Source organism: Mycobacterium parascrofulaceum ATCC BAA-614 (assembly GCF_000164135.1).
GTDB classification, from domain to species: Bacteria; Actinomycetota; Actinomycetes; order Mycobacteriales; family Mycobacteriaceae; genus Mycobacterium; species Mycobacterium parascrofulaceum.
This window is the reverse complement of the sequence record NZ_GG770553.1, coordinates 1944467-1998018: the sequence shown is the minus strand read 5'-3', so window position 1 is coordinate 1998018 and position 53552 is coordinate 1944467. Positions and strand designations below refer to the sequence as shown.

The window sequence follows — 53552 nt, the reverse complement described above, 5'->3', positions numbered from 1 at the left end:
CCGGCCGCCGTCGACGCGGTCGCCCTGGCCGCGCGGCTGCGCCGCGACGGACGCGTCGTGGTCGCCACCGGGGGCTGCTTCGACCTGCTGCACACCGGGCACATCCGGCTGCTCCGCCAGGCCCGCGAACTCGGCGACGCCCTGATCGTGCTGGTCAATTCGGACGCGTCGGTGCGCGCGCTGAAGGGCGCCGGCCGACCGGTGATGCGCGACGCGGACCGCGCCCGCGTCTTGGCGGCGCTGGCCTGCGTCGACGGGGTGACGATCTTCGACGGCCTCACCCCGGAACGGATGCTGGAAACGCTGCGGCCCGACATCTGGGTCAAGGGCGGCGATTACGTCGCCGCCGAACTGCCCGAGGCCGACATGGTGTACCGCCACGGCGGCGAAGTGGTCATCCTGCCCACGGTGGCGGGTTACTCGTCGTCCCGTTTGATCGCCGCGGCGTCCTCCGGCCGCACCCCTACCGAAAGGTGTTGATATGACTGCACACTCACTCGAAGGCGTACTGATCTCCGGCGGCTCGTCGGGCCTGGGCGCGGCAACGGTGGCCGCCGTGGCGCGACGCGGCGGCGTACCGCTGGTGATCGACAAGAAGCCACCGGCCACCGACGTGCCCTATGCCGCTTGCGATCTGGCCGACACCAGCGCGGTCGCGGCCGCCGTCGAGTCGCTGGCCGAGCGGGTGGGCGGCAGGATCACCGGCGTCTTCACCGCGGCGGGCATCGACTCGTGCGGAACGCTCGAACAGGTGCCGGCCAAGGAGTGGGAGCAGGTCGTCGCCGTCAACCTGGTCGGCACCGCGGCCGTCGTCCGCGCCGCCCTTCCCCACCTGAGGGCGACCGGGGGGCGCGTCGTCACCTGCGCGTCGACGCTGGGCATCAAGGCCGTCGGCGACGCCACCGCTTACTGCGCGTCGAAGTTCGGGGTCGTCGGCTTCACGCGCGCGCTGGCGGCCGAGCTCGCCGGCGAGGTGGGCGTGACGCTGCTCATCCCCGGCGGCATGCACACCCCCTTCTTCGACGGGCGCACCGAGCAATACAAGCCGCCGGCCGACGCCAAGCTCAACCAGCCCGAGGACGTCGCCGAGACGGTGCTTTTCGCCCTTTCCCAGCCGGCCGGATGCGAGGTGCGCGAGTTGGTGGTGTGCGCCTCCACGGAGTCGTCGTGGCCTTGACGCTCGAGGCGGGCGCCGACGTCGGCGGGGCCGACAGCATCGTAGTGTTGCGCGCGCTGGGTTTGGGTGACCTCCTCACCGCGGTGCCCGCGCTGCGCGGCCTGCGCCGGCGCTACCCGCGGGCCCGCGTCATGCTGGCCGCCCCGGACCGCTACCGCGAGCTGGCGCTGCTCACCGGCACGATCGACGAGCTGCTGCCCACCTCGTGCCTGGGCGACGTGCAGCCGCTGCCCGGACCGCCGGCGCTGGGCATCAACCTGCACGGCTGCGGACCGGAAAGCATCGACCACCTGCTGGCGTGGGCGCCGCAGAGCGTGCTCACCCACCGCCACCGGCGGCATCCCGACCTCGACGGGCCGCCATGGTGCTCGGATGTGCACGAGGTCAACCGCTGGTGCACGCTGCTGGAGTGGGGTGGGATCCCTTGCGACGCAGACGATGTGCTCATACCGCGGCCGCCGGGGATTCCGTTCGACCAGACCGGGGCGGTCGTGATCCATCCCGGCGCCTCGGCGCCCGCCCGGCAGTGGCCCGTGGACCGCTTCGCCGCGGTCGCCGCGGCGCTCAGCGACGACGGCCACGAGGTCGTCATCACCGGGTCCGCCGGGGAGTTCGACCTGGCGCACCGGGTCGCCCGCACGGCCGGCCTGCCCCGCACCGCGGTGATGTCCGGGCTCCTCGACCTGCCCGCCCTGACCGCGCTGGTCTCCGACAGCCGGCTGGTGATCTGCGGCGACACCGGCCTGGGGCATCTGGCCGCGGCGACCGGCACCGCGTCGGTGGTGCTGTTCGGCCCCACCGCCCCCGAGCGTTGGGGCCCGCGCGGGCCGGCACCGCACGTCGCGCTGTGGGCCGGCGGTGTCGGTGATCCGCACGCCGCGATGCCGCACGAGGGGCTGCTGATGATCACGGTTGCGCGGGTGCTGGCCGCCAGCCGCCAAATCCTGCGGGAGACGGCATGAGTGAGCCGCTCGTCGGCGTGGTGGGCGTCGGCTACGTCGGTCTGACCACCGCCGTCTGCGTGGCCGACCGCGGGCTGAACACCGTCGCGGTGGACATCGACCGCGATCGGGTGCGCAAGCTGGCGGCCGGCATTCCGGTCATCGACGAGCCGCAGTTGCCGAAACTGCTCCGCGACGGGCTGGCCCGCGGCCGGCTGAGGTTCAGCGAGGACTTCGGCGCGCTGGCCGACCGCGACGTCGTCTTCGTCTGCGTCCCCACCCCCAGCGCCGACGGCGGGCGGGCGGACCTCGGTGCGGTGGAGTCGGTGATCGACCTGCTCGGCGGCGTCCTGCGCCGCGGCGCCGTCGTGGCGCTGAAGTCGACGGTGCCGGTCGGCACCACCTCGGCGATGGCGAAACGGCTGCACCGCAAGGATATTCGCGTGGTGACCACCCCCGAGTTCCTGCGGGAGGGACGAGCCGTCCACGACTTCCGCCACCCGGACCGGCTGGTCATCGGCAGCCACGACGAGACGGCGGCGCAGCTGGTGCGGCGGTCCTACGGGCTGGAACCCGAACGCGTGCTGTGGATGAGCCCGGAGAGCGCCGAGCTGGCCAAGTACGCCAGCAACGCTTTCCTGGCCGTCAAGCTGTCCTACACGAATTCGCTGGCGGCCCTGTGCGCCCAGGTCGGCGCCGACATCGACGACGTCACCGGTTGCATGGGGGCCGACCGCCGGATCGGCCCGGAATTCCTGCGCCCCGGCCCGGGCTGGGGCGGGTCCTGCCTGCCGAAGGACACCGCGGCGCTGGTGCACACCGCGCGGCGGCACGGCGTCCCGTTCGCCGAAGTCGAGGCCGCCCGGCGAACCAATACCGCTCAGCCGCAACGCATCGTCACGGCCCTCAGGCAAATGATCGGGCGGCCCGTCCGGGGTTGCCGGATCACCGCGTTCGGCCTGACGTTCAAGGCGGCGACCAGCGACACCCGCGACTCCCCCGCGCTCGCGGCATGCCGGGAACTGTCGGCGGCCGGAGCGCACGTCATGGGTTACGACCCGCAATTGCCCAACATCGACCCGGCCGCCCTGCGGGCAAGCGGGGTGACCGCCGTCGACGACCCGTACCGCGCCGCCAAGGCGGCCGAGGCCATCGTGGTGCTCACCGAGTGGCCGCAGTTCCGCGACCTGGACTGGCGCGTGATCGCCCGCGACGCGCCGCTGGCCGTGGTGCTCGACGCCCGGAACTCACTCGATCCGGCCACGGTGGAAAAAGCGGGCCTGCTGCACCTCGGAAACGGTGTGCCGCAGGGCTTTTAGCGGACGGCCGCCGGCCGCCGGCGGCCGCCACGGGAAAACGGACGAATAACCGCGGGGATCGCGGGTATGCACCGTCTTGTGGGAAGTGCTCTCGCCGCCCATTCGCGCCAGGCTGCGGTCGAAACAGACGGCCGCGGGCCATCGCAGCAAACCACGATTGATCGTGGCGCCTGCGCCGGCCGGCGTACGTAGCGAACATCAACGAGAACCGTCTGTCGAGGAGGACATCAATGGCCAAGCAAGAGGTCTCGGACTACCTGCTGGAGCGACTGCGGGCGTGGGGCGTCGAGCAAGTGTTCGGTTACCCCGGCGACGGGATCAACGGCCTGCTGGCCGCGTGGGCCCGCGCGGGCAACAAGCCGAAATTCATCCAGGCGCGCCACGAGGAGATGAGCGCCTTCGAGGCGGTCGGCTACGCGAAATTCACCGGACGGGTCGGGGTCTGCGCGGCGACGTCGGGGCCCGGCGCCGTCCACCTGCTCAACGGCCTCTACGACGCCAAACTCGACCACGTCCCGGTGGTGGCCATCGTCGGCCAGACCAACCGCACCGCCATGGGCGGCAACTACCAGCAGGAAATCGACCTGCTGACCCTGTTCAAGGACGTCGCCAGCGACTACGTCCAGATGATCACCGTCCCCGAACAACTTCCGAACGTCTTGGACCGCGCGATCCGGATCGCGATGACCCAGCGGGCGCCGACGGCGTTGATCATCCCCAGCGACGTGCAGGAGTTGCCCTACTCACCGCCCGAGCACGCATTCAAGATGGTGCCCTCCAGCCTGGGCATCGAGTACCCGTCCATCGCGCCCGACGACGCGGCCATCGCGCGCGCGGCCGAGGTCCTCAACGCGGGCAAGAAGGTCGCCATGCTGGTGGGCACCGGCGCCCGGGGCGCGCACGCGGAGCTGGGCGAGGTCGCCGACCTGCTCGGCGCGGGCGCGGCCAAGGCGCTGCTGGGCAAGGATGTGCTCTCCGACGAACTCCCCTGGGTCACCGGCTCGATCGGTTTGCTGGGGACGCGACCGAGCTACGAATTGATGCGGGACTGCGACACGCTGCTCACCGTGGGATCCAGCTTCCCCTACACCCAGTTCATGCCCGAGTTCGGACAGGCCCGCGCGGTGCAGATCGACGTCGACGGCCGCATGATCGGGATGCGCTACCCCTACGAGGTCAACCTGGTCGCCGACGCGAAAACCGGGCTGCGCGCCCTCATCCCGCACCTGCGCCGCAAGGAAGACCGGTCCTGGCGCGAGACCATCGAGAAGAACGTGGCCCGCTGGTGGGAGACCATGGACAAGGAGGCCCACGTCAGCGCGGACCCCATCAACCCGATGCGGCTGTACTCCGAGCTGTCCCCGAAGCTGCCCGACGACGCCATCGTGACGGCCGACTCCGGGTCGGCGGCCAACTGGTACGCCCGCAACCTGCGTTTCCGTGGCAACATGCGCGGCTCGCTGTCCGGCACCCTGGCCACGATGGGGCCCGGCGTGCCCTACGCGATCGGGGCCAAGTTCGGCCACCCGCGCCGGCCCGTCATCGCGTTCGTCGGTGACGGCGCCATGCAGATGAACGGCATGGCCGAGCTGATCACGATCAAGCATTACTGGCAGGAATGGGAGGACCCCCGGCTGATCGTCGCGATCCTGCACAACAACGACCTGAACCAGGTCACCTGGGAGATGCGCGCCATGGCGGGTTCGCCGAAATTCGCCGAGTCACAATCGCTTCCCGACATCGACTTCGCCGCGTTCGCCGCAAGCCTGGGCCTCGGCGCAATGACCATCAAGGACCCGGAGGAACTCGGGGACGCGTGGCGCACGGCGCTGTCGGCGGACCGGCCTACCGTGCTCGACGTTCACACCGACCCCGACATGCCGCCGATCCCGCCGCACGCCACCTGGGACCAGTTCAAGTCGGCCACGGCGGCGGTGCTGGGCGGCGACGAGGACCGCGTCGGGTTCGTCAAGGTCGGCCTGAAAACCAAGGCGCAGGAGTTCATGCCGCACAAGAAGGGTTGAGCGCATGGCAACGAAACCGCCGACGCTTTTCGAGGCGGCGGCCGCAGACCTGCGTGACGCCGTCGACGGCGAGATCCGATTCGATCCCGGATCCCGCGCGGCCTACTCGACAGACGCGTCCAACTACCGGCAGGTGCCCATCGGCGTGGTGGTGCCGCGGACCCCGGAGGCCGCGGCCGAGGCCGTCCGGGTCTGCCGCCACCACGACCTGCCGGTGCTGTCCCGCGGCGGCGGCACCAGCCTGGCCGGGCAGACCTGCAACGCGGGGGTGGTCATCGACTGGAGTAAGTACTGCACCCGTATCGAGTCGGTGGACACCGAAGCCGGCGTGGCCGTCGTGCAACCGGGCATCAAGCTCGACGCGCTCAACGACCAACTGCGCGAGTCGGGCTGGATGGTCGGACCCAAGCCGTCGACCCATGTCAGCTGCACGATCGGCGGGATGATCGGCAACAACTCCTGCGGTTCCAGCGCGCAGGCGTACGGCAAGATGGTCGACTCGGTGCGCCGGCTCGAGGTGCTGACCTACGACGGGCTGCGGATGTGGGTGGGCCGGACCGGCGAGGACGAGCTCGAACGGATCACCGCCGAGGGCGGCCGGCGGGCCGAGATCTATCGCGCGCTCAAGGACCTTGCGGACACCTACGCCGACGACATCCGGTCCACCTACCCGCGCATCCCGAGACGGGTCTCGGGCTACAACCTGGATTCGCTGTTGCCGGAGAACGACTTTCATCTGGCAAAGGCCTTGGTCGGTTCGGAGAGCACGCTGGTGACGGTGCTGCGCGCCGAGGTGACGCTGGTCCCGGTTCCGGCGGCGAGCGCGCTGGCGGTCCTGGGTTTCGACGATATCGCCGCGGCCGCCGACGCGGTGCCCGCGATACTCGAGCACCAGCCGGCCGCGCTGGAAGGGCTGGATCACCGCCTGGTCGAGCTCGAGCACTCGCGGCGGCTGGCCGAGAAGGCCTTGCGGCAGTTGCCCGATGGCAACGCCTGGCTGATGGTTCAGCTCGACGGCGACGACCAGGAGGAAGCCGACGACAAGGCCAAGTCGATGGTCGAGGCGCTGCAGAAGCAGACGGACGCCGACGCCCTGGTGCTGGACGACCCGAACCGCAAGAAGGAGGTCTGGGCGGCGCGCGAGGCCGGGCTGGGCGCCACCGCGTACCCGCCCGGCGGACCGCCGACCCACGAGGGCTGGGAGGACGCCGCGGTCCCGCCGGACCGGCTCGGCGACTACCTGCGTGACTTCCGCAAGCTGCTCGACCGCTACGACTACGGATCCGCCTCGCTGTACGGGCATTTCGGGCAGGGCTGCGTCCACACCCGGATCCCGTTCGTGTTGTGGACGGCCGAGGGAATCGCCAAATTCCGCGCCTTCGTTGAGGATTCGGCGAGGTTGGTGGTTGGTTACGGCGGTTCGCTCTCGGGTGAGCACGGCGACGGTCAGTCGCGCGGAGAGCTGCTGCCGATCATGTTCGGCGAGCGCGTCGTCGGTGCTTTCGAGCAGATGAAGGCGATCTTCGACCCGACCAACCGGATGAACCCCGGCAAGGTCGTGCACCCCTACCGGCTCGACGAGAACCTCCGCAAGGGGGTCGATTTCCGCCCGGCCGAACCCGCCACCGTGTTCGCCTACCCCCACGACGACCATCGTTTCTCCCGCGCCGCGGACCGCTGCGTGGGCATCGGCAAGTGCCGCGGGGAGGAATCGGGCGTGATGTGCCCCAGCTACCGGGCCACGCAGGAGGAGGAGCATTCCACCCGCGGGCGAGCGCGGTTGCTCTTCGAGATGGTGGAGGGCGACGTGATCACCGACGGGTGGCGCTCCACCGAGGTGCACGACGCCCTGGATCTCTGCCTGGCGTGCAAGGGCTGCCGCAGCGACTGCCCCGTCAACGTCGACATGGCGACCTACAAGGCCGAGTTCCTCTTTCACCACTATCGGCGCCGCATCCGGCCGATGGCGCACTACTCGATGGGCTGGATACCGCTGTGGGCCAGACTCGCCGCGGTGGCACCGAACCTGCTCAACACCGTGACCCACACACGCGGGCTGGCGACGGCGGTCAAGAAGGCCGGTGGCATCGACACGCAGCGCCGGATGCCGGACTTCGCCGACGAGCGGTTCACCCGGTGGTTCGGCCGCCGGCCGGCCACCGCCGGCCCGCCCGCGCACGCCCGGTCGCGCGGACGGGTTCTGCTCTGGCCGGACACGTTCATCAACAACTTCGACCCCGCGGTCGGCAAGGCCGCGGTCGCGGTGCTCGAGGCCGCGGGCTTCACCGTCGAGGTCCCACGCCGAACCGTGTGCTGCGGGCTTACCTGGATCTCCACCGGCCAACTGACGACCGCGAAACGCGTTCTGCGCCGCACACTTACGGCGTTGCGGCCGGCCCTGCAGGCCGGGACCCCGGTGGTGGTGCTGGAACCCAGTTGCGCCGCGGTGTTCCGGTCCGACCTGCCCGAACTGCTCTACGGTGACGAGGACGCCCACCGACTGGCCGACCAGACCTTCACCCTGGGCGACCTGCTGGCGGAAAGGGCACCCGACTGGGAGCCCCCGCCGGTCAGCGCCCGCGCCGTGGTCCAGCAGCACTGCCATCAGCATGCGATCCTGGGCTACACCCACGAGCGGCAATTGCTGGACCGCGCCCGGGTGGACACCGACATCCTCGACGCCGGGTGTTGCGGCCTGGCAGGCAATTTCGGTTTCGAAAAGGGCCACTACGACGTGTCGGTGGCGTGCGCGGAAGACAAGCTACTGCCGGCGCTGCGCGACGCCGACGCCGACGCGCTGGTGCTGGCCGACGGGTTCAGCTGCCGCACCCAGATTCGCGAGCTGGCCGGCGACCGCCGGCCGATGCACCTAGCGCAGGCCCTCGCGGCGCGCCTGCCCTTCCGGGACTAGCGACACGACTAGCGGCTCAGGGGCCGGTGACGACTCCGGAACTCGCACTGCGCAAGTCGTCGACGAAGAGCCGGTAGGCCTCGTCATGCCGGTCGCTGCGGTCGCGCAGCACCGCCGACGGGTGGACCGTCGCCACCACGACGGGCTCCGGCTCGACGTCGGCCAGGGCTGCCGGCAGCCGCAGCTGTCGTCCCCGCTCGGCGGATACCCGAAATGCCGCACCCAGTAGGGATTGCGCGGCCGTCGCGCCCAGGCACACGATGACCCGGGGGCGCACCGCCTCGATCTCGGCGATCAGCCAGGGCCGGCACGCGACGACCTCGGTGCGCCCGGGCTTTTGGTGGATTCGGCGTTTGCCGCCCTTGCGGGTGAACTTGAAGTGCTTGACCGCGTTGGTCTCGTAGGTGCATGCCGGGTCGATGCCCGCCTCCTCGAGGGCCCGGTCGAGCAGTCGCCCGGCCGGCCCGACGAACGGCTCACCCGCGCGGTCCTCCCGGTCCCCCGGCTGCTCGCCCACCAGCATGATGGGTGCGCCCGCTCGCCCGCGGCCGAACACGGTCTGGGTGGCGTCGGCGAAAAGCTGGCAGCCGCGGCAACATTCGGCCGCCGCTCGCAGCGCGTCCAGTCCGCGCTCCGCGGGCAGGTAGCGGTCGGCGCCCGGCGCCTTGGTCGCGGTCATGGTGGTCCTTGCCGAGGGCAAGGGTGCCCCCACTCGCGGGCGGGGGCACCCCATCGGGTCGTGCTAGCCCTTGCCGACGATGGCGTCGCGGGCGCGGTCGAGCATCGCCGCGAACGGTCCGGCGGCCATGTTGGCCGCCGGCGACTCGACGCCGGCGTGCGGCCGGGTAGGCGCGATCGCCTCGGCGAGCTTGGCCGCGCGGCCCATCCGTTCCAGCTCGCTGCCGCTCAGTTCCTGGCCCAGCTTGGAGAACTCGTCGTGCTCCTCGTGCTCGGCGTGTTCGACGACCGCGTCACGCAGCTCGGTCAGCAGGCGGGTGAACTCCGCGCTGTCCACGTCGAGCTTCTCCAGCTTCTGCAGGACGGTCTTGGCCTCGTGCTCTTCGTGCAGTCGCTCGTCGACCACCGCCGCGCCGTCGGACAGCTTCCGCTTGGCCCGTGGGTGCACGACTTCCTCTTCGGCCGTCTCGTGCACGGCCAGCAGCCGGCGGAGTTCGACGAACGCCTTCTCGCGTTCCTTGCCCGACGCCGCCAGCGTTTCGGCGAACAGGGATTTGATCTGCTGGTGTTGACTGACAAGAAAGTCGACCACATCGGTGGGCGACGTGATGGCGCTCTGAGCCATGGTGTCCTTCCCATCTCTGGTTTCGCGCGCGGGCTGTTGCGCGCTCCTGTCGGCTACCCGACGAAATGCGGGACCAAACGGGTAGGCGGCCCGGCAGTGGGTAGTCACAACCCGGGTCGCGAAACACGTCGCGAGAAGGAGAACGCTTGTGGCCACCGGTGTCCGCAGTCGAGCAATCGTCTTCGCCGCGCTCATGGTGACGGCCGGCTGCGCAGCGCCGGGCGCATCGTTGGAAAGCGCGCCCGACGTGATGGTGTGGTCGGTCGCCGCGCCCCTGCGCGAGCCCGTGTGGTCGTACCGCACGCACGCCCTCGTCGCGCTCACCGGGGATCACCGACTGGCCGAGGTGACCGCCGGTGACCACCCGGGGGACGCCAAGACCCGGTTCTCGGCGCCCATGCCGGTCGGCCGCAACCTGCAGATCAGCCGGAAGGACGATCGCATCGTGTTCGTGCCGCAGCCCGAACGCGGCCGGGTCGCCGAGGTCGACCTCCAAACCCTGCGCCAGGTCGGCGATTTCGGTGCCGGCCCGGCCCCGGCGTACCTGTCGGAAGACGGCGGAATGCGCGTCCTGCTCGCGCTGTCGTCGGACGGAACGTCGGTGACCCCGGTGGACCAGTACGGCTTCCGGAAGCTCCCGACGGCCCCGGTCGCCGGTGAGCCCGCCGACACGATCGACGGCGCCAACCGCGGCCGCGAGATCGAATACCACACGTATGCGCCGTCGGGCATCCGCCATTACAAAGGGCCGTCGTCCCCCGCCGAAGAGCGCGGCGCCCTGCGGATGAACGTCGCCGTGTCGGCGGGCGACGGCACGGCGGTCACCCGCAGCTACGTCGCCGGCCACGACGACAGCACGCTGTACGCGGTGGACTCGCGCCGCGGCGGCACGGGCCTCACCGTGCTGGCCAGCACGCGGCTGCCGTCCGCGATCCGCGAGCTCGGCACCGACGACACCCGGATCTACGCCGCCACCGACCACGAGGTGGCGGTGCTCGAGACCGAGAGCGTCATCGGCTTCCCGGGGAAGACGATCCCGGTGATCCGCGTCATCGGCTACCGGGCGGGACTGCCACCGGCGGCCCGGTCGGCGCCCCTGTCGGGCATGGCGATCGGGCCCCATCGGGTCTACCTGACCCTGGCGGGCGTGCCCGACGTGGTCAGCGTCGCCAAACCGCGGCTGTGACGCCGCGCCGGATCGTCGGCTACATTGCGGGCAGGTGCGGCCGGTAAGGAGGCGCTGGCGTGACCGACCCGCAGGACCGGTATTGGCAGAACCCCTACACCTATGACCCGCTTGGCCGGGTGCCACCAGAACCGCCCCCGATACCACCGCCCGCCCCCGCGCCGCCGCCCGCGCCGTACCGGCCGCCCGTCAATGTGCTGGCGACGTTGTCGCTGGTGTTCGCGTTCGTGTTCGCGCCCGTCGGGGCGATCCTGGGGCACGCCGGGCTGGCGCAGATCCGCCGCACCGGCGAGCTCGGCCGGGACCGCGCCCGCGCGGGAGTGGCGCTGTCGTACAGCTTCATCGCCGTCGCCGTCGTCGCGCTGGTCGCGTGGGCTGGCCTGGGCGCGGCCCCGTCCCCCCGGACCGCTGCGCCGGCCACCACGTCCGCGAGCGCGGCACCCCCGACGTCCCCGGGCCCGGTCGCGCCCGACGCCCTGGCCGCGCTGCTGCCGGGCGCCGACGCCCTGAAGACCATCACCACCGACCAGAACCTGGAGGCCGGCCAGACATGGAACAACCCGGGCCGATCCAGCGCGGAAGGCGCCATCGACCGCCCGGAGTGCTGGGGCAGCGTCGCCCCCGGAACGCCGGACGCCTACACCGGCGACGTCGCCGGCTACCGCGCGGCGGAGTTCCGCGACTCGCACACCTTCCTCAAGTCCACCCAGGTCATCCAGGCGGTCGTGGCGTTTCGCGACCCGGCGGCGGCGCAGTCCCAGCTGGCGGAGTTGCTGTCGGGATGGCGCCAATGCGGCGGTTCGACCGTGACGCTGACGCCGCCCAACGGCGAGGCGCTCCCGTTCGCGGTGGGCGAGCCCGCCGACGCCGGCAACGGCATCACCACGCTGGACCTGGCGCCCAAGGGTCGGCAGATCCGCTCGGCCCGGGCGCTCGCGGCCAAGGCCAACGTGATCGTCGACCTGATGGTCTCCTGTAGCGGCACGACGGACAGCAGCCAGCCGCGGCTGGCCGGGGTGGGCATCGCCACCTACGTGCTCGGCAAGATCCCTGGCTAGGGTGGGGCTCATGAAGTATGTCGACGTCGACGGGGTGGGCCGGGTCAGCCGGATCGGCTTGGGCACCTGGCAATTCGGGTCACGCGAGTGGGGTTACGGGGAGGACTACGCCTCCGGCGCCGCGCGCGACATCGTGCGCCGCGCCCGCGCCCTGGGGGTGACGCTGTTCGACACCGCCGAGGTGTACGGCCTGGGCAAGAGCGAACGGATCCTCGGCGAGGCGCTCGGCGACGAGCGCGCCGACGTCGTCGTGGCCAGCAAGATCATGCCGGTCGCGCCGTTGCCCGCCGTGGTCAAGCAGCGCGCGCGGGCCAGCGCGCGGCGGCTGGGCCTCGACCGCATCCCGCTCTACCAGATTCATCAGTCCAACCCGGTGGTCCCCGACACGGTGATCATGCCCGGCATGCGCGACCTGCTCGACAGCGGCAGGATCGGCGCGGTCGGCGTCTCCAACTACTCGCTGGCGCGGTGGCGGAAGGCCGACGCCGCGCTCGGGCGTCCGGTGGTCAGCAACCAGGTGCACTTCTCGCTGGCCCACGCCGGGCCGCTGGAGGACCTGGTGCCCTTCGCCGAGCGGGAGAACCGCATCGTGATCGCCTACAGCCCGCTCGAGCAGGGGCTGTTGGGCGGCAAGTACGGCCTGGGCAACCGCCCCGGCGGCATCCGGGCGCTCAATTCGCTGTTCGGCACCGAGAACCTGCGCCGCGTCGAGCCGCTGCTGCAGACGCTGCGCGACGTGGCGACCACGGTCGGCGCCCAGCCGGCTCAGGTGGCGCTGGCCTGGCTGATCAGTTATCCGGGCGTCGTCGCCATCCCGGGCGCGTCCAGCGTCGAGCAGCTCGAGTTCAACGTCGCCGCGGCCGACATCGAGCTGCCCCCGGACGCCCGCGAGGCGCTGACCGGCGCGGCCCGCGCCTTCCGCCCCGCCTCGGCCGGGCGTTTCCTGACCGACCTGGTCCGCGAGAAGCTGGGCCGCTAGTTTTGCGCCGAGATTGCCGTTAGGGCTGTGGCCGGCCGTCGACAACAGCCACCACGGCAATCTCGGCGCAGACCCGCTGCGCCGCAGCGGGGCTAGGACTGCGCCGGCACGGAATCCGCGAACGCCGCCGGGCTGGCCGGCGCGCCCCTTGCCACCACCACCGGCATCGAGGTCGCGGCGTTGGTCCGCAGGATGGTGTGCACCACGTCGATCAGGTCCTCGACGGGCATCAGCTTGCCGGGCATGCAGCCGCGGGAGGCCCACAGCGGGACGGCCTTCATCGCGAGGTCCATGTCCCAGCCGGCGTTCATCCCCGTCGCCGCGTCGCCCTCGCCACCCGGGCACTCCCCGACGATGAAGGTGGTGAAACCGATATCGGGGTGTTCGGCCCGCCACGCGTCGACCATCCGCTCGAGCGCCGCCTTGCTGACGCCGTACGCGCCCAGGCCCGGCCACGGCGGCCCGAACGTGCCCGCGTCGGACGACAGATAGACCGCCTTGCCCGCCGACACCGTCAGGTGGGGCACCGCCGCCGCCGTCACCAGCGCCGCGCCGATGACGTTGGTGTCGAAGATGCGCCGCCACGTGGCCGCGTCGGTGTCGACCATGCGGACCAGGGGCCCGACGGCGGGGGTGTAGACGACGTTGTCGATGCCGCCCAGGGCGTCGGCGGCGGCGGCGATCGCCGACCGGCACGACGCCTCGTCGGTGACGTCACATTCGATGGCCATCGCGCCCGGGCCGGCCTCCTTGGCCGCCGCCTCGATGCGTTCGCGGCGCCGGGCCAGCAGCGCGACCTGGTCGCCGCGCTGGGCCAGGCCGACACCGATGCAGCGACCGAGCCCGCTCGAGGCGCCCACCACGACTGTCCTTGACATATTTGCCCTCTCTTGTAACGAGCTGCCGTGGGCAAAAACCTACCCGATGTCCCCCGGCGCAGGGCGATGACCGGCCGCCTAATTCCGGACGACGGTGTTCTTATCGCCCAACTTGGCCCGGTACATGGCCGCGTCCGCCCGGGCGGTGATGGTGTCGACGGAGTCGCCGGGAACGGCCACCGTGGCGCCGATGCTCAGGGTGGCGTGCAGCGCCTCGCCGGCCACGTCGATGGGCTCGGCGGCACGACAGCGGATCTTCTCCGCGATCTGGGTGACCTCATCGATGCTGCCGACGCCGGGCAGCAGGACGAGAATCTCGTCGCCTCCGGTCCGGCCGACGGTGTCCCCCCGGCGGACGCTTTCCCGGATCCGCGCGGCCAGGGTGGCCAGGACGAGGTCGCCGGTCCCGTGTCCCCAGGTGTCGTTGATCTCCTTGAACTGGTCGACGTCGCAGAACAACACGCCGAGACACGTTCCGGCGGGTTGCGGTTGCTCCAGCGCGGCGGCGAGCCGGCCCATGGCCTCGGCCCGGTTGACCAGGCCCGTCAGGGTGTCGAACGTGGCCAACCGTTCCAGTCGCTGCTCCGCCTTCACCTGATCGTCGACCATGCGCACCGCGGCGATCATCCCGTCGGTGTTGCCGTCGGCGTCGACGTAGGGTTTCCCGTGGCCCTCGACCCAGTGGTACGTGCCGTCGGCCGCCCGGACCCGGAACCGTTGCAGGACCGCTTCGCCGGCGGCGACCCTGCGCAGCGCGGCGACGACCGCCCGCGCGTCCTCCGGATGGATGTGGTGGTCGAAATCCGAGGCGTCCCAGCCCCCCGGCGGCCGGCCCAGCGCGGCCTCCACCGACGGCGAGACCCACGCGATCTCGCCGTCGCGCAGGTGCACGATGATGTCGACGGCGTTGTCGGCGATGAGGCGATAACGCGCCTCGGCTTCGGCGCGCTCCTTGCTGACCAGCTCCTTCTCTATCAACAGTTTCTGCTCGCGCTGGATGAAGAAGAACGTGATCGCCCCGACGATGGCGGTGCCCAGCATTATCGAGAAGGTCCACTCTGCTTGCTGGCCCAGACCGAGCCGCAGGAAGACCGGCCGCGCCAGCGCGACCACCACCGGGAAGCCGGCGAGGGTGGCCGCCAACCGAAGCAGCGACTTGCGGTCGGGACGGGCGAGCAGCCAGGCGACCGGGAACCGGTCGGGGCGCGTCAGCGACGTCGCGGCGGCGAGCAGCAGCAGCGCCACCGCCGTCATGATCGCCTGGCCGGTCGACGGCGAGTAGCCCACCAACGCCAACGCGTTGAACAGGTAGGCCCCCACCGTGACGAACGGGACGGCCCCGCCGGCCGCCATGCAGGCGGGCCAGATCACCCGGGTCCCGCGGTCCACCCGGATCAGCGCCGCGGCGGCCGCGAGGAACACGGCGGACACCGCCGTCTGCGGGCTCGGACGGCCCGGCCAGGTCTGCTGCGCGGTGCGCACCGCGTCGCCGAACCACATCACGTCCAGGCCGGTCGAGCGCCCACCGGCGGCGTACTCCAGCAGGGTGATGGCGGCGAGGGCACCCACCACCACGGCCAGGCCGCGCCCGGCCCACACCCGGCCCCGCGACGGGTGGCCGGACTGCACGAGGATCGCCGTGCTCAGCGCCCCCAGCCACAGCGCGGTCCACGGCATCACCTGCGGCCAGCTCGCATTGATCCGGGTCAGCCGGTCGATGCCGGACGCCCAGCCCACCCACGTCGCGGCGGCGAGGGCGAAAACCACCAGCATGGCGGCCCGTCGGACCCAGGCCACGTCGTTCAGGCAGGCCTCGGGGCTCGGCCTCGGCATCGGCGACCCCTTCCTCCCCCGGGCTGCGCAACGGACAGTATGCGCCGAAGGTCGGCCGGTCACTGGGGCACAAGGTCATCAATCTTGGGGCGCAAGGTAACTGGCGCGGGGTAACCGGCGCGGCGCGCGATGCGGCGCACCGGTCGCGCCGCCGGGCGGCTCGCCCGGCTCGTCAGGCCCCGTCGGGCGCCTGCAACACCACGGCGGTGTGCGCGTCCACGGTGAGCGTGCCTCCCCCGGGCACCTCCTCCGCGGGCGTCTCCTCCTCGGGTCCGGTGAAGACCACCAGCTGCCAGGCCGCGCCGAATTCCTTTGCGGGCAAGGTGAATTCGATCGGCTCGTAGTGGGCGTTGAAGCACAGCAGGAACGAGTCGTCGAACACCCGCTGTCCCCGGGCGTCGCGGTCGGGGATGCCGTGCCCGTTGAGGAACACCGCGACGGATTTCGCGAATCCGGCGCCCCAGTCCTCCTCGGTCATCTCGGTCCCCTCGGGGGTGAACCAGGCGATGTCGGGCAGGCCGTCCTGGCCCCTGCGGCCCAGCGGCTTGCCGGAAAAGAACCGGCGCCTGCGGAAGACGGGATGGTTGGCGCGCAGCGCCGACACGAGGCGGGTGAACTCCAGCAGGCCGTTGTCCGCGCTCGACCAGTCGATCCAGGTGAGCTCGTTGTCCTGGCAGTAGCCGTTGTTGTTGCCGTTCTGGGTGCGGCCCAACTCGTCGCCGTGGCAGATCATCGGCACGCCCTGACTCAGCAGCAGCGTGGTGAGGAAGTTGCGCTGCTGGCGGGCGCGCAGCGCGTTGACCTCCGGGTCGTCCGTCGGCCCCTCGGCACCGCAGTTCCAGGACCGGTTGTGGCTCTCGCCGTCGTTGTTGTCCTCGCCGTTGGCCTCGTTGTGTTTCTCGTTGTAGGACACCAGGTCACGCAGAGTGAAGCCATCGTGGGCGATGACGAAGTTGATCGAGGCCACCGGCCGGCGCGCGGTGTGCTCGTAGAGGTCGGCGGATCCGGTCAGCCGGTAGGCGAACTCGTCGAGCGTGGCCGGCTCGCCGCGCCAGAAGTCGCGGACCGTGTCGCGGTACTTGCCGTTCCATTCGGTCCACTGCGGCGGGAAGTTGCCGACCTGATAGCCGCCCGGCCCGACGTCCCACGGCTCGGCGATCAGCTTCACCTGGCTGATCGTCGGATCCTGTTGCACGAGTTCGAAAAACGTGGCCAGCCGGTCCACGTCGTAGAACTCGCGGGCCAGCGTGGCGGCCAGGTCGAACCGGAAGCCGTCGACGTGCATCTCGAGTACCCAGTAGCGCAGCGAGTCCATGATCAGCTGCAGCGCGTGCGGGTGCCCGACGTTGAGGCTGTTGCCGGTGCCGGTGTAGTCCATGTAGTACCGCTTGTCGTCGTCGACCAGGCGGTAGTAGGCGGCGTTGTCGATGCCCCGCATCGACAGCGTCGGGCCCATGTGGTTGCCCTCCGCCGTGTGGTTGTAGACCACGTCGAGGATGACCTCGATGCCCGCCTCGTGCAGCGCGCGCACCATGGCCTTGAACTCCTGCACCTGCCCCCCGGGCGAGGTCGCGCTGGAGTATTTGAAGTCGGGCGCGAAGAAGCCGATCGTGTTGTAGCCCCAGTAATTCGAGAGGCCCTTGTCCACCAGGGTGGAGTCGTTGGCGAAGTGGTGCACCGGCATCAGTTCGATGGCGGTGACGCCGAGGCTCTTGAGGTGCTCGATGATCACGGGGTGCGCGACGGCCGCATACGTTCCCCGCAGCTGCTCGGGGATGTCCGGGTGGGTCTGCGTCAGGCCCTTGACGTGCGCCTCGTAGATGACCGTGTCGGCGTACTGGTGGTCCGGCGGCCGGTCGTTGCCCCAGTCGAAGTAGGGGTTGATCACCACCGACTTGGGCATGAAGCCCGCGGAGTCGTCGTCGTTGCGGCTGTCCGGGTCGCCGAAGTTGTAACTGAACAGCGCCTGGTCCCACTCGAACGAGCCGTCGATGGCCTTGGAATAGGGGTCCACCAGCAGCTTGTTCGGGTTGCACCGCAGGCCGTTCTGCGGGTCGTAGGGGCCGTGAACGCGGTAACCGTAGCGTTGGCCGGGCTCGATGCTCGGGATGTAGGCGTGCCAGACGAAACCGTCGACCTCGGGCAGCGTGACCCGGCTCTCGACTCCGTCGGCGTCGAACAGGCACAGCTCCACCCGCTCCGCCACTTCGCTGAACACGGCGAAATTGGTGCCCGCGCCGTCGTAGGTCGCACCGAGGGGGTAGGCGCGGCCCGGCCACACCTCTCCGGTGGGCGTGGGGGCGGAGGCTTCTGCGGATGTCATGGCGCATTCAATACCCTGCGGGCCCAACCCTCAAACGGCCGCGCAGGAAGCCTTGCTACACAGCGGTTTTCAAGGCCGTAACATGACCTTTACCGCGCCGTCCTGCTTCTTCTGGAAGATCTCGTAGGCGTGCGGGGCCGCATCGAGCGGCAACACGTGGGAGGCGAAGGTGTCGACGCCGAGCGGGTCGTCGTCGGTGAGCAGCGGCATGATGTCGTCCACCCACCTCTTCACGTTCGCCTGACCCATCCGCAGGGTCACCTGCTTGTCGAAAAGCGTGAGCATCGGCAGCGGGTCGGCCATCCCGCCGTACACCCCGATCAGCGATATCGTCCCGCCCCGGCGCACGATGTCGATGGCCGAGTACAGCGCGCTCAGCCGGTCCACCCCGGCGGTCTGCATGAGCCGCTTGCCGATGAAGTCGGGCAACATGCCGGTGGCCTGCTGGGCCAGCCTGGCCCCCGGGGAGCCGTGCGCCTCCATGCCGACCGCGTCGATCACCGAATCGGAGCCCCGCCCGTCGGTCAGGTCCCGGATCGCGTCCCCCAGCGAGGAATCGAGCCGCCCCAGGTCGACGGTGTGGATGCCGCGCTGCGCGGCGCGGGCCAGGCGTTCGCCCACCAGGTCGACGCCGATCACCCGGTGGCCGAGGTGGTGCGCGATCCGCGCGGCCATGTCGCCGATGGGGCCCAGGCCGAGCACGGTCACCGTGCCGCCGTCCGGGATGTCGGCGTAGGCCACCGCCTGCCAGGCCGTCGGCAGCACGTCGGACAGGTAGACGAACCGCGAATCAGGCGGCCCCACAGGGGCTTTGATGTGGGTGAACTGCGCCTGGGGCACCCGCAGCAACTCGGCCTGCCCGCCGGGGACCTCGCCGTAGAGCTCCGAGTAGCCGAACAGCGCCGCGCCCATGCCCTGCTCGCGCACCTGGGTGGTCTCACACTGGGTGTAGAGCTGCCTGTCGCACATATAGCAACTGCCGCAAGAGATTTGGAATGGGATCACGACCCGGTCACCGACCCGCAGGTCGCCCGTTTCGCCGCCCACCTCGCGGACGATCCCCATGGGTTCGTGCCCGAGGATGTCGCCGGGTTTCATGAAGGCCCCGAGGATCTCGTAGAGGTGCAGATCGGAGCCGCAGATGTTGGTCGACGTGACTTCGATGATGGCGTCGGTGGGCTTCTCGATCTTCGGGTCGGGAACCGACTCAACCCGAACGTCGCGCTTGCCGTGCCACGTGACTGCCTTCATGTGCAGCGACATACCCGCCTGGCGGCGTCCGAAACTTGGCGGCCCGGTGCGGGGTCAGCGGTTCCGGCGCTTGAGCGGATGCTCGCTGTCGATCAGCGATTTCGCGATGTCGATGAGTCTGGTGTTGGACTTCTGCGAGAGCCGGGTGAGCAGTTCGAAGGCCTCGACGGCGTCGAGGTTGAAGCGCTCCATGATGATTCCCTTGGCCTGACCGATCATGTCGCGCGACGCCAGGGCGCTGCGGAATTGGTCCTGGCGGCGCAGCATCGACCACGCCAGCGCGATGTGCGTGGCGTAGACGGCGCCGAGCTCCACCGAGTCGTCGGAGAAAGCGTGCGGGGAGTCGGCGTAGAAGTTGAGCGCCGCCATGCTGCCGTGGTCCACGAACAACTCGTAGGACAGGATGGATCGGATCGGGGTCTGCTCGAGCGCGTACCGCCGGTAGCGCGGCCACCGCTTTTCGACGGCGAGATCCTCGACGTGCATCACGTGGTGGCGCCAGGCCGCCTCCACGCACGGCCCCTCGGCGTACCGGTTCTGGATCTCGTCCAACAGGACCGGGTAGCGATGCGTGGCGGCGACGTTGAAGACCGCCCTGGTCCGCTCGGCCATGGTGATGCCCGCGTACTGGCTGCCCACCACGTGCAGGACGCCGTTGCCGATGAGCTCGTTGAGCCCCGCCGCGGTGTCGATCTCCGCGCGCTCCATGCTGGACACCAGCTCCGCGAGCTGGCTGATCACCACCGTAGTGCCGTTTTGCATCAGCCCCCCTTTCGAAGGTCCGGCCCCCGTACGGCGTGGCGCCATGCGTCGTCCAAGCGAATCCGGGCAGACTCCACCCCGAGGGCCACGCCTCGCTCGTTCGAGCGTTCAAGATATGAGTTCGATGTGTCAACCCACCAAACGAAGTGTAAAGGCCAGATAACGAAGCGCAACCCACCCGGGCAGCGCCGCATTACCATCGCGCGAATTATCTTCCGTCGACCCGGCGCGCACGTAAGGTGCTGGCATCCAACAGGTTTCGCGACACGCGCCGACGATCGTGCCGCGACGTCCCGGATCTTCGCGCGGCGGCCGTCCTACACTCGGATTGGTGACCTCAATCGTGATCGTTGGCAGCGGCTTCACCGGATTCACCTGCGCGCAGCGCCTGGCCCGCATCCTGCGCCGGCGGCGCGCCGAGGTCGACATCACGATCATCTCCCCGGTGGACTACATGCTGTACACCCCGTTGTTGCCCGACGTCGCGGGCGGGGTGGTCGATGCCCGGTTCGTGGCGATCCCGCTGGCCAACACCCTCAAGGGCGTGCACGCGGTGCGCGGCCGCGTCGACGGCGTCGACTTCGCGCGGCACACCCTGACATGGTGCGATCCCGAAGAACGCAGCCACACCATGCGCTGGGACCGGTTGGTGCTCACACCGGGTTCGGTGACACGGCTTTTCGATGTGCCGGGACTCGCGACCTGCGCGCGCGGCCTGAAGACCACCGCCGAGGCCCTTTACCTGCGCGACCATTTCGTCGAGCAGCTGGAGCTGGCCAACATCGACGACGACCCGCGGGTGGCGGCGGCCCGGCGCACCGTCGTCGTGGTGGGGGCCTCCTATTCGGGCACCGAGTTGGTGGCGCAGCTGCGCGCGTTGGCGGACGCCGCCGCCAAGCAGATGCGGTTCGACCCCGCCGCGGTTCGCTTCGTGCTCCTCGACCTGGCCGAGCAGGTGATGCCGGAGGTCGGCAAGAAGCTGGGCGACGCCGCGCAAAAGGTGCTGCGCCGGCGCGGCATCGACGTCCGGCTCGGCCTGACGCTCAAGGAGGCACACGCGGATCACGTTGTGCTCAGCGATGATTCGCGCATCGAGACGCGCACCGTGGCCTGGGTGACCGGTGTCACCGGCGCCCCGCTGATCCAGGACCTCGGGCTGCCGACCGAACGGGGCCGGCTCAAGGTCAGGGCCGACCTGCAGGTGCCCGACCACCCGGACGTGTTCGCGGCCGGCGACGCCGCCGCGGTCCCCGATCTGACCCAGCCCGGCAAGATCACCCCGCCGACCGCACAGCACGCGACCCGCCAGGGCAAAGTGCTGGCCCGTAACGTCGCTGCCAGCCTCGGCCCCTCCTATTTCCGGGGCGCCCCCAAGGAGTACAAGCACCGCAACCTGGGCCTGGTGGTCGACCTGGGCCCGTGGCACGCGGTGGCCAACCCGCTGAACATTCACCTGTCGGGCTTACCGGCGAAGATCGTGACCAGGTCCTACCACCTCTACGCGATCCCGCGGGGGGTCAACCGCTGGGCCGTGTCGCTGGCCTACCTCACCGACCTCCTGTTCGCCAGGTCGGTGGTCTCCATCGGCTTGGCGTCGGAGGAGGACGCCCAATTCGCGGCCAGCGAGGGCATCCCGATGCCGAAGACCGGCTGAGGGCCGCTCAGCCCTCGGCCGCCTGCTGGGCCATCGCGTAGGCCAGCTGCAGGAAGTCGGCGCCGGTCAGCACCGTGAAGACGCCGGCGACCAGGCGCGTGTAGCGCGGCGCGAACACCAGGCCGATGGCGAACCCGGTGGCCACCCACATGTCCAGGCAGAACGGGCAGGTCAGCAGCTCGCCCAGGCTGTGCCGCACCGGGCTCTCGTCCCGGACCTCCTCCATCACCTCGGCCGGGCCGCCGCTGCCCGCGAAGCGGGTGAAGGGCGCGCGCAACGGGCTGGTGACCGCGTCCTTGGCCAGCGTCCGCGAGAGCTTGTGGGTGCCCAGGGTCACCGTGATCAGGTCCTGAACGCGCCACCGCGTCGGCAGCGTGCGCCCGGTGAGCAGCGCGGCCACGGTCGCGACGGCGACGACGGCGCTGTAGGTCACCAGCACCGCCAGGTAGCCGCCCAGCGGCCGGGGCGCCTCGCCGCGGTATGCGTCCGCTTCGCGCCGTGCGCCGTCGACCACCTCGGTCTTGGCTTCCGCCACCTCTCCCATTGCGTCTCCTTCAACTCCGGGGCCCAGCACGCTGGGTACCCGATGTCGGTGAGCGCAATCCCGGGCGGCGGTGGCCTCACGCGTCCCGATCGCCGGGTTCGGTGGCCGCGTCCGCGAACCTCGCCGTCCCGGCGGCCTTGCGCAGGCTCCGATTGGTGGTCCGCAGGTCGGTGTTGGCCGCCGCCAGCGTCGCGTTGTGGTCCTCGAGGTCGAGGATGCGGGCCACGCCGGCCAGGTTGATGCCGGCGTCGACCAGCTCGCTGATGCGCCTGAGCCTTGCCAGGTCGGCGGCGCTGTAGCGCCGCGTTCCGCCGTCGCTGCGCGCCGGTGTGACCAGTCCATGACGTTCGTACAGGCGCAACGACTGCACCGCGATGCCCGACAGCTCGGCGGCCACCGAGATGCCGTACACGCCGTGATCGGGCGCCGGGGCGCCGGAATCGCGGCGTTGATCGGTCATCACGCGTCTCCTCGAAGCTAGCTGGCTCAGAAAATCTATTTATCACAGTTGCACCACTGTGTCGACGGTGCTATATAAAATCTATGTCGTTGGACATAGGTAATAACCAGACCACAGCCTAGATTGGAGTGAGAGGTGACCACCATGCTGATGCGGAGCGACCCCTTCCGTGACCTCGACCGCTTTGCGCACCAGGTGTTCGGTACGGCCGCCCGGCCGGCGGTGATGCCGATGGACGCGTGGCGCCAGGGCGAGGAGTTCGTCGTCGAGTTCGACCTGCCCGGCATCGACGCCAACTCCCTGGACATCGACATCGAGCGCAACGTGGTGACGGTGCGCGCCGAGCGGCCCGCCCTCGACCCCAACCGCGAGATGCTCGCGACCGAGCGGCCGCGCGGCGTGTTCAGCCGGCAACTGGTGCTCGGCGAGAACCTCGACACCGAGAAGATCGAGGCGTCCTACCGCGAAGGCGTTCTGCGCCTGCGCATTCCGGTCGCCGAACGGGCCAAGCCGCGCAAGATCACCGTCGAGCACGGTGACGCGCGGACGGCCATCGACGAAAACGCCAAGCAGCACGAGGTCATCAACGCCTGATCGGGAAGGGCGGCGGTCCCGGGTCCGTGCTCGGCACCCGCGCCGCCGCCCCACCCAAACCGGCTTCAGGCCAACGGCTCTTATCGATACCGGGTGTGAAATGAAGTGGGAACTCGACGGTCAAACGGCGAACGTGGAACAGGCGTTGGCGGGCGGCGCCGCACAACCGGCCGGCTGGTTTCGCTTCTACTTCACCGACCAGCGCTGGGAGTGGTCGGAGCAGGTGCAGCGGCTGCACGGGTACGAGCCCGGCAGCGTCACGCCCACCACCGATCTCGTGCTCTCCCACAAGCATCCGCAGGACCGCGGCCAGGTCGCGGCCACCATCGACCAGATCGTCAACACCCGCCAGGCCTTCAGCACCCGGCATCGCATCGTCGACACCGCCGGCAACGTGCGCCACGTGGTCGTGGTGGGTGACCGGCTCTTCGACGACGACGGGGACGTGGTGGGCACGCACGGGTTCTACATCGACGTCTCACCCGCCCCGGGACAGGCCGACGAGGACGCCGTCAGCGCGCGGCTGGCCGAGATCAACGAGAACCGGGCCGGCATCGAGCAGGCCAAGGGCATGCTGATGCTCGTCTACGGCATCAGCGAGGACGCGGCGTTCGAATTGCTGAGATGGCTTTCGCAGGAGGCGAACATCAAGCTGCGCCCGCTGGCCGAGCAGATCGTCGAGGACTTCCGCGACGCCGGCCTGCGGCTGAACGCCCAGACCGAATTCGACCACCTGCTGCTGACCGCCCACGAGCGCGTCGCCCAGGCCGAACAGTCATGACGACTTGCGGCGCCGCCGGGCGCGGGCGGCCGCGACCAGTTGCGCCATGCCCTGCTCGATGCCGGTAGCGAGCGTGTCGATGTCGGGCGCCGTGTCGTAGTCCGCGGTGATGCCGAAGACGAACGTATCGGCGTAGCTGAGCATCGCAATGCCGGTGCGCACCTGAAGGGCGATCGGCGGGACCGGGAGCAGCTCCAGCACCCGGCGGCCCATCAGCCGCTGCCGGCTCCGCGGACCCGGAACATTGGTCGCCAACGCGACCACCGCCCGCTGCGGAAACCGCGACAGCAACCGAATCGTCCACGCCGACAGAGCAAACGGGGTGCGCTTGGCCGCCACCACCACCGCCGAGCCCCCTTCGCTCTGACCGCTGGCCTTGGCGCGGGTGAGCCGATCGTGGACCAGCTTGAGCTGCCGCACCGGGTCCTCCTCGTCGACCGGCAACAACGGCAGCATCGCCGAGACCCGGTTGCCGGCGACGTTGAAGTGGTCCACCGCGCGGACCGACACGGGCACCAGCGTGCGCAACGAGTCGCGGCCGGGGTGTTCCCCGCGCGCCAGCAAGACGGCGCGATAGCTGTTCGTGATCGCCGCCAGCGCAACGTCGTTCAGCGTGACCCCGAACGCCCGGGCGACCTTGTGCATGTCGGTGAGCCGGGCCCGGGCCGCGCTGTACCGCCGCATCGTGGTAACCGGCCCGTTCAGCGACGATTCGGGGGCCGGGTGCAGCAGCCCGGCCGCCAGCTCGGCCGCGCCGATCGCCGCGTGTTCGGCCGCGGTGACCGCACCGAACGCGCTCCGGGCGAGTGCGCTCGCCCAGCTCAGCGGGTTGAGGGTGAGGCCCGCCGGGGGCCGGGCCCCCTTCCTGGCGGCGCCGACGTCGGCCGCGAAGGTGTCGCGGTCACCGTCGTCGCTGAACTTCGCCAGCAGTTGCGTCGTCGCGATGCCGTCGGCGATGCAGTGATGGACCTTGGTGAGCAGCGCCCACCGGCTTTCGCTGAGCCCCTCGATGATCCAGCACTCCCAGAGCGGACGCTCGCGGTCGAGCCGGCGCTCCATCAGCGACGCGATCATCTCGAACAGCTCCGGGTCCCCGCCCGGGTGCGGCAACGCGATGCGGTGCAGGTGGCCTGCGAGGTCGAAGTGCGGATCGTCCACCCATTCCGGTGGCCGCAGGTCGAGCGGATGCGTGCGCAGGACCTGCCTGCAGCGCGGGATCGTCTCGACCCGTGCGGCGAACGCGGCCACGAACTCCTCGTGCGTCGGGGCCGGGCCCTCCACGATCGACGCCGCGCCGACCGCCAGGCTCACGTGCGGATCCGAGTCCTCGACCTCCAGGAAGCCGGCATCGAGCGCGGTCAACTGCTCCATGGTGCTACTTTCCGCGCCGCGATGCCCCGCTGGCAGGGCCGTAAGTCCCCAACTACTGAGGCCCAACGGCGGCTGTGGCGGCGCTCCCCCGGCCATATCGTGAGGGGGGTGACGGGAGAGCTATCGACCAGCGAGGCAGAGGCTTTCGCCGCCGCGCCCGGCACCGACCGCACCGCCCGACGTACGTCGATCCGCTGCCGCCGCCAAGGAGCGCATTGATGCCACCCGCCAGAGGAATAACACCATGAGCGATTTCACCTACGTCCGCTTCTTCGAGGAGATCGGCATCGCCGACGTCCCGCTGGTCGGCGGCAAGAACGCCTCGCTGGGCGAGATGTTCCAGAAGCTGACCGGACAGGGAGTGCGGGTCCCGCACGGGTTCGCGATCACCGCCGAGGCCTACCGCCACATGCTGGACAGCGCCGGGGCCTGGGACGCGCTGCACGCCGCGCTCGACGACCTCGACGCCGACGACGTGACCGCGCTGGCACGCAAGGGCAAGCGCGCCCGCGAAATCGTCTACGGCGCAGGGCTTCCCCCGGAACTCGCCGCCGAGATCACGGCCGCCTACCGGCAACTTCAGGACGAATACGGCGAAGACGTCAGCCTGGCCGTGCGCAGCTCGGCGACCGCCGAAGACCTGCCGACCGCCAGCTTCGCCGGCCAGCAGGAGACCTTCCTCAACATCAAGGGAACCGAGAGCCTGCTGGACGCCTGCCGCCGGTGTTTCGCCAGCCTGTTCACCGACCGGGCCATCCACTACCGGATCGACCAGAACTTCGACCATTTCAAGGTGTCGCTGTCGATCGGCGTCATGAAGATGGTGCGCTCCGACCTCGCCTCGTCGGGGGTGATGTTCACCCTGGACACCGAATCCGGTTTCCACGACGTCGTATTCATCACCGGCGCCTACGGGCTCGGCGAAAACGTGGTCCAGGGCGCCGTCGACCCCGACGAGTTCTACGTCCACAAGCCGACGTATCAGGCCGGCCACCGGGCGGTGCTGCGCCGGCTCATCGGCGACAAGGCGGTCAAGATGATCTTCGTCGAGGGCGAGACGAAGAACACCACCCGCAACATTCCCACGCCGAAGGCCGACCGGGCCCGGTTCTGCGTCACCGACGACGACGTCCTCGAGCTGGCGGGCTATGCCTGCGCCATCGAGAGCCACTACGGGCGGCCGATGGACATCGAATGGGCGAAGGACGGTCTGGACGGGCGGCTCTACATCGTCCAGGCGCGCCCCGAAACCGCAGCCTCCCAGCGCAGCCAGACGGTGGTCGAAAGCTACGTGCTCGAGGGCAAGGGCGCCGAACGCAAGGAGGTACTCGCGGAGGGGCGCTCGGTCGGCGAGAAGGTCGCCACGGGCGTCGCCAGGCGGATGGACAACCTGGGGAAGCTGTCGGAGTTCCGGCCCGGCGACGTGCTGGTCGCCGACATCACCACGCCCGACTGGGAACCCATCATGAAGATCGCCGCGGCCATCGTCACCAACCGCGGCGGGCGCACCTGCCACGCGGCGATCATCGCCCGCGAGCTCGGCATCCCCGCCGTCGTCGGCGCGGGTGACGCCACCACCAGCGTGCCCGACGGCGAGGTCGTCACGGTCTCGTGCGTGGAGGGCGACACGGGGCGGGTTTACCGCGGCGCGTTGGACTTTCGCGTCGACCGCACCGAGGTGTCGGACCAGGAGCGCCCGCACACCGAGATCATGATCAACCTCGGTAACCCGGATCTGGCGTTCAAGACGTCGTTTTTGCCGAACGACGGCGTGGGGCTGGCCCGGATGGAGTTCATCATCAACGAGTACATCCGGGTGCACCCGCTGGCCCTGCTGCACCCCGACCGGGTAAGCGACCCCGACGCCCGGCGGACCATCGAAACGCTGACGTACGCCTATTCCGACGGCGCCGAATTCTTCGTGGAGCGCCTGTCGGAAGGGATAGGCACCATCGCCGCCGCCTTCTGGCCCAAGCCCGTCGTGGTGCGGATGTCGGACTTCAAGACCAACGAGTACGCCAGCCTGGTCGGCGGCAGCGACTTCGAGGCGGCCGAGAGCAACCCGATGATCGGCTTCCGCGGCGCCTCGCGCTATGCGCACCCGGCCTACGCCGAGGGATTCGCGCTGGAGTGCCGGGCGATGAAACGGGTGCGTGAACAGATGGGGCTGACCAACGTCGTGCTGATGCTGCCGTTCGTGCGCCGGGTGGCCGAGGCGGACCTGGTGCTGACGGAGATGGCCAAACACGGCCTGCGCCGCGGGGAGAACGGGCTCAGGGTGTACGCGATGTGCGAGATCCCCAACAACGTCATCCTCATCGACGAGTTCGCCAAGCGCTTCGACGGGTTCTCCATCGGGTCCAATGACCTCACCCAGCTGACCCTCGGCGTCGACCGGGACAGCGAGATCGTGGCCTTCGACTACGACGAACGCGACGAGGGCGTCAAGGAGATGATCCGCCTGGCCGTGGAGGGCTGCCGCCGCAACGGGATTCACTCCGGGCTGTGCGGTCAGGCGCCGTCGGACTACCCGGACATGGCCGAGTTCCTGGTTCGCTGCGGCATCGACTCGATCAGCCTGAACCCCGACGTGGTGGTCAAGACCACCCGGCAGATCCTGGACCTCGAGCGCGCGGTGCAACTGCAGTGAGGCGCCGCGCCGTCTGGCGCCGAGATTGCCGTCACGGCTGTGGTTGGCGGCTCATCCACGACCCTGAGCGCAATCTCGCGGAAGGTCGCGGGGATCCCGGAAGGTCGCGGGGATCCTCAGAATCGCGGCGGCTGGCGATAGAGGGCGGCGCCGGCGACGACGTCGGCCCCGGCCGCGACGAGCAGGACCCGCGCGCCCGCCGGCAACCGCTCGGCCCGCTGCCGGAACGCGGCGGCCAGGGCGGCGGTGTGCATGCGTTCATCGTCGGCGACGCTGATCGCCTCGACCGGTACGCCCAGCCGGGCGCCCAGCGCGGTGCGGTATCCGGGCCGGGCGGGGGCGGCGACGATCGCGTCGACGTCGGTCAGCCGCACCGACTGCTCCTGTAGGCACGCCGCTACGGCCCGGCCGGCCGCCGCGGCGAACCGCTCGTCCATCGCGACCGACTCGGAGAAGCGCAGGACATTGCGGGAGTCGGCGAAGCCCACCGTGGCGCTGAATGTTTCGTCGCCGGCTTCACTCGGGTCGTTCACCCAGGAGACCCGGCTGAGGCCGTAGTCGTCGTCGGACCAGCCGCACAGCATCGCCGCGCCGGCGGCCGAGAATCCGAAGTGCTCGCTCATCCCGTGCCCGGGGTCGGCGTCGCTGGCGACCACCAGCGCGCGCCGGATGGCACGGCTGCGCATGAACCCGTCGATGATCTGCAGCCCCGTCAGCAGCCCGCACGTGCCGTTGGCGATGTCGAAGGAGAAGGTGCCGTGGGCGCCGGCGTGCGGGTCCTCGGGGTTGGCGCCGATGTCGTCCTGAATCAGCGCGGCGAGCGCCGGCTCACCGAGGTTGCGGTCGCGGTAGATGCCGGCGTTGACGACGAGGTCGAGGTCTTTAGCCTCGCATTCGGCCCGCCTCAGGCAGTCCTTGGCGGCGACGACGGCCAGGTGCAACGCGCTGTGGCGTCCCCGCAGGCGCGGATGCGAGACGTCGATCCGATCAATCACCGTGCCCATAGCGGCTCACCACATCCTCATCCAGGGTCAACAAGACCACACCGATCTCCAGCCCGGAGGCCAAGGCCAGCAACGCGATTCGTTCTCCCGGTTTGATCCGCCCGGCCTCGAGTTCCTCGACGAGCGCCACCGTGTGGGTCGTGGAGGCGGTGTTGCCGTAGCGGTCGACGGTAATCACCGCGTCGTGGCGCGGGCTGTCGCCGAACACCTCCGACATCCGGGCCATTCCCTTGCGGATGGCGCGCGCGGACGTCTGGTGGGTGATCACGTGGTCGATGTCGTGGATCGAAAGGCCCACGGTGTCAAGCACTTCACTCAACAGCAGCGGGGTGTTGGCGATCGCGGCCTTCTGGATGGCGCGGGAGTTGGTGAACATCCGCGCGCCCGGGTCGTCCCCCTGCGGATACGCCAGGCAGAGCCGGCTGTAGTCGGCGACGGTGGTGAAACCCGCCAGGGCGATGCCGGCCGAACCGGCCGGCGCCCGCTCCAGCAGCAGCGCCGCGCCGGCATCGCCCAGCGTCAGGGAGGCCAGCTCCTTGCTCATGATGTTGCGGATGTGCCGGGCGGCGTTGTTGCCGAGCTGCGAGATGTACTCGCCGCTGACGACGAGCCCCCGCTCGACGACGCCCTGGCGGATCCAGTTGTTCAAAATCGTCACGCCCGTGAGCATTCCGGCGCACGCGTTGGACACGTCGAACGTCATCGCGTTCACCGCCCCGATCCCGCGCGCCACCGCGCTGCTCATGGTCGGCTCCAGCCACTGGGTCAGCCCGTCGCGGAACTTGGTGATGCTGCAGCTGATCACCACGTCCAGCGACGCCGGATCCTGCTGCGCGGTGGCCAGGCAGTTCAGCGCCGCCGAGCTGGCCAGGGTGTAGGAGTCTTCATCGCCCACCGACACCCGGCGTTCGCGGATCCCGGTCAGCCGTTCCAGGTCGATGTGGGTGCGGTGGCGGGTGGACGCCATCAGCTCGTCGGTCGTCAGGTGGGTTCCGGGCAGATGCCGGCCCGCGGCCGCGACTCGCGCGACGAAGGGGGCCTCACCGCCATTCCCGGTCGTTTCCATCACCAGCCAGTGCCGGGTCATCGATGGCACCTCCTTGGCATCGTCTTTGGGGTAGTGCATGGCATGGCGGTCACCCGCGCATTTCGAGGACTTCGGTCACCGGCCGCCGGGCGGTGGGTTTTGCGTTCGGATCCTTGGCCGGTGACCGGCCGACCCGGATCAGCAGCTGCGGCTGGCCGGCGCCGCCGGTGACCTGCCTGATGATGTCGCGGCTCAACGCCAGCTCGGTCATGTGGGTCAGGGTGCAGGTGGCCATGCCGGCCAAGGTGCATTCGAGCAGCGCCGCCGACAGCGCCTCACCGCAGCGCAGCACTTCGGCCGGTGCATCGTCGTGGGGGGTGGACAGGACCACGATCTTGGAGTGGTCCGCCTCGATCGAGGCCCGGCGGCGGCCCCCGCCCGCCGGCGGGAACGTGCGGGCGATGTCGACACGCGCGGCCTCGGAGCTGGACAGCAGGGCGCTCTCGGGCACGTGGTCGGCGTTTGCTTCGAAGGGTGATGTCCACCAACGTAATTCGGTCAGGTAGGAGGTATCGCTTCGGCGCAGCTGCTCGGTGAGTCGCGACGCCTCGGCCAGCCTCGGCCGCTCGTCGTCGTCGACCACGTCCAGCGACACGCCGTACGGGGTCACCGCGCGGCCGAGAGCCGAACGCAGCGTGGGCCACGCGGTCGGCGCGCCCAGCGGCAGCCGGTCGGTGCGGCGGCGAAGGATCGCGTCGGCCCGCAGCCGGCACTGCGGCGTGACGTTCTCCACGGGCAGGAAGCCCACACTCGCGAGGTGATCCGGCCTGCCCTCGGTGGGAAAACGTTCGGTGACGCTTTCCCAGCCGGCGGCGGCCATGGCGACCCGCAGGTGGTCGAGGACGGCGCCGCAGCTCAGGATCAGCTCACGACCGGTGTGGTCGGTGGCGTGCATCGCGTGGCGCGGGTCGGCCCACAGATGTAGCCTCGTGCCGTCGGCCACCCACCGCCAGGGCTGGCTGTTGTGCAGCGACGGCGCGCGGCAGGCGAGCGTCACCGCGTCCCGGATGACCTGCTCCGTCGGCACTTTCGCGTCCATCTCCACCATTTCGTCGATTCCGGTGAGGCAAACGGTATGCCCGTGCGGCGGGCGCGGGCAGGGCCGTTGGTCCCCGACGGCCGGGACGTTGGAACCTCCTGGGGCTGTTACGTCGCGCGCGCCCAGAGGTCGTGCGCCTCGCCAGCGACGAGGTCGGGGCTCCGGGAGGTGTCGATCCGGTGCGCGCCGACCCAGGCGGCGTGCCCGGCGGCCAGGGCGGCGGCGATCTCCGGGGTCACCTCCGAATTGCCCGAGCGCCTGGTCTTGATCCGGTCGGCCGCCACGCCGGCCGCCGCCGAGCACACGAATTCAACCAGGGCCGAATGCGTCTCGGCGGCCAGCCGCTGAGCCGCCTCGCGCGTACCCGGATCGCGCCAGGTGCCGTCGAGGATCACCGAGTGCCCCTCGCTCAGCAACTGCCGCGCGCGGCTCAGGGCGGTCTCGTACACGGCCGCGACCTGGTCGGGGCGGTAGAGCCCGGCGTTCAGGACGCCGGGCTCACCGGCGATGGCGCCCGCGTCGCGCAGCTCCCGCCGGACGTCGTCGGTCGAGATGACTCGGGCGCCAACGCGTTCGGCCAGGCCCCGGGCGACGGTCGACTTCCCGGTGCCCGGGTTCCCGCCGACCAGCGCCAGGCGGACGGCGCCGGCCTCGAGGTGTCCGGTCGCCATGGCGAGGTGGCGGGCCGCGTCTTCGGCCGCGGCGTGCCGGCCCTGCGACAGGCGCACGCAGTCCACCTTCGCCCGGACCACGGCGCGATAGGCGATGTAGAACGCACGCAGCGACGGCGGCGCCGTGTCCTTCGCATGTTGGGCGTAACGCTCGAGGAAGTGGTCGGCGAGGTCCTTGCGCCCCAGGAACTCGAGATCCATCGCCAGGAAGGCGGCGTCGTCGATGCAATCGACGTAGCGCAGCTTGTCGTCGAACTCCAGGCAGTCCAGCAGCGCCGGCTTCCCGTCCACCCAGAAGATGTCGTCGGCGAGCAGATCGCCGTGGCCGTCGACGATGCAGCCCTGCGCGACGCGGGCGCCGAAGAGGGGGGCGCGGCCGGCGAGGAATTCGTCGACCAGGCGCTCGATCCGCGACACCGCCTCGGCAGCGACCCCGGGCGTGGCGGCGTCGGCGTAGCGGCGCAGTTCCGACAGGTTGTCGTGCCAGCGGCGCCCGACCGCCCGCGCCTCGCCCTGGGCGCTGATCGCCGCGCTCCGCCCGGCGTCGCGGTGGAAGCGGGCCAACACCGCGGCGATCGCGTCCAGTGCGCCGCGGACGTGCCCGTCGGAATCGCGAAATGCCATGGCCGCCAGCCGGTCTTCGTCGCGGTAGCGCCGCATGACGATGACCGGTTCCGGCGGCCCGCCGGCCGGATCGGACAGCTGCGCGATCCCGAGGTAGCTCTCGGGCGACAGCCGGCTGTTGAGCTCGACCTCTCGCCGGCACGCGTGCTCGCGCTGCTGCGGCGTGCGGAAGTCGAGAAAGTCGGTCAGCACCGGCTTCTTGGCCTTGTATGCGCGGTCACCGGCGAGAATGACGACGCCCGTGTGGGTTTCGTGCAGATCGAGATACGGCACGGCGGCGGCGCGGCGCTAGGACGGCCGCGCGACGATCACCGGCATGCGGACCGAGTGGACGACCGCGTTGCTGACCGAACCCAGCAGCACGCCGGACAGGCCGCCGCGGCCGTGGCTGCCCACCACGACGAGTTGGGCCGCTTCCGACTGCTCGATGAGCTGCCGGGCCGGCCGGTCCGAGACGACCACCCGCTGGACGGTGACGTCCGGGTAGCGTTCCTGCCAGCCCGCCAGTTGTTCGGCCAGGCTCCGCTCGGCTTCCGCCTTCACCGCCGACCAGTCCACCCCGGGAAGCTCGAAGACGTCGACGTCGCTCCACGCGTGCAGCGCGGTCAGGCCGACCCCGCGACGCGACGCTTCGTCGAACGCCACGGCCACCGCGGCCTCCGAGGCGGGTGACCCGTCGACGCCCACGAGCACCGGCGCCTGTTGGGGATGTTCCATCAGCGGATCTTCGTCGCGGACGACCGCGACCGGGCAGCGCGCGCCGCGAACCACGCTGCTGCTGACCGAGCCCAGCAGCAGCCTGCCCAGCGCGCCGCGCCCGTTGCTGCCGACGACGACCATCTCGGCCTCTTTGGACATCTCGACGAGTGTGGGCACCGGGGGCGCACACCTCAGCTCGCTGCGGACGTCGATCTTGCGGTCCGTGGTGACGGCGTCTGCGGCGATCTTGACCGCCTGCTCGAGGACCTCCCCGCCCTGCTCCTCCTGCCACACCGCCACGCCGGTCGACAGGGGCAGGGCCGGATACATCGGCACCATCGCGTTCACCATGTGAACCACGGTCAGCGGGACGTGCCGCAGCGCCGCGTCGCGCGCCGCCCAACACACGGCGGCGTTCGATGCCGGCGACCCGTCGACTCCGACGACGATGCCATGGCGGTTTGCGAGTGCGGACATGATGTTCTCCCTCTCCTCGCCCAAAACGCTATGGCGCGAACGGCCGTCGATCATGAGGCTTTAGTCACCAACCCCATGGCCATGAGGCCCCCCTGCGCCGGTGAGCCTTGACCCGCGCCCGCGCTGTGGCATCGTCACAATGGTGACCGAATGGGCCGTCACTGTCGACAGGCGCTACCACGATGCGGTGATTCTCGGGCTCGACTGTGTGCTGGCGCGGACGGCGCCGGACGCGGCCGAGGCCCACGATTCGACCGCCGCATTCCTGCAGCGGCTGCGCGACGTCGGGGTCGCCACCGCCGTCTATTCGGCCACCCACGACTGCGCGCCCCTGTTGCGCGCGGCGGGAATCGAGGAGCTCGTCGGGGTCGCCGTCGGGGCACCCGACACCCCCGAGCAGATCGACGCGGCGCTGACCATGACGGTGGCGCGATTGGGCGTGCGCCCGGTGCGCTGCGTGCTCATCGACTGCGCCGAGGCCGGGGTGGCGGCCGGCCGGGACGCCGGCTTCGGTTTCGTCATCGGCCTGGAACGCGACGGCGCGGCCGACGGGTTGCAGTCCAGGGGGGCGGACACCGTCGCCGCCGACCTCGCCGAGATCTCGGTGCGACGCGGGGGCGCTCCCCTGTCCACCATCGCCGACGCGATGGGCGTCTACAGCCAGCTGAAAGAACTGGTGGCGAGCCGGCGACCGGCGATTTTCCTGCACTTCGACGGCACGCTGTCCGAGATCGCCGCCCACCCGGAGTCCGCCACGCTGGTCGAGGGCGCGCGGGAAGCGCTCAGCGCGCTGGCCGCGCAGTGCCCCGTCGCGGTGATCAGCGGCCGCGATCTCGACGACCTGCGCGGGCGCGTGCAGGTCGACGGGATCTGGTACGCGGGCAGTCACGGCTTCGAAATCGTCGCGCCCGACGGCACCCACCATGAGAACGCCGCGGCCGGCGAGGCGGCGGGCACGCTGGCGCACGCCGCCGACCAACTGGCGCAGCTGCTCGACGATGTCCCCGGGATCCACGTGGAGCGCAAGCGGTTTGCGGTCGCGATTCACTACCGCAACGTCGACCCGCATGAGGTCGACCGCGTGATCGCGACGGCACGCACGCTCGGGCGATCCCACTGCCTGCGGATCATCATGGGCCGCAAGGTGGTCGAGCTCCGCGCCAGCCTGGACTGGGACAAGGGCAGGACACTGCGCGGGATCCTCGAACAGATCGAGGGCGCCGGCCAGGGCACCATGTTGCCGATCTACGTCGGCGACGACATCACCGACGAGGACGCCTTCGACGCGGTGCAGTTCGATGGCCTGGGAATCGCGTTGCGCCACAACGAGGATGGGGACCGCACGTCCGCCGCGCTGTTCAGCCTGGCCGACCCGCCCGCGGTGTGCGACTTCGTCCGGCGGCTGGCCGCCGATCTGCACGACGCCGCGGCCGCGCCCAACGATCCGTGGGAACTGGTCTACGAGGGCTATGACCCCACCTACGAGCGGCTGCGCGAAACCCTGTGCACCGTCGGCAACGGCTACGTCGCGACCCGCGGCTGCGCTCCGGAGGCGACGGCGACCGAGGCGCACTACCCGGGCACGTATGCGGCCGGCGTGTACAACACGCTCGCCGATCGCATCGCCGGCCGGACCGTCGAGAACGAGAGCCTGGTCAACCTGCCCAACTGGTTGTCGCTGACGTTCCGTGTCGACGGCGGCCCGTGGTTTCACATCGACGACACCGAGTTGTTGTCCTACCGGCAGACATTCGACCTGCGGCACGCGACGTTGACCCGCAGGCTGCGCTTCCGGGACGGTGCGGGTCGGCTCACCACGATGACCCAGGAGCGGTTCGCGTCCATGGACCAGCCGCACCTCCTCGCCATGCGGACCACGATCCTCGCGGAGAACTGGTCGGGCACCGTCGAGTTCCGGTCGCTGCTGGACGGCAGCGTGCGCAATACCATGGTCGAGCGCTACCGGTCGCTGTCGAGCACACACCTCGCCTCGCCCGCGATCGACGAATCACCAACGGAATCGGTGACCTTGCGCACCGAGACGACGCAGTCGCGCATCGCCATCGCGGTGGCCGCGCGCAGCACCGTGTGGAGCGGCGACACACCCGCCGCGGCCCGGTACAAGTTCGTGCGGGAAACCGGCCGCGGGGGTCACGACATCGAGGTCGCACTGGCCACGGGACAATCGGTCAGCTGCGAGAAGATCGCGACGATCTTCACGGGCAGGGACAGCGCGATCTCCGAGCCGGCGAGCACCGCCCAGTTGCACCTCGACGCCGCGGGACGGTACGACGAGCTGCATCGCCAGCACGCCCGGGTCTGGGAGCTGTTGTGGGAACAGTGCGCCATCGGCCTGACCGACGGGCCGGACGCGCTGCGCATCCTGCGGCTGCACCTTGTGCACCTGCTGCAGACGCTCTCGCCGCACACCGCCGAACTGGACGCCGGCGTGCCCGCCCGGGGGCTGCACGGCGAGGCGTACCGCGGCCACGTCTTCTGGGACTCGCTGTTCGTCTCGCCGGTGCTGTCCGTGCGCATGCCCAACGTCGCGCGTTCGCTGCTGCTGTACCGCTACCGCCGGCTCCCCGAGGCCCGGCGGGCGGCGCACAGGGCGGGCTACCGGGGGGCGATGTACCCCTGGCAATCCGGCAGCGACGGGCGCGAGGTGAGCCAGGAACTGCACCTCAACCCGAAGTCCGGCCGGTGGAATCCCGACGCCAGCGCCCGCGCCCACCATGTGGGCCTTGCCATCGCCTACAACGCCTGGCAGCACTATCAGGTGACCGGGGACCGGCAGTTTCTGGTCGACTACGGCGCCGAGATGCTGGTGGAGATCGCACGATTCTGGGTGGGGCTGGCCAGCTTTGACGAGGCTCGCGACCGCTACACGATCACCGGCATCGTCGGCCCGGACGAGTTCCACTCGGGATATCCGGGCAAGGAATACGACGGGATCGACAACAACGCCTACACCAACGTCATGGCGGTCTGGACGATCCTGCGGGCGATGGACGCCCTGGACCTGCTTCCGCTGCGAGACCGCCTCGACCTGGTCGGCAAGATCGGCCTGACCAGCGACGAGCTGGGCCGGTGGGAGCACGTGACGCGGCGCATGTTCGTTCCCTTCCACGACAACGTGATAAGCCAGTTCGAGGGCTATTCGCAACTGGCCGAGCTGGATTGGGAGCGATATCGGCAGCGCTACGGCAACATCCAGCGCCTCGACCGCATCCTGGAGGCCGAGAACGACAGCGTCAACAACTACAAGGCCTCGAAGCAGGCCGACGTGCTGATGCTGTTCTACCTGCTGTCGTCGGACGAGTTGCTGGCGCTGTTCGGCCGGCTCGGCTACCGCTTTGCGCCCGAGCGGATCCCGGAGACCGTGGACTACTACCTCGCGCGCACCTCGGACGGCTCGACGCTCAGCGCGCTCGTCCATTCGTGGGTCCTCACCCGGGCCAACCGGCATCACGCGATGAAGTACTTCGTGCAGGTGCTCGCCTCCGACGTCGTCGACATCCAGGGCGGCACCACCTCCGAAGGCATCCACCTGGCCGCGATGGCCGGCAGCATCGACCTGCTGCAACGGTGTTTCACCGGACTGGAAACCCGCGATGACCGGCTGATCCTCAGCCCGCAATGGCCGAAAGCGCTGGACCCCATCGAGTTCCCGTTCGTCTACCGCGGCCAGCGGCTGCACCTTCGCGTCAGCGGCCGGGCGGCCGACCTGACCTCCGAGGCGGGCAACAGCGCATCGATCGCGGTGGAATGCCGTGGCCGGGTGCAACAGCTGCTGCCCGGGCACTCGGTCGAAGTGACCTGACCCCCGGTGACCTATGCCCCCGAACGGGGGCCGAACGGCCCTGCTGAACCGGGCCGCATCCCCCTAACGTGGCCAGTGCCGGGCGGGGGTGCCCGGACGGCCGGTCATACAGGAGGATTCGATGAACAATCCGCAGTCGTCGCAGCGGATCGTGGTGGGTATCGACGGCTCGGACGCCGCGATCAACGCGGCCAAGTGGGCGGCCACCGAGGCCGTCAGCCGCAACGTCCCGCTGCGGCTGATCCACGCCATCCCCGAACGGCGCGCGGGCGAAGCGGGTGACGACAGCCTGGACGTCGAATACGCCCAATCGTCGTTGCGGGCCGCCGACGCGGCGCTGCAGGCCACGGGCATGCCGGTCAAGGTCGAATGTGACGTCGTGCGCGGTTCGTCGGAGGGCGCGCTGATCGACGAATCACGGCACGCCGCAATGGTGTGCGTGGGCTCGGTGGGCACGGGCTGGGTGGCCCGCAGGGTGCTGGGCTCGACCGCGGACACCGTGGCGCGGCGGGCGCACTGCCCGGTCGCCGTCATCCGCAGCAGCCGCGACGCCGCCGAGCAGGACGGCGGATACGTTGCCGTCACCGTCGGGGAATCGGCCACCAACGACGCGGTGCTCGAGCATGGCTTCCGCGAGGCGCGCCTTCGCGAGGCGCCGATCCTGGCGCTGGGAATCTGGCGGTGGGGGCTCGGTGAGATTCCCTACCGCCAGCTGGAGCACCGGCTCGGCCCCTGGGTGTCGCGGCATCGCGAGGTGCACGTGCAGCCCGCCGCGGCCCGGCGCGGGGCAGCCGAATTCCTCACGCACACACAGGAACCCGTGCAACTGGCGGTGGTGGGCAGCGAGGACGCCGACAAGGTTGCCCGCATGGTCGGCCCGATCACCACGCACCCGGGCGGCCACAAGGGTTGTTCGGTGCTCGTCGTGCGCGACCAAGGACACCAAGGCGACCAAAGGGACTGACAGCGGACTACCCGGCCGCCCACCCGACGGCACGGTCGAGCTCGTCGAGCCCGAAGACGGCGATCTCGCCGGGGACCAGCCACGCCAGCGCGTGCAGGACGTGGCCGACCCACTCCTTGTCGGAAACCACCGCAATCCGCTTGAACGCCGAATGGTGCGGCAGGACGGTGCCGAAACCCAGCTTGAGGTCCTCGAGGAATCCCCCGGGCCCGAAGCCCTCGTAGTCGGACGCGATGACCTCGACGATCCGCACCTCGCCCGTCTGCAGCGCCCGGTCGATGTCGGGTTTGACGTCGTGCAGCTCGTCGCCGCGCAGCCGGCCCGACACGCGGATGCCGATCACCTTCTCCGGCATGCCCGGCAGCAGTTCGATCATCTACCGGCCTCCCTCACGGCCGGCGCCTTTCGCGGTCACCGGACCACCAGCACGGGCACCCGCGCCGACTGCGCCACCGCCGAACTCACCGAGCCGAGCAACATCCCGGGGAATCCGCCGCGGCCCCGGCTGCCGACCACCACCAGCTGAGCGCGCTCGGACTCCTTCAGCAACCAGTCGGACGGCTTGTCGCAGAACAGCTTCCGCTCCACGTGCACGTCGGGATAGCGTTCCTGCCAGCCGGCCAGGCGCTCGCCGAGTACCTCCTGGGCCTCCTTCTCGCGGTCATGCCAGTCCATGCCGAGAATCGGGAACACCCCCACGTCGCTCCACACGTGGACGGCCACCAGCCCGACCCGCCGGCGCGAGGCCTCGTCGAAGGCCAGCGCGGTGGCCGCCTCCGAGGCGGGGGATCCGTCGATGCCCAGCACCACCGGCCCGCCGGGGTCCGGGGCGGCGCCCCCGTCGGAATGGATGACCGCGACCGGGCAGTGGGCGTAGTGCACGAGCCCCGCGGTGACCGAGCCGAGCAGCAAGCGGCCCATCGCACCGAGCCCCTGGCTGCCGGTGACCAGCACCCAGGCATCGTCGGAGGCCTCGATCAACGCCGGAACGATGGCCGAATACACCGTCTCGGTGTGTGTTTCGGGCGGTTTCGCATCGCCCAGGCTCGCGTTGAGCGCCTTGCGGGCCTGGTCGATGACATGCCGGGCGCTGTCCCGCTGCCATTCGGGCATGTCGGCATAGAGTTGGCCCACCGGCCAGCCCACCACCACGGGCGGCACGGCGTGCATCAGCGTGATGGGCAGGTCACGCATGATGGCCTCGCGTGTCCCCCACGCGACGGCGGCGTCGGACGCGGCCGACCCGTCGACACACACCAGTACCCCGTATTTTTTCGCGCTTCCCGCCATGTTCCGCTCCTCTACGCCGGCGCCCCGTCGAACTCCGGTAGCTCGATCTCGAGGTGCCGAATGGCTCCGTAATCGATTGGCCGGCAAGGCCAGCCGAGGTCGAAGAAGACCGTGAGCATGAGGTGGTTCTCGCCGAGGACGTCCGCGACGAACCGCGTGACCCCGTGCGCCCGGGCGATGGGGGCCAGGTGCTTGAGCAGGGCCGTCCCCACGCCCACCGAGTGGTCTTGGTGGGCGACCACGATCGCGACCTCGGCGACCTTCGGGTCGTCGACGACGACGCAGTGCGCGACTCCGATCAGCCGGTCCCCGTCGAAGGCGCCGAGGGCGTACAACCCATCCGCGGGCTCGGTCAGCTTGCCGACGAGGTCGTGCAGCGGCGACAGCTGCAGCGTGAAGAACCGGAAATATCGGTCGTGGTCGGACAGGTGCTGGTGCAGCGCCAGGACGGCCTCCGCGTCGGCCACGGTCAGCGGCCGCAACGACACCACCCGCCCGTCGAGCAGCCGGGCCGTGGTGGCGACGTCCACCGGGCGATCACTCACGATGCCACGTTAAACCGGGGCGACGCGGCCCGGCAGGGCCGTTGGACCCCACGGCCGCGCCCGTTGGTCCCGTCGCGCGCGGGCACTACTGGTCGATGAGCGGGGCGACCCAGTGCACCCGGGTGCCGCCCTCCGGGGGCCCGGTGATCTCGCAGGCGCCGCCCAGCCGCTCGGCGCGGCGCTTCATGTTGGCCAGGCCGCTGTGCCGGGTGTTGCCGTCGGGTATGCCGGAGCCGTTGTCGACGATGTCGAGGACGAACATGTCGGCGACGCTGATCTCGACGGTCAGCCGCGTCGCACCCGAATGGCGCAACGAGTTGCTGACGGCTTCCGCGGTCACCGCCTCGGCGTGGTCGGCCAGCTCGCCGCCGACGGCGGTCATGGGCCCGTGCATGCGCACGGTGGTCACGATGTCGCGGTCCTCGGTCAGGTCGGCGACCACCTGCTGGATGCGGTACCGGAAGTCGCTCTTACCCGACGGGGATTTCAGCTGGAAGATCGTGGTGCGGATCTCCTCGATGATGGTCTGCAGGTCGTCCAGCGTGCGGTTGAGCCGCTCGGCCACCTCCGGGGAGCGCGCCCGCGCCAGCGTCCCCTGCAAATCCATGCCGGCGGCGAAGAGCCGCTGGATGACGTGGTCGTGCAGGTCGTGCGCGATCCGCTCCCGCTCGGCCAGGATGGTCAGCCGGCGCGCGTCTTCGCGGGCCGAGGCCAGCACCAGCGCGATCGCGGCGTGCGTGGCGAAATCGCTGACCAGATCCAGGTAGCTGTCGTCGAAGGGCGGCTCGTCGGCGCCGCGGGCGATGGCGATCACCCCGACGACTTCCTCGCGGGCGCGCAGCGGCATCAGGATGGCCGGACGCTGCCCGACGTCGGTGAACGCCTGGATCGGATACCGGAGCGTCTCGGTGATCATCGGCCGGCCGGAGCGGAACACCGCGCCGCTGGTCGAGGCGTCCACCGGGACGCGCTGACCGACCACCTCGGCGGCGTGCAGACCCACCGCGGCCGACACCACCAGGGTGTCCACCTCGTCGTCGGGCAGGTCGGGGTCGGCGGGCACCAGGACGATCGCCTGCTCGGCGTCGGTCAGGGTCCGGGCGCTTTCCGCGATCACCTGCAGCGGGCGGCGGTGCGGCTCCGGCCTGGACAGCAGCGCGGTCGTGATCTCGCGGCTGGCCTCCATCCACTTCACGGCCGTCCGCTCGCGCTCGAACACCTGCGCGTTGTCGATGGCGACCGCGGCGGCGAACGCCAGGGCGCGGGCGGCCACCTCGTCGGACTCGGAAAACACCCGCTCGGGATCGACGTGGGTGAGGTAGAGGTTGCCGAACACCGTCTCGCGGATGGTGATCGGCACCGCGAGGAAGGCGCGCATCGGCGGGTGGTGCTCGGGAAATCCGGCCGAGGCCGGGTGGTTGGTCAGGTCGTCCATCCGCAGGGCCGGCGTGTCCAGCAGCGACAGGCTCAGCAGGCCCTTACCCACCGGCAGGGGTCCGATGCGCGACACGGTGTCAGGGTCCATCCCCTCGTGGACGAACGACAACAGGTTGCCGTCGGGATCCCGGATGGCCAGCGCCCCGTAGGGGGCTGAGGTCAACCTCCTGGCCGCGCCGATGATCCGGTGCAGCGTGGCGTTGAGGTCGAGTCCGGCGCCGATCTCGACGATGACCCGGAGCAGCTGCTCCATCTGATCCCGGGCGGCCAGCAACTCGTCGAGCTGCTCGTGCATCCGGCTGACCAGGCCACGCTGGCCGAGCCCGGCGAATGCCGAGCCGCTATCGTCGCTCGTCACCCCGACAGCCTCCACCCCACTTCGAATGCGCCGCAATTTCAGATGGCGCATTCAGCCTAAACACAAATTGTCAAGCGCCCAAGCGAAGACTTGTGGTCGACCGCGTGCGCGTCGTGTCCCCCGTCAGGCGGGCGGCGTCGGCTCCGGCGGCTGGGGATGGCCGGGCCGCTGGTCCAGTTTGGAGGCGAACACCGCCGCCTGGGTGCGGCGCTCCATGCCGAGCTTGGCCAGCAGCCGCGAGACGTAGTTCTTCACCGTCTTCTCGGCGAGGAACATCCGGGCGGCGATCTGCCTGTTGGTCAGGCCCTCGCTGAGCAGCCCCAACAGCGTGCGCTCCTGCTCGGTGAGCCCGGACAGCGGGTCTTCGCGCTCCGCCGCGCCGCGCAGCTTGGCCATCAGCGCCGCCGCCGCCCGGTTGTCCAGCAGCGATTTGCCGGCGCCCACCTCCTTGATGGCGTGGGCCAGCTCCATGCCCTTGATGTCCTTGACGACGTAGCCGCTGGCGCCGGCCAGGATCGCCTCGAGCATCGCCTCGTCGGAGGTGAACGACGTCAGCATCAGGCAGCGCAGGTCGGGATGGTCGGACACCAGGTCGCGGCACAGCTCGATGCCGTTTCCGTCCGGAAGCCGCACGTCGAGCACCGCGACGTCGGGCTGCAGCGCCGGGATGCGCGCCTTGGCTTCGGAGACGGAGCCCGCCTCGCCGACGATCTCCAGCTCGGGATCCGAGGCCAGGAGGTCGGCGAGACCGCGCCGCACGACTTCGTGGTCGTCGACCAGGAAAACCTTGACCACTACGGACCCTTCCTGCCGTTCGCCCCCGGCCCAATATCCCACATCCGGTGACCGGGCGGCCTCACAAGTGCCGCCGATTCACGATCAGAAGCGAACAGTTGGCGTCCTGCATCACCGAACTGCCGGCCGGTCCGACCAGCTCGGCCACATGCCGGCGATCGTGGGCGCCGACGATCACCAACCCGACCGGACCGCGGTGGCCGGCCGGGTAGTCCAGCAGCCCGGCGTGCACCGCCACCGATTCGACCCGCAGCCGCGGATGGCGGCGCTTCCATCGGGCCAGCCGGCGATCGAGGTCGGCGAGCGCGCGCCGGTCGGCCTCGGTGTCGCCGCGTTCGGCGGGCCCGGCGCGCCGCGAGACGATCGCCTGCAGGGCGGCGTCGCGCAGCAGGGCCTCCTCGACGGACGCGGCCAGCAGCACCGAGTCCGGCGACCCGTCGATCTCGACGATCGTCTTCCCTTCGGGGTGGTCGCGGCGACCGTCGCCGCCGCGGACGATCGCCACCGGGCAGTGCGCCGAGATCGCGAGGGCGGCGGCGGTCGAGCCGACCCGCCCCGGTTGAAAGTGGCGTAGCCCGACCGCCCCGACGCAGACCATGGCCGCCGAGGCCGAGGAGCGGATGAGCGACCCGACCGCGGGCCCGGGGGCGATCTCCGTTTCGACCCGCACCGGCTTGCCCGTCGCGCGGATCGCCGTGACCGCGTGCCGGACCGCAAGCTCGGCGGCCGCTTCACCGCCTTCGGGGTCGGTCGCATGCAGCAGGCGCAGCGGAACACCCCGGCTCACCGCCTCGTCGACCGCCCACAGGGCCGCGCGGATCGCCGCTTTGGAACCATCGACACCGGCGACGATCGACTGGGTGATGACTGAATCCGCCATCGGTGTCAGTGGCGGACCACAAGCACCGAACAGTCGGGGTAGCCGACGATCGGATGGCAGTTCGGGGTGGCCAGCCCGGCCATCTCGTCGGCATCGGCACTGCCCACGACGGCCAGTTCGATTCTGCCCCCGGGCTTTCCGCTGGGTTTCGCGCCCGTCCCCGCCGCGACGGTCTGAACGTGTACATCCGGATATCGCCGGACCCAGCTGTTGAGCCGCCGGTCGATCTGCCGCACGGTGGCGTGGCGGCGCCGGCCTTCCTCCATGGCCTGGTGCACCACCTCGTCGTTGTCGGGCTCGTCGTTGAGCACGACGGCGATCACGCCGAGCCCCGTCGGCGACCCGTCGGGGTCGGTACGAATGATCGCGACCGGACAGTGCGCGCGCGCCACCAGGTCCGTCGCGGTCGGGCCCAACAGCCCGTCGGAGGCCCATCCCCGCCGGGCGGTGCCGACACAGACCAGGGCCGCGTCCTCGGATTGGTCGATCAACGCCTGCCCGGGAGCGCCGGAGCGGATCGCCGTCTCGATCTCGACCGGCTTCCGCTCGCTCTGCACGGCGGATTCCGCTTCGGCCAGCGCGATTTCGCCGCGCTCCACCTCCCATTCGGAGGACGTCGCCGGTTCACGGTGCTTCTCCCGGCGCGGGATGACGTACACCAGGCGCAGCGGCAGCTGCCGGGCTATCGCCTCGTCGATCGCCCATTTCGCGGCGTTCACCGCGGCGCGAGAGCCGTTGACGCCCACTACCACCGCCTTGGCGTGCAGCTGGCTCATGTCGGCTCCCGATGATTCCGATCGCTGGGATCCAGGCTATTACGCCGGCGCCCGCGATGGAGGGGCCGTTAGGCCTTCGCCGCGAAGTCGTTCGTCCCCACCTCCGCCGGTTCGGCGACCAGCTCGAACACCCGCTCGATGTCGGCGCGCTCGAAGACCGCCGTGCCGGGTGTCATCAGCATCGCCGTGCCCGCCGCGATCCCGTAGCGGACGGACTTGGCGAGCGACCAGCCATGCGTGATAGCCACCGTGATCGCGGCGACCATCGCGTCGCCGGCCCCGACGCCGCTCTCGCTTCGCATCGGGACCGCCGAAAACCGCTGGCTCGCATGAGGTGTCGCAAGGAGCGCACCGTAAGCGCCCAGGGACACCACGACGACCTGGGCGCGGCCGCTGTCGATCAGCTCGTGGGCGGCGGCCAACTGCTCGGCCTCGGTGGCCAGCCGGCGGCCGACGCACTCCCTGAGTTCCCGCACGCTCGCCTTGAGCAGGAACACCCCCGAGGAGATGTGCTGCAGGCCGCCGCCGGAGGTGTCCAGGATCAGCTTCACGCCCAGCTCCCGGCAGATGTCGGCCACCCGCTGGTAGTAGTCGGCCGGAACTCCCGGCGGCAGACTGCCGCTGGCCACAACGACTTCCGCCGATTGAGCCGCCATCCGCAGCTGGTCGAGGCATTCCTCCTGCACCGGGGCGGTCAGCTCCGGACCCGGCAGCACGAACCGGTACTGCTGGCCGGTGCTGGTCTCGTTGACCGTGAAGCTCTCCCGCGTCTGGGCGGCGATCGGGATCTGCCGGAACGGCACCTGCGCCTCGCCGAGCAGGGTCATGAGAAGGCCACCGTGCGACCCGCCCGCGGGAAACACCGCCAGCACCGGGCTGCCGAGGACCTTGGCGACCCGGGCGACGTTGATGCCGCCGCCGCCCGGGTCGTAGCGGGTCGCCGAGCAGCGCAACTTGTCGGTGGGGCGCACGACGCCGACACTCGTGGTGATGTCGAGCGCGGGATTCATGGTCAACGTGACGATCCGCGCCGGGCGCGGCGACCGTTCGGCCTGCATCTCCATCTTCGTTGGCTCCCCGGGGTTCACAGGCCGCTCGGGTACGTCTCCGGCGTTTCGCCGGCGATCCAGAGGCTGGTGACCTCGAGGGGTTCCAGCGCGCGGGTCCGATCGATGTGGATCATCGCGTCGAACTGGTCGGCGGGCCGGACGTGGAAGTAGTGACTCTGCCGTTCGGTCTCGGGCCGGTAGATCACGCCGATGGCACGACCCAGGCGGACCGCGCTCAGCGGCTCGGAGGCCCCCGGGCTGATGTGCGCCGAGACCAGGAACTCGCTGCGGCCCGTCTCGTGCAGGAGTTCCTCGATGCTGCCGTTCAGGGCCGGGCGGACGACCTTTCGTTCGGCGATGCCGCCCCAGTCGCTGGCCGCGGTGACCGTGCCGGTGTACGTGCTGAACCCGATCAGGCGCGCTTCGTCGCCGCGCCGCTGCCGGACCAGTTGACCGAGCGTGAGTTGTCCATCGGCCCAGACTTCGGTGGCGCGCGCGTCTCCGACGTGGGAGTTGTGCGCCCACACCACAATTCGTGCCGACGGGACGTCCTGGTGGCGATCCAGGTGCTGCAGCAGCGCATCGAGCGTCTGCGCCATGTGCTTGTCCCGCAGGTTCCAGGAGGTCACCCGCCCGCTGAACATCGCCCGGTAGTACACCTCGGCGTTGTGCACCGTCTGCGCGTTCTGGTGGGCGTAGAACAATTCGTCCTCGGCGAGCAGGCCGTCCCTGCGCGCGTAGGCCAGCTCGTTGCGCTGCATGTCGACCAATTGATCGATCGCTTCCTGCTCGCACGACGGGCCGGCGCCGAAGGCCGCCGAGAAGCCGTACGCCTGGCCGTCGTCCGCCGACGCGTGGTCGAAGCACGCGTAGCGTTGCCGCGCCCGCGCGGCCGCCCTGGGGTCGACCTTGTCGAGGTAGCTGATCACCTCGTGCATGGACCGGTGCAGGCTGTAGAGGTCGAGGCCATAGAACCCGGCCTGGCGCTGGCCGTTGTTCTCGTGCTGCCGGTTGCGGGTGCGCAGCCACTCGACGAAGTCGCGGACGACGGTGTTGCGCCACATCCAGGCGGGGAAGCGCTCGAATCCGCTCAGCGCCTCGTCGGCGCCGGTGTCGTCGCCGAGGCCGCGGACGTAGCGATTCACCCGGTAGGCGTCGGGCCAGTCGGCCTCGGCCGCGACGGCACAGAAGCCCTTCTCCTCGATCAGCCACTTCGTGATTTCTGCGCGGGCCTCGTAGAATTCGTGTGTGCCGTGCGAGCTTTCGCCGATCAGCACGATGCGCGCGTCGCCGATCAGCTCCTGCAGCGTCTCGCGCGGCGGGACACCCCCCGGCGCGTCGATGGCCACCCGGCCGATCACCTCGGCGGGGGTGCGGGCGGCGGCCTTCCTCGGGGCCCCGGTCGTCGGCGTGGCGAGCAGCCCGCGCACCTCGTCGTCGGTGACCTGCCGGAAATCCCAGAAGGACTCCCCGACCGCGAGGAAGGGGGTGGGCATGCTCGCGCACACGACGTCGTCGACCTGGCCGGCGAATTCCCGGCAGGTGGATTCGGGGGCCGCCGGCACGGCGATGACGATGTGCGCGGGCTCGGCTTCGCGCAGCGCCTGCACCGCCGCGGACATGCTTGCGCCGGTGGCCAATCCGTCGTCGACGAGGATGACCGTCTTGCCGGCGACGTCCACCGGTGGACGCCCGTCGCGATAGGCGGCCTCGCGCCGGATCAGCTCCCGGCCTTCCCGCTCGGCGACGGCGCGCAGTTCCTGCGGGGTGATGCGCAAACCCCGCACCACGTCGTCGTTGACCACGACGCGGCCCCCGCTCGCGAGTGCCCCGACGGCGAACTCCTCGTGGCCGGGGGCACCGAGTTTGCGGACGATGAACGCGTCCAGCGGGGCGTGCAGCGCCGCCGCCACCTCCCACGCAACGGGGATGCCGCCCCGCGCCAGGCCCAGCACGATGACGTCGTGCCGGTCACGGTAGGCGCCCAGCAGGTTCGCCAGCACCCGGCCGGCCTCGGCGCGGTCGCGGAACACGCGCCGCGGCGAGCGGCGGGTGGCGTCAGCTGCCCTGGTCATCACGCACCACACCTGCGGTCATGGCAATCTCCTCAGACCTTCACCATCGACGACTTCATCCGACCAGCGCGGCGTAATCGGCGGTAGGGACCGAAGTCCCGGGCTCGCGGGTCGTTCGTCGGCTCAGCGGCTGCGGCGCAGCTCGCCGATGTAGGCCATGACCCGGTTGAGGATGAGGCCGTAGGCGTCGCCGTCTTCGACCAGGCGGACCAGTCCGCGGTGCCGGAGAAAGCCGTCGAGGCGCTGGTCCAGCCGCCAGTCGAGGTAGGTGTCGCCGGCGTAGGGCGAGTGCAGGAACTCGAACGCGAGCTCGTCGACAGCGGCGTCGGTCAACGACGGACACCCGTCTGTGGTGGAAGGCATCGGCCGGCTACCTGCCTCGGACGCGATCCCGGATGGCGGCTTGCACCGCGGTGAACCGGGACCGGGCCCGCTCGTCGGCCGCTTGCTGTTCGGCGGCCGTGACGACGATCGCGTCGGGGCCCGGGAACACGGTCGCCTCCTCCCCGGTGGCCAGCCAGCGAACGTGGTAGGGCGGTTCGCCTTCCGCCGAACCCACCGACGTGATGAGCCCGCGCAGGTCCGGACGCCCGATCGTCGCGCTCTTGATGACCAGCCAGTCCCCCGCGTGGGCGTTCACCATTGTCTCCCTTCGAAGATATTGCGGCACAATGTCTCTCGCCCTAGGGGCGCAGCTCCAGTACGTCACGGACGGGCCGGCGCGGCGTCGGCTCCGGACCGCCCCTGCCCGGGGGCGCGGTGCCCACCCGGATCAGCACCTGCGGTACCGCCTGCGCGTCGGGGATGAGGCCGGAGACGATGTCGCGACCGGCCGGCAGCTCCGTCACGTGCGTCACCGTGCAGGTCGCCAGCCCGGCCATGGTGCACTCCAGCAGAATCGCCGAAAGCGCCTGGCCGCACCGGAACGCGTCCGCGCGGGTGTCCCCCGGCGTCGACAGGACGAGCACCTCGGCCTGGTCGGTCAGGCCCGCGGAGCCCGCCCGGGCGTGCTCGTCGGCGGGGAATCGCCGGTTCACCCCGACGGCGCGCGCCTGCGCCTCGTTCGCCAGCGCGGCTTCCGGGATGCCGTCGTCGTGCCTGTCCGGCGCCGTCCACCAACGCAATTCGTGTTCGTAGAGATCGTCGTAGCGGCGCAACGCCTCGGTGAGGCGGGCGGCCTCCACCAGGCGGGGGCGCGCGTCGCCGGCCAGCACGTCGAGCCGGACGGCGTCGCCGTCGAACGCGCTGCGCAGCACCGGCTCGAAGGAAGACCACCCCCGGGGCGCGCCGAACGGGCGCCTGTCGGTCCTGCGACGCAGGATCGCCGCGGCGCGGTCGCGTCGGGCGACGGCGACGTAGTCGGCGGGAACGAAGTCGATCGAGGCCAGGTGGTCGAGGTTGTTGGGGTTGGGGAACTCGTCGACCCCGCTGTCCCACCCGTCGGCGGCCATCGCGACCCGGAAGTGATCGAGCACCGCGCCACAGCTGATGATCGACTCGCGGCCCGAGCTGTCGGCGGAGGACACCATGCGGTCCGGGTCGGCGAACAGGTCCACGGTCGGGCCGCCCACAACCCAGCGCCACGGTTGGCTGTTGTGCAGCGACGGGGCACGGCAGGCGAGTTCCACCGCCCGGGTGAGCACCCTGGTGTCGACCATCGTCGGGGTCATTGCTCGTCGCCTCTCCTGTCTTACTTGGACCTTCTGGCATGCGCGCACCCCGCGCCAGGGTCCTTGGTCCCCAGCGTGGAGTCGTTGGGCCCGGCGCGCGACCGGCGCGACTGATGACCTTTGTCTCTATTGCGGCATCGCCGCGCGGCAAACGATGAAGGCGACCCCGCCAACCGAGGACCCCCCATGGATGTCATCCACAAGACGGCCGCCGACTTGCGAGTCCGGCCCAACCTGACGGACTACGAACGCGAGCGCGCCCGGTTCCACTGGTCCGATGTGCCGAATCCGTGCGAGGGCATGGGGCGCGGCCTGTGCAACATCGCCTACGCGGCCGTCGACCGTCACAGCACCGGTCCGGACGCGACGCGCACCGCGCTGCGGTTCGTCAACGATGCGCCCTGGGACGGCACGATGACCACCCGGGATCTCAGTTACGCCGAGCTCGGGCGGCTGTCACGGCGGTTCTCCAACGCGCTGCGCTCGCTCGGCATCAACAAGGGCAATCGCGTGTTCACCCTGATGGGCCGCACCCCCGAGCTCTACATCGCGATGCTGGGCGCGCTGCGCAACGGCAGCGTCGTCTCGCCGTTGTTCTCGGCGTTCGGGCCCGAGCCGATCGCGACCCGGGTCAACATCGGCCGCGCCGACGTCCTGGTCACCACCCGGGCGATCTACCAGCGCAAGGTCGCCAAGATCCGCGATCGGCTGCCCTCGGTGCGGCACATTTTCGTCGTCGACGACGGCCGGGCCGGCGGCGCCCCGCCGCCGGAAACGCTCGACTTCTGGCAATGGGTGAACGCGTCCGACGAGGACGCGCCGATCGAGCCCACCACCGCCGACGACCCGGCCCTGCTGCATTTCACCAGCGGCACCACGGGCACCCCCAAAGGCGCCATCCACGTGCACGGCGCCGTGGTGATGCATTACGTCACCGGCCTGTACGCGCTGGACCTGCACCCGGACGACATCTATTGGTGCACAGCCGATCCCGGCTGGGTGACCGGCACGTCCTACGGCATCATCAGCCCCCTGCTGCACGGGGTCACCTGCATCGCCGACGAGGCGGACTTCGACGCCGAACGGTGGTATCGCATCCTGCAGGACCAGGGCGTCTCGGTGTGGTACACCGCGCCGACCGCCATCCGGATGCTCATCAAGGCGGGACCGGAACTGCCCGCGCAGTACCACTTCGACCGGCTGCGCTTCATCGCCAGCGTGGGCGAACCGCTCAACCCGGAGGCTGTCTGGTGGGGGAAACGGGTGCTGGGCTTGCCGATTCACGACAACTGGTGGCAGACGGAGACCGGCGGCATCATGATCGCCAACACCCCGGCGTTCGACATCAAGCCGGGCTCGATGGGCCGCCCGCTGCCCGGGGTGGAGGCGTTCATCGTGCGCCGCGCCGACGACGACGGCCCCGTCGAGGTCGTCGAGGAACCCGGCGTCGAGGGCGAGCTCGCGCTCAAGCCGGGCTGGCCGTCGATGTTCCGCGGCTACCTGAACGCCGAAGAACGCTACCGGAAGTCCTTCGCGGACGGCCTGTACCTGACCGGCGACCTGGCGAAGAAGGACGCCGACGGATACTTCTGGTTCGTCGGCCGCAAGGACGACGTGATCAAGTCCGCGGGGCATCTGATCGGCCCGTTCGAAGTGGAAAGCGCCCTGACCGATCATCCGGCGGTCGCCGAGGCGGCCGTCATCGGCATACCCGATCCGACGGTGGGCGAGATGGTCAAGGCCTTCGTCACCCTCAAGAACGGTGTCCTGGCCGACGAGGACCTGCGGCTGCAACTGCTGGGCCACGCGCGCAAACGGCTCGGGGCCACGGTGGCGCCCAAGGAGATCGAGTTCGTCGACTCGTTGCCGCACACGAGCAGCGGCAAGATCATGCGGCGCCTGCTGAAGGCCCGCGAACTCGGCTTGCCCGAGGGCGACACCTCCACCATCGAGCAACACCCGGTCCACCACGCCGAGGGGGTGCCGTCATGACGGACACCAAGCTGGCCCACGAGCTGCTCTCCGACATGGTCCGGGTGCGGCGCATGGAGGAAAAATGCGCGGAACTGTACAGCGCGGCCAAGATTCGCGGTTTCCTGCACCTCTACGTCGGTGAGGAGGCCGTGGCCGCCGGATCGCTGCGCGCGCTGGCCGACGACGACGCGGTGGTCGCGACGTACCGCGAGCACGCGCACGCGCTGCTGCGCGGCATCCCGATGACCTCGATCATGGCCGAGATGTTCGGCAAGCAGGAGGGCTGCTCGCGCGGCCGCGGCGGCTCCATGCACCTCTTCGACGCGGCGAAGCGGTTCTACGGGGGTAACGCGATCGTCGCCGGCGGGTTGCCGCTCGCGGTGGGCATCGCCCTGGCCGACGCCATGCTGCAGCAGAAGCGGGTGACCGCCTGCTACTTCGGCGACGGCGCTGTGGCCGAGGGCGCCTTCCACGAGTCGCTGAACATGGCGGCGCTGTGGAACCTGCCGGTGCTGTTCTGTTGCGAGAACAACCTTTACGCGATGGGCACCGCGCTGGACCGGGCCCAGTCGCAGACCGATCTCACCGTCAAGGCCGCCGCGTACCGGGTGCCCACGCTGGCCGTCGACGGCATGGACGTCGAGGCGTGCCACGCGGCCGCGCAAGAGGGCGTCGACCACGTCCGCGACACCGGCGGGCCGTTCTTCATCGAATTCCGCACCTACCGGTTCCGGGCGCATTCGATGTTCGACCCCGAGCTGTACCGGGACAAGGACGAGGTGCAGCGGTGGCGCGAACGCGACCCGATCCAGGCCTTCACCGACAAGTGCCTCAGCGACGGCACGCTGTCGGAGGCCGACGTGCGTGAGATCGAAGACGCGGCCGCCACCGAGATCGAGGGGGCGGTGGCGTTCGCCGAGGCCGGAACGTGGGAGGACGTGGCGGATCTCGAGCGCGACGTGCTGACCCCGGGAGCGGAGGCGACGCGATGAAGACGACGAAGACCAGCTACCGCACCGCCGTCCACGACGCCCTGCGCGACGCCCTGCGCGACGACCCGCGGGTGGTGCTGATGGGTGAGGACGTCGGGCGGTACGGGGGCACCTACGCCGCGTCCAAGGGCCTGCTGGAAGACTTCGGCCCCGACCGCGTGCGGGACACACCGCTGTCGGAGTTGGGCTTCGTCGGCATCGGGATCGGCGCGGCGCTCAACGGCTTACGCCCGATCGTGGAAGTCATGACGGTCAACTTCAGCCTGCTGGCGCTCGACCAGATCGTCAACACCGCTGCCGCCCTGCGCCATATGTCCGGCGGACAGTTCTCCGTGCCGATCGTCGTCCGCATGGCGACGGGGGCCGGGCGCCAGCTGGCCGCCCAGCATTCCCATAGCCTCGAGCCCTGGTACGCCCACATCCCGGGCATCAAGGTGGTGGCGCCGGCCACCGTCGAGGACGCCTACGGCATGCTCGGCCCGGCCCTGGCCGACCCGGACCCGGTGGTGATCTTCGAGCACGTCCAGCTCTACAACACCTCGACGGATGTCGGCGAGCTGGCCCCGACGGACATTTCGCGGGCGGCGGTCCGCCGCGGCGGCGCCGACGTCACCCTGATCACCTACGGTGGCAGCCTGCCCAAGACGCTGGACGCCGCCAACGAGCTGTCGCTCGCCGGAATCGACTGCGAGGTCATCGATTTGCGGGTGCTGCGCCCGCTCGACGACGACACCATCCTGGACTCCGTCCGCAAGACGCATCGCGCGGTGGTCGTCGACGAGGCGTGGCGCACCGGCAGCCTGGCCGCGGAAGTCACCACCCGCGTGATGGAGGGCGCCTTCTACGACCTCGACGCCCCGGTGGCGCGGGTGTGCAGCGCCGAGGTGCCCATCCCCTACGCCAAGCACCTCGAAGAGGCGGCCCTGCCCCAGACCCCGGCCATCGTCGCGGCTGTACAGACCCTGTTCGGGGAGCGGTCGTGATCGAATTCAAGATGCCCTCGCTCGGCTCCGACATGGATGAAGGCACCCTGAACGAGTGGCTGGTCAAGCCCGGGGACAAGGTCACCCGCGGCCAGGTCGTGGCGATCGTCGAGACCACCAAGGCGGCGGTCGAGGTCGAATGCTGGCAGGAGGGCATCGTCGACGAGCTCGTCGTCCCGGTCGGCGAAACCGTCCAGGTGGGAACGACATTGGCGACGCTCACGGCGCCCGGCGAGCAGGCCGAGAAGAAACCCCGGCCACGGCCGTCGGCCAAGGCGGCCAGCAAGCCGGCGGCCGCGCCGGCGATGCCCCGGCCCGCCACCCCGCAGCCTCCCGGCGCT

At 70.3% G+C, this 53552-nt stretch carries 46 protein-coding genes; 19 read left to right on the top strand and 27 right to left on the bottom strand.

Features of this window, described 5'->3' with window-relative positions; genetic code table 11:
• The 6 genes from HMPREF0591_RS09385 to HMPREF0591_RS09360 all read left to right on the top strand — a co-directional run.
• A partial coding sequence (locus HMPREF0591_RS09385) for an adenylyltransferase/cytidyltransferase family protein (RefSeq protein WP_007168256.1) occupies positions 1 to 480 on the top strand: 480 nt, incomplete at its 5' end.
• A 1-nt stretch (position 481) separates the two neighbouring features.
• Positions 482 to 1177: an SDR family oxidoreductase gene (locus HMPREF0591_RS09380; protein WP_007168255.1), complete on the top strand. Its 696-nt coding sequence runs from the start codon at positions 482 to 484 to the stop codon at positions 1175 to 1177.
• Complete coding sequence (locus tag HMPREF0591_RS09375) at positions 1174 to 2139, top strand: glycosyltransferase family 9 protein (RefSeq protein WP_050790023.1); 966 nt, start codon at positions 1174 to 1176, stop codon at positions 2137 to 2139. The genes HMPREF0591_RS09380 and HMPREF0591_RS09375 overlap by 4 nt, the downstream gene beginning before the upstream one ends.
• Positions 2136 to 3437 carry a UDP-glucose dehydrogenase family protein gene (locus tag HMPREF0591_RS09370; RefSeq protein ID WP_007168253.1) on the top strand — a complete coding sequence of 434 codons (1302 nt, stop codon included), beginning with the start codon at positions 2136 to 2138 and terminating at the stop codon, positions 3435 to 3437. The genes HMPREF0591_RS09375 and HMPREF0591_RS09370 overlap by 4 nt, the downstream gene beginning before the upstream one ends.
• Positions 3438 to 3667: 230 nt before the next feature.
• A complete protein-coding gene (locus HMPREF0591_RS09365; RefSeq protein ID WP_007168252.1) occupies positions 3668 to 5461 on the top strand; it encodes a thiamine pyrophosphate-requiring protein in 1794 nt (597 codons plus the stop codon).
• A gap of 4 nt (positions 5462 to 5465) precedes the next feature.
• Positions 5466 to 8372, top strand: coding sequence for an FAD-binding and (Fe-S)-binding domain-containing protein (locus tag HMPREF0591_RS09360; RefSeq protein WP_007168251.1), 2907 nt, complete (start codon positions 5466 to 5468; stop codon positions 8370 to 8372).
• 16 nt (positions 8373 to 8388) lie between these two features.
• Here HMPREF0591_RS09360 and HMPREF0591_RS09355 read toward each other — a convergent pair whose 3' ends face one another.
• A complete protein-coding gene (locus HMPREF0591_RS09355; RefSeq protein ID WP_007168250.1) occupies positions 8389 to 9051 on the bottom strand; it encodes a UdgX family uracil-DNA binding protein in 663 nt (220 codons plus the stop codon).
• 63 nt (positions 9052 to 9114) lie between these two features.
• Positions 9115 to 9675: a hemerythrin domain-containing protein gene (locus HMPREF0591_RS09350; protein ID WP_040621493.1), complete on the bottom strand. Its 561-nt coding sequence runs from the start codon at positions 9673 to 9675 to the stop codon at positions 9115 to 9117.
• Positions 9676 to 9868: 193 nt separating this feature from the next.
• Here HMPREF0591_RS09350 and HMPREF0591_RS09345 point away from each other — a divergent pair, with 193 nt between their 5' ends.
• The 3 genes from HMPREF0591_RS09345 to HMPREF0591_RS09335 are packed head-to-tail and all read left to right on the top strand — an operon-like array spanning position 9869 to position 12898.
• Positions 9869 to 10861, top strand: a complete 993-nt coding sequence (locus HMPREF0591_RS09345) for a hypothetical protein (RefSeq protein WP_157137492.1) — start codon at positions 9869 to 9871, stop codon at positions 10859 to 10861.
• A 59-nt stretch (positions 10862 to 10920) separates the two neighbouring features.
• Positions 10921 to 11919 carry a sensor domain-containing protein gene (locus tag HMPREF0591_RS09340; protein ID WP_007168247.1) on the top strand — a complete coding sequence of 333 codons (999 nt, stop codon included), beginning with the start codon at positions 10921 to 10923 and terminating at the stop codon, positions 11917 to 11919.
• Between the two features lie 10 nt (positions 11920 to 11929).
• Complete coding sequence (locus HMPREF0591_RS09335; RefSeq protein ID WP_007168246.1) at positions 11930 to 12898, top strand: aldo/keto reductase; 969 nt, start codon at positions 11930 to 11932, stop codon at positions 12896 to 12898.
• 92 nt (positions 12899 to 12990) lie between these two features.
• Here HMPREF0591_RS09335 and HMPREF0591_RS09330 read toward each other — a convergent pair whose 3' ends face one another.
• The 5 genes from HMPREF0591_RS09330 to HMPREF0591_RS09310 all read right to left on the bottom strand — a co-directional run bounded on the left by HMPREF0591_RS09330 (position 12991) and on the right by HMPREF0591_RS09310 (position 19945).
• Positions 12991 to 13776: an SDR family oxidoreductase gene (locus HMPREF0591_RS09330; RefSeq protein ID WP_040621491.1), complete on the bottom strand. Its 786-nt coding sequence runs from the start codon at positions 13774 to 13776 to the stop codon at positions 12991 to 12993.
• A gap of 78 nt (positions 13777 to 13854) precedes the next feature.
• Entirely contained in the window at positions 13855 to 15609 is a 1755-nt protein-coding gene (locus tag HMPREF0591_RS09325; RefSeq protein WP_007168244.1) for a sensor domain-containing diguanylate cyclase, read from the bottom strand.
• Positions 15610 to 15781: 172 nt separating this feature from the next.
• A complete protein-coding gene (gene glgX / locus HMPREF0591_RS09320; protein ID WP_007168243.1) occupies positions 15782 to 17932 on the bottom strand; it encodes a glycogen debranching protein GlgX in 2151 nt (716 codons plus the stop codon).
• 69 nt (positions 17933 to 18001) lie between these two features.
• Positions 18002 to 19183, bottom strand: coding sequence for a zinc-dependent alcohol dehydrogenase (locus HMPREF0591_RS09315; protein ID WP_040622165.1), 1182 nt, complete (start codon positions 19181 to 19183; stop codon positions 18002 to 18004).
• Between the two features lie 54 nt (positions 19184 to 19237).
• Positions 19238 to 19945: a GAF and ANTAR domain-containing protein gene (locus tag HMPREF0591_RS09310; RefSeq protein ID WP_007168241.1), complete on the bottom strand. Its 708-nt coding sequence runs from the start codon at positions 19943 to 19945 to the stop codon at positions 19238 to 19240.
• Positions 19946 to 20276: 331 nt separating this feature from the next.
• Here HMPREF0591_RS09310 and HMPREF0591_RS09305 point away from each other — a divergent pair, with 331 nt between their 5' ends.
• Positions 20277 to 21599 (top strand): NAD(P)/FAD-dependent oxidoreductase, encoded by a 1323-nt coding sequence (locus HMPREF0591_RS09305; RefSeq protein ID WP_040621488.1) that lies wholly within the window; start codon positions 20277 to 20279, stop codon positions 21597 to 21599.
• A 7-nt stretch (positions 21600 to 21606) separates the two neighbouring features.
• Here HMPREF0591_RS09305 and HMPREF0591_RS09300 read toward each other — a convergent pair whose 3' ends face one another.
• Positions 21607 to 22143, bottom strand: a complete 537-nt coding sequence (locus HMPREF0591_RS09300; protein WP_007168239.1) for a DUF1360 domain-containing protein — start codon at positions 22141 to 22143, stop codon at positions 21607 to 21609.
• 76 nt (positions 22144 to 22219) lie between these two features.
• A complete protein-coding gene (locus tag HMPREF0591_RS09295; protein WP_007168238.1) occupies positions 22220 to 22603 on the bottom strand; it encodes a MerR family transcriptional regulator in 384 nt (127 codons plus the stop codon).
• A gap of 144 nt (positions 22604 to 22747) precedes the next feature.
• On the opposite strand from HMPREF0591_RS09295, the gene HMPREF0591_RS09290 reads away from it, so the two are divergent.
• Positions 22748 to 23197, top strand: coding sequence for an Hsp20/alpha crystallin family protein (locus HMPREF0591_RS09290; protein WP_007168237.1), 450 nt, complete (start codon positions 22748 to 22750; stop codon positions 23195 to 23197).
• Positions 23198 to 23297: 100 nt separating this feature from the next.
• Complete coding sequence (locus tag HMPREF0591_RS09285) at positions 23298 to 23978, top strand: PAS and ANTAR domain-containing protein (RefSeq protein WP_007168236.1); 681 nt, start codon at positions 23298 to 23300, stop codon at positions 23976 to 23978.
• Here the strand turns inward: HMPREF0591_RS09285 and HMPREF0591_RS09280 are convergent.
• Positions 23973 to 25349 carry a WS/DGAT/MGAT family O-acyltransferase gene (locus HMPREF0591_RS09280; protein ID WP_007168235.1) on the bottom strand — a complete coding sequence of 459 codons (1377 nt, stop codon included), beginning with the start codon at positions 25347 to 25349 and terminating at the stop codon, positions 23973 to 23975. The two genes, HMPREF0591_RS09285 and HMPREF0591_RS09280, sit on opposite strands and share 6 nt — an antisense overlap.
• A gap of 244 nt (positions 25350 to 25593) precedes the next feature.
• On the opposite strand from HMPREF0591_RS09280, the gene ppsA reads away from it, so the two are divergent.
• A complete protein-coding gene (gene ppsA, locus HMPREF0591_RS09275; protein ID WP_007168234.1) occupies positions 25594 to 27999 on the top strand; it encodes a phosphoenolpyruvate synthase in 2406 nt (801 codons plus the stop codon).
• Between the two features lie 116 nt (positions 28000 to 28115).
• Here ppsA and HMPREF0591_RS09270 read toward each other — a convergent pair whose 3' ends face one another.
• The 5 genes from HMPREF0591_RS09270 to HMPREF0591_RS09250 form a co-directional block, all read right to left on the bottom strand.
• Positions 28116 to 29003 carry a beta-ketoacyl-[acyl-carrier-protein] synthase family protein gene (locus tag HMPREF0591_RS09270; protein WP_007168233.1) on the bottom strand — a complete coding sequence of 296 codons (888 nt, stop codon included), beginning with the start codon at positions 29001 to 29003 and terminating at the stop codon, positions 28116 to 28118.
• The gene (locus HMPREF0591_RS09265; protein ID WP_040622163.1) at positions 28987 to 30090 is read right to left on the bottom strand and encodes a 3-oxoacyl-ACP synthase III family protein; all 1104 of its coding nucleotides are present in this window, start codon (positions 30088 to 30090) and stop codon (positions 28987 to 28989) included. Before HMPREF0591_RS09265 ends, HMPREF0591_RS09270 begins: the two co-directional genes overlap by 17 nt.
• A 49-nt stretch (positions 30091 to 30139) precedes the next feature.
• A complete protein-coding gene (locus tag HMPREF0591_RS09260; RefSeq protein ID WP_007168231.1) occupies positions 30140 to 31138 on the bottom strand; it encodes an Acg family FMN-binding oxidoreductase in 999 nt (332 codons plus the stop codon).
• A 98-nt stretch (positions 31139 to 31236) separates the two neighbouring features.
• Positions 31237 to 32697, bottom strand: coding sequence for a bifunctional aminoglycoside phosphotransferase/ATP-binding protein (locus HMPREF0591_RS09255; RefSeq protein WP_007168230.1), 1461 nt, complete (start codon positions 32695 to 32697; stop codon positions 31237 to 31239).
• 15 nt (positions 32698 to 32712) lie between these two features.
• A complete protein-coding gene (locus HMPREF0591_RS09250; RefSeq protein WP_040622158.1) occupies positions 32713 to 33600 on the bottom strand; it encodes a universal stress protein in 888 nt (295 codons plus the stop codon).
• A 139-nt stretch (positions 33601 to 33739) separates the two neighbouring features.
• Here HMPREF0591_RS09250 and otsB point away from each other — a divergent pair, with 139 nt between their 5' ends.
• Together otsB and HMPREF0591_RS09240 are read left to right on the top strand one after the other, a co-directional pair.
• Positions 33740 to 37423 (top strand): trehalose-phosphatase, encoded by a 3684-nt coding sequence (gene otsB / locus HMPREF0591_RS09245; protein WP_007168228.1) that lies wholly within the window; start codon positions 33740 to 33742, stop codon positions 37421 to 37423.
• A gap of 121 nt (positions 37424 to 37544) precedes the next feature.
• Positions 37545 to 38387, top strand: coding sequence for a universal stress protein (locus HMPREF0591_RS09240; protein WP_007168227.1), 843 nt, complete (start codon positions 37545 to 37547; stop codon positions 38385 to 38387).
• Between the two features lie 7 nt (positions 38388 to 38394).
• Here HMPREF0591_RS09240 and HMPREF0591_RS09235 read toward each other — a convergent pair whose 3' ends face one another.
• The 12 genes from HMPREF0591_RS09235 to HMPREF0591_RS09180 all read right to left on the bottom strand — a co-directional run bounded on the left by HMPREF0591_RS09235 (position 38395) and on the right by HMPREF0591_RS09180 (position 49262).
• Positions 38395 to 38763, bottom strand: a complete 369-nt coding sequence (locus tag HMPREF0591_RS09235; protein WP_007168226.1) for a SpoIIAA family protein — start codon at positions 38761 to 38763, stop codon at positions 38395 to 38397.
• Between the two features lie 35 nt (positions 38764 to 38798).
• Entirely contained in the window at positions 38799 to 39677 is an 879-nt protein-coding gene (locus HMPREF0591_RS09230) for a universal stress protein (RefSeq protein WP_007168225.1), read from the bottom strand.
• Between the two features lie 11 nt (positions 39678 to 39688).
• Positions 39689 to 40222 (bottom strand): GNAT family N-acetyltransferase, encoded by a 534-nt coding sequence (locus tag HMPREF0591_RS09225; protein WP_157137486.1) that lies wholly within the window; start codon positions 40220 to 40222, stop codon positions 39689 to 39691.
• An 85-nt stretch (positions 40223 to 40307) separates the two neighbouring features.
• Complete coding sequence (locus HMPREF0591_RS09220) at positions 40308 to 41954, bottom strand: GAF domain-containing sensor histidine kinase (RefSeq protein ID WP_244268862.1); 1647 nt, start codon at positions 41952 to 41954, stop codon at positions 40308 to 40310.
• Positions 41955 to 42140: 186 nt separating this feature from the next.
• Positions 42141 to 42812 carry a hypoxia response regulator transcription factor DosR/DevR gene (gene dosR, locus HMPREF0591_RS09215; protein ID WP_007168222.1) on the bottom strand — a complete coding sequence of 224 codons (672 nt, stop codon included), beginning with the start codon at positions 42810 to 42812 and terminating at the stop codon, positions 42141 to 42143.
• 61 nt (positions 42813 to 42873) lie between these two features.
• Positions 42874 to 43692 carry a universal stress protein gene (locus HMPREF0591_RS09210; protein ID WP_007168221.1) on the bottom strand — a complete coding sequence of 273 codons (819 nt, stop codon included), beginning with the start codon at positions 43690 to 43692 and terminating at the stop codon, positions 42874 to 42876.
• Between the two features lie 5 nt (positions 43693 to 43697).
• Entirely contained in the window at positions 43698 to 44468 is a 771-nt protein-coding gene (locus HMPREF0591_RS09205; RefSeq protein ID WP_007168220.1) for a universal stress protein, read from the bottom strand.
• 68 nt (positions 44469 to 44536) lie between these two features.
• Positions 44537 to 45532, bottom strand: a complete 996-nt coding sequence (locus HMPREF0591_RS09200; RefSeq protein WP_007168219.1) for a 1-phosphofructokinase family hexose kinase — start codon at positions 45530 to 45532, stop codon at positions 44537 to 44539.
• A gap of 20 nt (positions 45533 to 45552) precedes the next feature.
• On the bottom strand, positions 45553 to 47592 hold the full coding sequence (locus HMPREF0591_RS09195; protein ID WP_007168218.1) for an erythromycin esterase family protein: 2040 nt from the start codon (positions 47590 to 47592) through the stop codon (positions 45553 to 45555).
• Positions 47593 to 47715: 123 nt separating this feature from the next.
• A complete protein-coding gene (locus tag HMPREF0591_RS09190; protein ID WP_007168217.1) occupies positions 47716 to 47955 on the bottom strand; it encodes a hypothetical protein in 240 nt (79 codons plus the stop codon).
• A gap of 7 nt (positions 47956 to 47962) precedes the next feature.
• Complete coding sequence (locus HMPREF0591_RS09185; protein WP_040622156.1) at positions 47963 to 48232, bottom strand: DUF1918 domain-containing protein; 270 nt, start codon at positions 48230 to 48232, stop codon at positions 47963 to 47965.
• Between the two features lie 43 nt (positions 48233 to 48275).
• Complete coding sequence (locus HMPREF0591_RS09180; RefSeq protein ID WP_007168215.1) at positions 48276 to 49262, bottom strand: Acg family FMN-binding oxidoreductase; 987 nt, start codon at positions 49260 to 49262, stop codon at positions 48276 to 48278.
• Positions 49263 to 49448: 186 nt separating this feature from the next.
• Between HMPREF0591_RS09180 and acsA the strand changes: the two genes are divergently transcribed.
• The 4 genes from acsA to HMPREF0591_RS09160 all read left to right on the top strand — a co-directional run.
• On the top strand, positions 49449 to 51254 hold the full coding sequence (acsA, locus tag HMPREF0591_RS09175) for an acetate--CoA ligase (RefSeq protein ID WP_007168214.1): 1806 nt from the start codon (positions 49449 to 49451) through the stop codon (positions 51252 to 51254).
• On the top strand, positions 51251 to 52228 hold the full coding sequence (gene pdhA / locus HMPREF0591_RS09170; protein ID WP_007168213.1) for a pyruvate dehydrogenase (acetyl-transferring) E1 component subunit alpha: 978 nt from the start codon (positions 51251 to 51253) through the stop codon (positions 52226 to 52228). Before acsA ends, pdhA begins: the two co-directional genes overlap by 4 nt.
• Complete coding sequence (locus tag HMPREF0591_RS09165; protein WP_007168212.1) at positions 52225 to 53211, top strand: alpha-ketoacid dehydrogenase subunit beta; 987 nt, start codon at positions 52225 to 52227, stop codon at positions 53209 to 53211. The genes pdhA and HMPREF0591_RS09165 overlap by 4 nt, the downstream gene beginning before the upstream one ends.
• A partial coding sequence (locus HMPREF0591_RS09160) for a biotin/lipoyl-containing protein (RefSeq protein ID WP_007168211.1) occupies positions 53208 to 53552 on the top strand: 345 nt, incomplete at its 3' end. The genes HMPREF0591_RS09165 and HMPREF0591_RS09160, both read left to right, overlap by 4 nt.

Bases quoted from the DNA above. Each gene is read 5' to 3' on its own strand.
- HMPREF0591_RS09280 (WP_007168235.1), bottom strand. From the start codon at position 25,349: ATGGAGCAGTTGACCGCGCTCGATGCCGGCTTCCTGGAGGTCGAGGAC.
- HMPREF0591_RS09200 (WP_007168219.1), bottom strand. From the start codon at position 45,532: ATGGAGATGCAGGCCGAACGGTCGCCGCGCCCGGCGCGGATCGTCACG.
- HMPREF0591_RS09195 (WP_007168218.1), bottom strand. From the start codon at position 47,592: ATGACCAGGGCAGCTGACGCCACCCGCCGCTCGCCGCGGCGCGTGTTC.
- HMPREF0591_RS09335 (WP_007168246.1), top strand. From the start codon at position 11,930: ATGAAGTATGTCGACGTCGACGGGGTGGGCCGGGTCAGCCGGATCGGC.
- HMPREF0591_RS09370 (WP_007168253.1), top strand. From the start codon at position 2,136: ATGAGTGAGCCGCTCGTCGGCGTGGTGGGCGTCGGCTACGTCGGTCTG.
- HMPREF0591_RS09355 (WP_007168250.1), bottom strand. From the start codon at position 9,051: ATGACCGCGACCAAGGCGCCGGGCGCCGACCGCTACCTGCCCGCGGAG.
- HMPREF0591_RS09265 (WP_040622163.1), bottom strand. From the start codon at position 30,090: ATGACCCGGCACTGGCTGGTGATGGAAACGACCGGGAATGGCGGTGAG.
- HMPREF0591_RS09295 (WP_007168238.1), bottom strand. From the start codon at position 22,603: ATGACCGATCAACGCCGCGATTCCGGCGCCCCGGCGCCCGATCACGGC.
- HMPREF0591_RS09210 (WP_007168221.1), bottom strand. From the start codon at position 43,692: ATGGCGGATTCAGTCATCACCCAGTCGATCGTCGCCGGTGTCGATGGT.
- HMPREF0591_RS09285 (WP_007168236.1), top strand. From the start codon at position 23,298: ATGAAGTGGGAACTCGACGGTCAAACGGCGAACGTGGAACAGGCGTTG.
- HMPREF0591_RS09250 (WP_040622158.1), bottom strand. From the start codon at position 33,600: ATGTCCGCACTCGCAAACCGCCATGGCATCGTCGTCGGAGTCGACGGG.
- HMPREF0591_RS09220 (WP_244268862.1), bottom strand. From the start codon at position 41,954: ATGCACGAGCAGCTCGACGAGTTGCTGGCCGCCCGGGATCAGATGGAG.
- HMPREF0591_RS09165 (WP_007168212.1), top strand. From the start codon at position 52,225: ATGAAGACGACGAAGACCAGCTACCGCACCGCCGTCCACGACGCCCTG.
- HMPREF0591_RS09190 (WP_007168217.1), bottom strand. From the start codon at position 47,955: ATGCCTTCCACCACAGACGGGTGTCCGTCGTTGACCGACGCCGCTGTC.
- HMPREF0591_RS09180 (WP_007168215.1), bottom strand. From the start codon at position 49,262: ATGACCCCGACGATGGTCGACACCAGGGTGCTCACCCGGGCGGTGGAA.
- HMPREF0591_RS09380 (WP_007168255.1), top strand. From the start codon at position 482: ATGACTGCACACTCACTCGAAGGCGTACTGATCTCCGGCGGCTCGTCG.
- HMPREF0591_RS09270 (WP_007168233.1), bottom strand. From the start codon at position 29,003: ATGGGCACGGTGATTGATCGGATCGACGTCTCGCATCCGCGCCTGCGG.
- HMPREF0591_RS09300 (WP_007168239.1), bottom strand. From the start codon at position 22,143: ATGGGAGAGGTGGCGGAAGCCAAGACCGAGGTGGTCGACGGCGCACGG.
- HMPREF0591_RS09330 (WP_040621491.1), bottom strand. From the start codon at position 13,776: ATGTCAAGGACAGTCGTGGTGGGCGCCTCGAGCGGGCTCGGTCGCTGC.
- otsB (WP_007168228.1), top strand. From the start codon at position 33,740: ATGGTGACCGAATGGGCCGTCACTGTCGACAGGCGCTACCACGATGCG.
- acsA (WP_007168214.1), top strand. From the start codon at position 49,449: ATGGATGTCATCCACAAGACGGCCGCCGACTTGCGAGTCCGGCCCAAC.
- HMPREF0591_RS09230 (WP_007168225.1), bottom strand. From the start codon at position 39,677: ATGGCGGGAAGCGCGAAAAAATACGGGGTACTGGTGTGTGTCGACGGG.
- HMPREF0591_RS09260 (WP_007168231.1), bottom strand. From the start codon at position 31,138: ATGGTGGAGATGGACGCGAAAGTGCCGACGGAGCAGGTCATCCGGGAC.
- HMPREF0591_RS09350 (WP_040621493.1), bottom strand. From the start codon at position 9,675: ATGGCTCAGAGCGCCATCACGTCGCCCACCGATGTGGTCGACTTTCTT.
- pdhA (WP_007168213.1), top strand. From the start codon at position 51,251: ATGACGGACACCAAGCTGGCCCACGAGCTGCTCTCCGACATGGTCCGG.
- HMPREF0591_RS09325 (WP_007168244.1), bottom strand. From the start codon at position 15,609: ATGCCGAGGCCGAGCCCCGAGGCCTGCCTGAACGACGTGGCCTGGGTC.
- HMPREF0591_RS09290 (WP_007168237.1), top strand. From the start codon at position 22,748: ATGCTGATGCGGAGCGACCCCTTCCGTGACCTCGACCGCTTTGCGCAC.
- HMPREF0591_RS09315 (WP_040622165.1), bottom strand. From the start codon at position 19,183: ATGAAGGCAGTCACGTGGCACGGCAAGCGCGACGTTCGGGTTGAGTCG.
- HMPREF0591_RS09365 (WP_007168252.1), top strand. From the start codon at position 3,668: ATGGCCAAGCAAGAGGTCTCGGACTACCTGCTGGAGCGACTGCGGGCG.
- HMPREF0591_RS09360 (WP_007168251.1), top strand. From the start codon at position 5,466: ATGGCAACGAAACCGCCGACGCTTTTCGAGGCGGCGGCCGCAGACCTG.
- HMPREF0591_RS09310 (WP_007168241.1), bottom strand. From the start codon at position 19,945: ATGCAAAACGGCACTACGGTGGTGATCAGCCAGCTCGCGGAGCTGGTG.
- HMPREF0591_RS09235 (WP_007168226.1), bottom strand. From the start codon at position 38,763: ATGATCGAACTGCTGCCGGGCATGCCGGAGAAGGTGATCGGCATCCGC.
- HMPREF0591_RS09205 (WP_007168220.1), bottom strand. From the start codon at position 44,468: ATGAGCCAGCTGCACGCCAAGGCGGTGGTAGTGGGCGTCAACGGCTCT.
- glgX (WP_007168243.1), bottom strand. From the start codon at position 17,932: ATGACATCCGCAGAAGCCTCCGCCCCCACGCCCACCGGAGAGGTGTGG.
- HMPREF0591_RS09240 (WP_007168227.1), top strand. From the start codon at position 37,545: ATGAACAATCCGCAGTCGTCGCAGCGGATCGTGGTGGGTATCGACGGC.
- HMPREF0591_RS09345 (WP_157137492.1), top strand. From the start codon at position 9,869: ATGGTGACGGCCGGCTGCGCAGCGCCGGGCGCATCGTTGGAAAGCGCG.
- ppsA (WP_007168234.1), top strand. From the start codon at position 25,594: ATGAGCGATTTCACCTACGTCCGCTTCTTCGAGGAGATCGGCATCGCC.